The following is a 57539-nucleotide window of genomic DNA, read 5'->3' as shown; positions in this document are numbered from 1 at the left end:
CTCTTAAAGATGGCGGTGGTAAAGACATTCAGCCCGAAGTACTGCGAGAGGCCATAGTCCGAGAGCACCTCGAAGGCCACCAGGGTGGCGCCCGCGATTACCGCATTGCGGGTGAGCGGCAGAATGATCTGAAAATAGGTGCGGATGGGGCCCGCGCCCAGCACGCGGCTGGCCTCGATGAGTCCACCGGCTTGGCGATCCAAGAAGGCTCGCACCACCAGATACACATAGGGGTAGAGGAAGAGCGAGAACATCACGATGGCGCCGGGCACATTTTGAATGTCCATCAGCGAGGGCGGGATATCAATGCCCAGTCTTTCGCGGGCAAAGACCTGAATGGTGCCCGTGTAGCTGGTCATGGCCACATAGGTGTAGCCACCGATATAGGGCGGGATTGCCAGCGGCACCACGAGGGCGATGCTGAGGAACCTCCGGCCGGGGAACTCAGTGGCAGTGATAAACCACGCGAGCGCGGAGGCCAGCGAACAGGTAATCACCAGCACGCCGAGAACCACGATCGTGGTTTCCTTGATATAGCCGAGTAGCAGCGTGTTCTGAATATGCCGCCAAGTGTCGGATACAGGAGAAAGAAGGCCTGACAAAATGCCAAGAAGCGGTAGTAGCATGAGCGCTACTACCGTCAGGCTCAGCACGAGCCAAGGTGCCTGCCCGCGGGCAGGCACGAAACGTTTGGCCGTCACTTACTCCGGCTTTCTATTTACAGGAGTGGAGAGGCGGAACACTACTGCCAGCCAACCTCATCGAAGATGCGGGTGGCGACGGGGCGCTCCTTGCCGAAGGTGGCGAAGTCGAGATCCTGCGGGGTGAACTCGCCCCAAGATGCCTGGATCTCAGGAAGCTTGGCCGCCGGGTTCATCGGGAACTCGCCGTTCTCCTCAGCGATCAGTTCCTGGATTTCCGGGCTGGCCAGGAACTCGAGGAAGGTCTTGGCGTTGTCCGCGTGCTTCGCACCCTCGAGGACTGCAGCGTAGCTGATGTTCAGGTGAGTGTTCTCGGGGAAAGCAAGCCCGATCTGCTCCGAGACCTTGCGCTCCTCGGGATCGGAGGAGCGGTTCATCAGTGCCCAGTAGTAGGAGTTCATGATGGCGACGTCGCCCTCGCCTGCAACCACTGCCTTGGCCTGGTCGCGGTCATTGCCCTTGGGGTCGCGAGCGAAGTTATCCACCACGCCCTGAGCCCACTCCTTGGCCTCATCCTCGCCGTTCAGGGCGACGAAGGAGGACAGCAGAGCCTGGTTATAGGAGGAGCTGGAGGAGCGTGCGAGCACCTTGCCCTCGAACTTCGGGTCGGTGATCGCATCGTAGGAGTTAAGCTCCTCCGGATCCACGGTCTCCTTGTTATAGGCGAGCACGCGGGCACGAGAGACAATGCCCATCCAGTTGTCGCCGCGGAAGTTCTCGGGGATCGACTTCTCGATCTCGGGGGTCATGGACTCGCCAAGAATACCTTCCTCGTTGAGGGGGTAGATGGACTCGGCGCCCACGGTGAGGAACACGTCAGCTGCGGGGTTGGACTTCTCACGCTTGACGCGCTCGATCAGTTCGTCAGCTTTGCCCTCGACAACGTTGATTTCGATGCCGGTGTCTTTTTCGAAGCGATCGTAGATCTCCTTGTCCACGTCATAGTGGCGGGAGGAGTAGACATTCACAACATCGGGAGAGTCCTTATCGAACTCTTCGGGGGCGTCACCTCCGCTGGAGCAGCTGGCCAGGGAGAGGCCCACCGCAGCGGCGACGATGGTGGCGGTTAAACGGCGCATATGGTCGTTCCTTAGGGTTGTGCGCTTAGCGTGTCCATGTGACGATTGCGGCCACATTGATAGGCCTGCGCGCGGCGTACAAAATGTGGGATATATAAGAGTCCCACATGGGCGTCTTAGATAATAGCAAAGGCTTGCCATATTCCCTGCAAGAGGAACTGTTAGCCTAAGCATATAGGTCTGTAGCGCGAGAAATGCTGTGTCTGCCAGAAATATTTGTGCTGGTGGCGAGGTTAGGCATGCATATGTGTGTTTTTTGCCACTGAGTGCCGTGTGTGGCGCTCAGGGTGCTCCGAAGCGCTGCCATACGGGGGTAGATGAGGGCGAGAAAAACAATAGGGACATGTCCCCAATGCGGGTAAGTGTATGTGCGGAATGTGCCATCTGGGGTGACGTGTCGCGCTGCGTTATTCCTGGCTCTGTGTCGAGTAGTTGCTTTCACGATGCACGTGGGAAATGATGACGCCGTATGTGGGGCATATGCCGGCTCGGGACTTTAAGCTGAGATCATGCTGAGCATTTCTCCTGTCTGGAAAACCATCCTTGGCGGCGGTAGCGCGCTCATACTTATGGCCGGCTGCTCCGCTTTGCCGTCCTCCTCTGAAGACTCGACTGCCTCCGAGTCTGCGGCCGAGTCTGTCACCGAGTCTGTCACCGTCACGGAAACTATCACCGAAACGAGTGCTCGTAGCCGCAGCTCTGCCGCACCGGCCAGCACTAGTGCGCAGCAGGAGCAGCAGGCGCAGCAGGAGGCGGAAGGCGAACCCACTATCTCTCTTGCGCAGAGGTGTGACATGGACAAGCTACGCGCAGACGTGGACTGGGTAGGGGGTCTGAGCGTGCTGTATTGCGATGAGAGTTTTGCCCGTTATGGGAGGCCGAACACGGGGTCTGTGCACATTGCCCACTGGAGCGGGGACTCGTGGCACACGATCAACCCAGATGGCAAGGATGACAATGACTTCAGCTGCTATAGCCGTGTACATCTGGAGGATCTGGGCTTAACAGCGGACCAAATTCAGCATGCGTACCTGTGCGAGGGGACATAAATTACGTACAGAGAAGATGAGGTATGAGCCGCCGGCACGCCGCCGCGGCTTCGCCGCCCGTGTGCCTATGGCAAGGAATAGTTCCCCCGGCCATCCGGCGCTATCGCACCTACGGTAGGCAACTAGAGCACTGATAAGAACTCCCAGATAGATCGATAGCGGAGACATGCTGAGGAAAAGAAGGGGCTGTATTCTCCGCGAAGAACCCGATGGTCATGTAGGCATATCCCGCACAGTGCATGAGCTACACCGGTGTAGTCCATTGGTGGTGTACTCCCACGATGGTTGATTATTAAGTCCGACTTCCTCCGGTGGCATAGTGCGAATGTCCAAGCTGCGTGCTGGAAATTCAGTCGTCACACTAATTTCTTCGATCCGACCTACTGCGGTGCATTCTTTCGGTGGGTTCGGGCGAACACCCTCTACGATTGCCACCTCGAGAGAATCCTGAGATTCCTTCACTGCGCTTCGAAGTCCAAAACATTTCGGATCGCCGGTGGTGACAGTGAAAGTCACCTCATTGGCCCCAGTGACCTCATATTTCGTCCAGTCGACGATCTTTTCAGAGTGCATAGGAGCATCGTTATTCGCACAGCCGCACACCATAGCAATGGCGCCGAGGAGGATGATCAGCCGTCCTCTCAGTTGTCTCAATGAGGGCCATGTCATCGTTTCCTGCATCATCGTTCCTCACCCATGTGTGGAGTAATCTGCGCCGGCGGCGTGGTGATACATCTAGGCTACATTGTCACCACGATAGGCCAGCTAGGTAACAATGCCGTGCACATTCGGTGTATCGGTATGCGCCCGGCGGGCCAACACGCCGATATAGCGGGTGCCGTACCAGCGCTAGGGAACCGGCCGCAACAAGCAAAAAACACCCCTTCCGATACGTCGTCCAGCCAAACCAGGCGGGGTATCACAATGGGGTGTTTATGTGGAGCCGATGACGGGAATCGAACCCGCGTATTCAGCTTGGGAAGCTGATGTTCTACCATTGAACTACATCGGCAGTGCTGCTCAGCAGGGGTAGGGCATAGCGTGCATCTCGGCCACATAGGGGCCGCGCATCTGCCTTCCCGTACCTGAGTTGCAAGCTCACAGTGTAGCACCACGTTTTATGGTTCCACCAACTGCCGTGGTCGGAGCGGGCCGCTATTTTTCTGACTTCTGTGCCGCGTACCCGCTACACTTGCGAACGTGCTTCTTTCTGACCATGACATTCGCGCCGCCATCGATTCACAGGCATTGGGGATTACCCCCTATGACGAGACGCTTGTTCAGCCCTCGTCCATTGACGTGCGCATGGATCGTTTCTTCCGTGTGTTCAATAACTCGCGGTATACGCACATCGACCCAAAGCTGCAGCAGGATGAGCTGACGAGTTTGGTCGAGGTCGAGGAGGATGAGCCCTTCGTGCTGCACCCCGGCGAGTTTGTGCTGGGTGCCACGCTGGAGCGTTTCCGGCTACCGAGCGATCTCGCAGGGCGGCTCGAAGGAAAATCCTCCTTAGGCCGCTTGGGTCTGCTCACCCACTCCACCGCCGGCTTTATCGACCCCGGTTTTGATGGGCACATCACCCTCGAGTTGTCCAATGTGGCCAATCTGCCGATCATGCTGTGGCCGGGAATGAAAGTGGGACAGTTAGCGTTATTTAAGATGACCTCGCCCGCCGATGTGCCCTATGGTTCGAGTGCGCTCGGCTCTAAATACCAGGGGCAACGCGGGCCAACGCCGTCGAAGGCATACTTAAACTTCCGCTAGGCCGCGCCCACACGGCGCGTGCGCTAGCACGAGGACTCTATGATCACGTTCGAGAACGTCACTAAAACCTACCCAGCCCGTGAGGGGGATAACACCGCCCCCGCGGTCAGTAACTTCTCGCTATCGATCCCGAGCGACAAAACCACCGTTTTTGTGGGTTCCTCCGGTTCTGGAAAAACGACCTTGTTGCGCATGATTAATCGGATGGTCACGCCCACCAGCGGTCGGGTGCTTATCGACGGCAACTCGGTGGCAGATCATGACCCCGTCGAGCTGCGACGCTCCATCGGTTATGTCATGCAGGCTTCGGGTCTGCTCCCCCACCGAACGATTGCGGATAATATCGCCACGGTGCCGCGCCTCGAGGGGGCGTCGAAAAGCGAAGGGCGCGAACTCGCTGCACCGCTATTGACGCTGCTCGGGCTGGACACGGGATTGCTTGATCGTTACCCGAGTGAGCTCTCGGGCGGTCAGGCGCAGCGCGTCGGGGTGGCGCGGGCGCTGGCTCACGACCCCGCTATTTTGCTCATGGATGAGCCCTTTGGCGCTGTGGATCCGCTGGTGCGGCGGGAGCTGCAAGACCAGTTGCTTGATCTACAGCAACGCCTGCATAAGACGATTGTGCTGGTGACCCACGATATGCAGGAGGCTATTGCGCTGGGCGATCAGGTGGTGGTGCTGCGTACCTCCGCTGAGATCGCGCAGGTCGGCACCCCCACGGAGATCGTGCGCGAGCCCGCCGATGAGTTTGTGAAAAACTTCCTGGGCATGCACACCAACACGGTGCACATTGAGCAGCGTGATGGGCAGCAGATCGTGGTAGATCACCTCGGCCGGGTCCAAGGGATCGTGGGATAGATGAGTCTGTCATGGATAGTGGATAATGTGGGCTATATCGCGGGCCTCGCAGGCCAGCATGCAATGTTGGCGCTGCCGGCGGTTGTGGCCAGTTTTGTGTTGGCGTTGCCTTTTGGCTTTTGGCAGCGGTCCTATCCAGCCGCGCGGGAGCTTCTCATCGGTGTCGTGGGGTTGCTCTATGCGGTGCCAAGTTTGGCGCTCTTTATCGTGATGCCGTTGATCTTGGGAACTTCGGTGCTATCGCCAGTGAACGTGGTGGTGGCGATGATTCTCTATGGGCTGGCCCTGCAGATTCGTAGTACTACAGATGCTTTCGCCTCGGTGCCCGAGGCGCCGGTTCAGGCCGCAGAAGCCATGGGGTATAGCCGGTGCCAGCGCCTGCTGCAGGTGGAATTTCCCTTGGCATTGCCGGTGCTGATAGCTGGGCTGCGGGTGGTGTCTGCCTCCACGATTTCGCTGATTTCGGTAGGCGCGCTCATCGGTGTGCAGTCTCTCGGTACCTTGTTTACCAATGGGTTCCAGCGGGCCTTTCCCACCGAGATTCTGGCAGGGGTCATCGGCACCGTGGTGCTGGCCGTGGTTTTTGATCTCATTATCGTGGCTATCGGTCGGATGAGTACACCATGGGTGCGTACCTCCCAGCAAGGGGGTGTGGGCTAATGAACCCTGTAGCAGATGCTTTTGCACAGATCACCAGCGCTCAGTATTGGTCTGGATCCTCCGGTTTTGGTGTGCGGGTGCTGGAGCATATGGAACTCACCCTGCTCACCATGGTGTTCGCGCTCGCGATTGGGTTGCCCGTGGGTATCTGGTTGGGAGTACGCGCCCACCGTACCGGCCGGAGTGGTACCAGCATCGTCGCCGCTCTGGGGGCGTTGCGCGCGCTGCCGACTCTGGGACTTGTCACATGGCTGACCTTGATTATTCCCCTCGGTATCTCTATGCCCACGATTCCCGCGGTGATCGTGCTGGTGATTCTCGCGGTACCGCCGGTAGTTGCGGGGGCCTACTCCGGTATCGCAGCCATCGAACACAGTGTGGTGGATGCGGCTGTAGCCATGGGGCATTCCCCTTGGCAGGCGCTACGGGCCGTGCATCTGCCGCTGGCGCTGCCCACAATCATCGGAGGAATACGTTCCGCCACCGTTCAGGTTCTCGCCACCGCAACGGTAGCGGCCTATATCGGTTTGGGTGGGCTCGGCCGTCCGCTTATCGACGGCTTGGCCCTGCGGGATTATCCGCAGATGCTCGCAGGAGCCATTCTGGTGATTGCACTGGCATGGATAGTGGACATGCTTCTTGCTGTGGTTCAACGCACTGCCCGTCCGCGCACCTAGGCTGTCACCTCGGTACGTCGCTACCTTTAGACGGCGAGGTTTGGCAGGGCGCCCTTTGCTCGCGAGCGTAGCCGTAGTGGCTTCGTGGCGAGTCTGCGCTGTTCAAAAGTAATTTCTCTAACAATAAAACTCAGCGGCTGTTAAACTAAGCAGTTGTGCTGCAGTGTGGCGAGCGCATGAATATTTCGTTCACCGTCTATCAGCGGCGGGCGTGGCTTCCATTTCTCGGTCACCGATATCCCCGTGGGTAGAGATCCATTTTATGTGCGCGCAGCCGGTGGACGCAGGGTATCGCAACGTGACCGTAGGTGCGACTGTGTCGCGCGTGTAACCCTCATGTGCAGGGATCATCACTCAGGTGAACTTAGTACTGTGGAAGTAGTTAGCCCTCCACAAGAGAATTATTAAAGAAGGTAGAGCAGATGAACTTCAATACACGTTTTGCGAGCATGACTGCTGTCGTGAGCGCGACCGCCCTTGTACTGACCGGCTGCGGAGCCGGCAATGATCCCCTCGATGGACAGGACTCGGACCGCGAGAAGAACTCGGACCGAGACCGCGGCACCATCGTTATCGGCACAGCGAACTTTCCGGAGTCGGAGCTTATTGGACAGCTCTGGGCGGAGGCGCTGCGTACGCAGAGCATCGATGTCGAGGTGAAATCCGGCATCGGCTCCCGCGAGGTCTACATCAAGGCAATCGAGGAAGGATCCATCGACCTGGTGCCCGAGTACTCCGGAAACCTAGCGATGTACTTGGCTGGCGATGAGGACGCTGTGACCGTGGGCATGTCCAGCGAGGACGTGCTCGACGCGTTGAAGGAGGTAACTCCCAAGAATCTCGCTGTGGGCGAGGCCGCCGAGGCGCAGTCGAAAGATTCCTATCGCGTCACCCCCGAGGTGGCACAGGAATATGACTTGAAGAGCCTCGAGGATCTCCGCTCCGTCCCGGAGATTATTGTTGCGGGCAACCCGGAGCTCGCCGAGCGTCCTTATGGTCCGAAGGGGCTTGCCGAGATTTATGGCGTGGAAGAATCCTCCATGGAATTCAAGGCCATCTCCGATGGTGGTGGCCCGCTGACGGTGAAGGCGTTGAGCGATGGGGCGGCCACGATCGCCGATATCTATACCACCTCCCCCGTGCTTAATAGCGAGGGCGAGGAGATCGATTTGGTGATGCTTGATGACCCCAAGGGTATGATCCTGCCGCAGAATATTGTGCCGCTGATGGCCAAGGGACGGCTGGGGCGCGAGGCGCGAGAGACCATTGCCTGGGTCAACCGCACGCTCACGACGGACAAACTCACTGAGCTGAATAAGCGCAATGTGGGTCCCGATAAGGAGGATCCCGCGAAGATCGCCCGTGAGTACACTCAGGAAGTGTTCTAGATACACACCATGCCTGCCTGAGACCCTGCCCCGCCACATGGGGTAGGGTCTTTGTGCTGTGACATGGGGGAATACGCTTGTAAGCAAGCATTCATGCGCGGGCTAGCGCCCTGTCAGCGGTGGTTTACCCACCTGAGCTAGGAATAACACTCATGAACATCTCAGTACTGGGCACCGGGTATCTCGGGGCAACGCACGCGGCATGCATGGCAGAGCTTGGCTTTTCCGTGGTGGGCGTGGACATTGATGAAGACAAGATCGCGGCGCTATCGGCGGGGCGAGCGCCCTTTTATGAGCCGGGGCTAGGCGCTATTCTGCGCCGCGCCATCGACAATGACCGGCTCCGCTTTTCCACCGACATGAGCGCGGCGGCCCAGGCGAATGTTCATTTCATCGCAGTAGGCACCCCGCAGGCCAAGGGTTCCTTTGCCGCCGATACCTCGGCAGTGGAGGGGGTGCTGCGTGAACTGGTTCCGCATCTCGAGGGCGATCATGTGGTGATCGGGAAATCAACCGTGCCAGTGGGCACCGCGGCGCGCCTGCAAAAAATGGCGGATGATCTCGCCGGGGACCGCGCCCGCGTGGAGGTGTGCTGGAATCCGGAGTTTTTGCGGGAAGGCTATGCGGTGCACGACACCATCACCCCGGATCGCATCGTGCTCGGCATGGCGCGCCCTGATTCCTCGGCTCGCGCCGTGGTGGAAGAAATATATGCCCAGGCCCTCGAAGCGGGCACCCCGTTGATTGTTACGGATCTGGCGACGGCGGAATTGGTGAAGGTGGCGGCGAATGCCTTCCTCGCCACCAAGATTTCCTTTATCAACGCCGTCTCTGAAGTGTGTGAGGTTGCGGGTGCGGACATCACCGACGTGGCCGATGCTTTAGGCTACGATAACCGCATTGGCCGGCGCTTTTTGAACGCCGGTTTGGGATTCGGCGGCGGCTGCCTGCCGAAGGATATTCGCGCCTTTATGGCCCGCGCCGGCGAACTCGGCGCCAATGAGGCGCTCACCTTTTTGCGCGAGGTCGATGCCATCAACATGCGCCGTCGCGATCACTTGGTGCAGGTAGTCAAGCGAGCGTGTGGCGGATCGCTGATCGGGCAGAATATCGCGGTGCTCGGCTGCGCCTTTAAACCACACAGCGATGATGTGCGCGATTCTCCTTCCCTCGCTGTGGCGGGTGCGTTGTCGCTGGGCGGGGCGGAAGTGAGTGTCTATGACCCGCAGGCCATGGATAATGCCCGCGCGATCTTTCCCACCTTGCACTATTCAAACGATGCGCGCGAGGCGCTGGCAGGCGCCGATTGCGTGGTGGTGGCGACTGAGTGGCCGGAGTTTATGGAGCTCGATCCGCGGGAGGCGGCAGCCATGGTGCGCACCCCACGGCTAGTCGATGGCCGCAATGTGATGGATCGGCAGGCGTGGGCGGCGGCAGGGTGGAGCGTGCATGCGCTGGGGCGCCCCAGCTTGGAGCCGGGATCGGTATAAAGAGGCGCTAGGCGCTCGCGGCCTCCTCGGCGATAGTGTCCTGGTAGCCTCGGCTCTGCTCATCCTCGCGGTGCGGCCCCACTGTCAAGGCCGCAATGCCGGTGGTGATCGGCACCGCCAGGCAGAGGGCGAGGGCACCCACGGCAGAGCGCATGAGCTCGGTGGACATAATGTCCGAGGTGAGAGTGTTGCTCAGCGGGCGATCCGCCACAGAGAGCAACAGCAGCAGCGGCAGCGCCGCGCCGGTATAGGACAGCACTAGGGTGTAGACCATCGAGGCGATGTGGTCGCGCCCCACCCGCATAGCGGAGGTAAACACCTGCCATGGAGTGTTGCGCGGGTTGAGCTCATAGAGCTCGTTCACCGTGGAGGCTTGGGCAATGGTCACGTCATTGAGCACGCCCAATGCGCCGATGATGAAGCCGCACAACATCAACCCCGGAACCGTCACATCGGGCAGGTAGAGCTGAATCAGCAGATTGTCCTCATCGCCTAGGCCGCGAATACCGGTGGTACTAATCGCATAGCGGCCCAACAGCGCTGCTATGAGCAACGCCGTGAGGGTGCCACCCAAGGCGGCCGAGGATTTCCAGTTCAAACCGTGTACTAGGTAGATCACGATGAACAACACGAGCGAGCCGGTGACCACCGATAGCCACAGCGGATCACCGCCGCGCAGCAAGCTGGGCAGCAAGAACACGGCGATACCGGCCAAGGTCACGCCCAGACCCACCAGCGCCCGCATGCCGCGCCAGCCGCCGATAATCACAAAGCCGAGGGCGGTGAGAAGCGTCCAGAGGAGGATCGGGGTCCCGCGTTGAAAATCCGAGAATGCATACTGGGTGCCACCGGTGGGGGTGTTGTTAACCAGCATGCGAATCTGGTCGCCCACCTTAAGCGCCGGATCGCCAGGCAGATTATTGGTGATGAGTAATGTGCGCATCCCAGCGTCATCGCCGGAGGTGAGATCCACGATCGAGTGGGTACAGGTGTGGTTCGGTTCGACGGGGCGGGCGGAATCACGACTCGGCGCCCCAGGCGCCGCGGGGCCATTGGGTGCGGGTGGTGGCGCCGCGGGGGCGGCGGGAGCGGCCGCCGGGGCAGTTTCAAACACCTGCCCCGAGCCGGGCGAATCACACGCCCCCTCTTGGACCACGGCGACGGTGCCATCGACCTGCTTGTGTGCAAGCGGAACGGAGAGGCTGAACCCTTCAGCGATGCTCGGCTTCTCAGCGGAGGGCCAGAGCAGCACGGTGCCGATCACCGTCAATAGTGCAGTCAGCGCCAAAGCCCCAGCGAGGATCTTCTGTGCCATGCTGAACCGCGCCGTGCTACCGGCGCTGCTGGCTGATCGCTTGGATTCCGAATGCCGCGAGTGTCTGCCCATAGTTGAAAAGACTACCTTCCTGCCGTGCAGGAAATAACCCCGCACCAGTGCAGCGCGGCGTGGGCGGGGCCGCCCCGGTGAACAATCACCGACAGCAGCAACCCCGCCCATCCCGCGCGCGGCGGAGTGGACGGGGCGAGAGGCGACGCCGCGATAGGCGGCCGCCGCTACGTTACTGCTTATAGCTAGCGAGGAAGTTACCGAGGCGGTCGATCGCTTCCTCCAGCTCGCTGGGCCAGGGGAGAGTGACCACGCGGAAGTGATCGGGCTCCGGCCAGTTAAAGCCGGTGCCCTGCACCATCAGGATCTTCTCCTTGCGCAGCAGATCCAGCATCAACTTGGTGTCATCGTGAATGTCGTAGACATTGCGGTCGATCTTCGGGAACGCGTACAGCGCACCCATGGGCTTGACCACGGAGATACCGGGGATCTCGTTGAGCTTCTCATAGGCCACATTGCGCTGGCGCAGCAGCCGGCCGCCCTCCGCGGTGAGGGAGTAGATGGACTGCCGTCCGCCCAACGCCACCTGGATGGCGTGCTGGGCAGGCACATTCGGGCACAGGCGCGTTCCCGCCAGCAGGTCGAGGCCCTCGATGAAGCCCTCGGCGTGATCCTTCGGGCCGGTCAGCACCATCCAGCCGGCGCGATAGCCGGCCACGCGATAGGCCTTGGACAGGCCGTTGTAGGTGATACACAGCAGATCGGGGCACAAGGAGGCAATGGAGATGTGCTGAGCGTCCTCATAGAGAATGCGATCGTAGATCTCATCGGCCAGCACCAGCAGCTGGTGCTCGCGGGCGATGTCGGCGATCTTATTCAGTACCTCACGGGAGTACACCGCACCCGTGGGGTTATTCGGGTTGATCACCACGATCGCTTTGGTCTTCTCCGTGATCTTGGACTCGATATCCTCGATCGACGGCTGCCACTCGTTTTCCTCATCGCACAGATAGTGCACCGGGGTGCCGCCGGCGAGGGAGGTGGCGGCCGTCCACAGGGGATAATCCGGGGAGGGGATGAGCACCTCATCGCCATCATTCAACAGCGCCTGGGTGGTCATGGTGATCAGCTCGGAAACACCATTGCCCAAGTAGACATCGTCGACATCGAACTCGGGGAAACCGTGGATCATCTCATAGCGTGTCACGATCGCGCGGCGCGCCGGGATCACTCCCTTGGAGGTGGAATAGCCTTGGGCACTCGGCAGTGCGGCAATCATGTCGCGCATGATCACGTCCGGGGCTTCGAAACCGAACACAGCGGGGTTGCCGGTGTTCAGCTTCAGGATGCGGTGACCATCCATCTCGAGGCGCTCGGCCTCCGCCGCCACCGGACCGCGAATCTCATATAGGACGTTTTTGAGTTTCTCGGACTGGTCGAACTCGCGGCGTTTCACGTCGGGGCGACGCTCGTCGCGGGGCTGATGGGTGTCATTGCTCATTGTTCCATCATGCCACTGGCCTCCGGCGCAGGAAAGTGCTGCGGGGAATCTGTGGGGCAGAATCGCCGATGGTCACGGAGGGTGGCGTCGATAAGCGCTAGGGGTTAGGAACGGAACACGGCGTCGCGGATCTCGGGCACCTGAACCACGTTCTCACTATCACGGAAATGGCCGGCACCTGCGACGATGGTCGGTTCCACGCCGAGATGGGCGGCCACCTCATCGCTGGCTGCGGCGGGCACGAGGGAGTCATTATCGGAGCGAATCACCGCGATAGAGGCGACCCGGTCACGAATTTTCTCCCACTCCACCTCCTCACAGAAGGCACGGATCTCCGCAGGTGTGCCTTCATAGGGGCGGGCAAAGGGGGCAATAAGCACCAACGTCCCCAGCGACCACTCAGAGGTGTCGCGCGTGAGATAGCGCAGCGCCGTGATCCCGCCGAGGGAATGCGTCACCAGCCCCATCGAGGTATCGAGTTCCGGCAGCTGCCGGTCGAGCACATCCTGCCACTGGCTCGGCACGGGCGCATCGGGGGAGGGAAAAGCCACCGCATCCAGCACGGCGCCGCGCATGATCCCCTCCAGCTTCAGCCACTGAAACAAACGCTTCTGTGGCGAACTATGGAAACCGTGGAGGGCGTAGACAGAGCGGATAGGGGCTACCGGCTGGGCAGTTTCGAGCGACATAGCAACGACTGTACCCAGCCGCCTCGGCTATGTCTCCGTGCCGTCCTCGGAGTCGTCGCGCTGTGCGCTTGTCGACGCATCCCGGCCCGTCACCGGTTGTGGCACGGCGGGTGTGGGGGCGGCAGGCGCGGGCACCGCAGGCTGCGGGACAGCTGGTTGCGGAGTTGCTGGCTTCGGGGTTGCAGGCTTGGGTGTTGCGGCTTTGGGCACTGCAGCCTTCGGCGTGGCCGGCGTGGGCACCGCCGCTTGGGGCGTTGCCGCCTTGGGAGTAGCTGCCTTCGGCGTTGCAGGAGTCGGCGCCGCAGGTTTCGGAACTGCGGGCGCTGGCGCTGCTGCTTTCGGCGTCGCCGGTTGGGGTACTGCGGGTTGCGGAGTAGCTGCCTTGGGTGCTGCCGCTTGGGGTGTAGCTGCCCTGGGCACAGCAGGTTGAGGAGTTGCGGCCTTCGGTGTTGCAGGAGTCGGCGCCACAGGTTTCGGAACTGCGGGTGTTGGCGCTGCTGCTTGTGGCGTCGCCGGTTGGGGCACCGCCGGCTGGGGAGCCGCGGCCTTGGGTGCTGCTGCCTTCGGCGTTGCAGCCACCGGGGCTGCGGGTCGGGGCGCTGCTGGGGCTGCTGGGGTTGGCGCCGAGGGCTTCGGCACCGCGGGGGCGGGGACGGCTGCTTGGGGTGCCGCAGCCTGTGGGCTGGCCGCCTTCGGCGTCGCTGGAGTGGGCGCGGCGGGCCGTGCTGCCGGTGGAGTTGCAGCCTTGGGTGCCGCTGGGGTTGGCGCGGCAGGGATTGGGGTAGCCGGGGTCTTCCCCGCATCCTCGGCGGCGGGCGACTCAGGGCCGGGGATAGGTGCGTTCTTCGTAGCAGACCGCGGTGCGGCCACACGGGTGGGCCGCTCGAGGAAGGCCTTGGGTCGAGCGGGCGGCAGGGCACCGTCGATGGTGATGGAATCGCGCATCAGCTGGGCGACATCCTTGATCACGGGGGCGGTGGCCTGCTTGCTGGCGGTGGCTTTCACCCCGGCACCCAGCATGGTGTTACAGAAGGGGCAGCCCACAGCGATGGTCTCGGCGCCGGTAGCCACGGCCTCGGCCGCGCGGTTATCGCTGATGCGCTGGCCGATGTTTTCTTCCATGAACATGCGGGCGCCACCGGCGCCGCAGCAGAAGCCATCGTCCCGGTTGCGCGGCATCTCCCGTAGCTCCATACCGGTGGACGCGAGCAGCTCACGCGGCGGATCAAACACCTTATTATGGCGTCCCAAAAAGCAGGGGTCGTGGTAGGTGAGGGGGCGACGGTTCTCTGGGCCGCGGGGCACCGGGGTGATCAGCTTCTCGCGCACCAAGCGGTTGAGCAGCTGGGTGTGGTGGAACACGTCATAGTGGCCGTCGAAGTCCGGGTATTCATTGCGCAGAGTATTAAAGCAGTGGGCGCAGCTGGTGATGATCTTGCGCTGCCGCGGCGGCACACCATCAAACACCTGGTTGAGAGTGCTCACATTCTGCTCGGCGAGCGTCTGGAAGAGCAGCTCATTGCCGGCGCGGCGCGCCGGGTCGCCGGTGCAGGTTTCGTCCTGGGCGAGCACCGCGAACTTCACCCCGGCCGTATGCAGCAGTTCCACAATGGCGCGCGAGGTTGCCACACCGTCCTCGTCGAGGGAGCCGGCGCAGCCCACCCACAGCAGGTATTCGGTGTCGGAAAAGTCGGCGACGTCCTCGCCAAAGATCGGCACCTCGATGCCGTCCTTGCGGGCGCGCTCAATCCACGCACGACGATCGCGGGAGTTGCGCCCCCACGGGTTGCCCTTGTTCTCCAGGTTCTTAAACAGTCCCGTCAGCTCGGAGGGGAAGGCGGATTCTTCGAGCACCTGGTAGCGGCGCAGGTTGGCCACGTGGTCGATGTGCTCAATATCCACGGGGCACTGCTCAACGCAGGCGCCACAGTTGGTGCACGACCACAGCACATCCTCAGTCACCGCCTGGTTGGCGCCGACGAGCTTCAGCACATCCACGCCGTCGTGGCTGTCCTCTGGGGTGAGATCTGCGTGGAGGGCGGCGTCGCGAAGCGACATCATGAGTAGCTTCGGCGAGAGGGGCTTCTCGGTGTTCCACGCGGGGCACACCGCCTGGCAGCGGCCGCATTCGGTGCAGGTGGCCGAATCGAGCAGCATCTTCCACGAGGCATCGCCGACGGTGCCGGTGCCGAGGCAGGCAGGCTCACTCTGCTCGAGATCGGCGAGCCGGAGAGGGCGCGGACCATCCATCAGGGGGCTGAGCGCGCCAAGGGAGGGACTGCCGTCGTAGTTGCGGGTAAAGAAAAGGTTGAAGAACGCGAGGATGCGGTGCCAGGACACGCCCCAATGCAGGTTGCGTCCCACCACGATCAGCCACGTCATGCCGGTGAGCAGCTTGAACAGGGCGAAACCGCTGACCATGAGCGGTGCGGCCGGCAGTAGCTGGGATAGGGGACCGGTCACCCAGTCTGTCCACGGCGAATAGCCGCCATAGGTAGCGATGGCGCCGGCCTTGACCAGCAGAATACCGAGGCCTTCGAGGAAGACCACTGCCTCCACGAAATGCGCGGCGGTGGCGTTCGAGCCATAGAAACGATCGACGCGGTTCGCGCGGCCCACGCGCAGGCGAGTGATGAACAGAAAGAGAATGCCCACGACCGTGCCCAGCCCGAGGACTTCCTCGAGCAGCCGGTAGACGCGCAGCTCATGCAGCCACGGCCAGCCGCCGGCGGGATTGAAGGTTTGGATATAGGCCTCAAACCAGACCACCACACCAAATAAGAACCCCACCATCACCAGCCAGTGGGCAATCGCCACTGCGGGTTTGGGCATCATTTCGCCGTGCCCGAACACCTTGCGCAGCACCTGGAAGGCACGGCTAAAGGGGCGATCGGTGCGAGTGGTGGTGGGCGTGCCCTGGGAGACGAAGCGGACAATGCGCCAGCACCCGTGCAGAAATACCGCCCATGCGGGCAATGACAGCACGACGCCCGCAATCCCCAAAAGGGTAGTCATGGTTGTTTCCCGTTCAGCTTCGGCAGTAGTCCCTCGCATTTTAGCTTTAGGACGCCGCCATGCGGTTGTCAGCACTGCCTAAGCGATACGCCCAGACTCGGCGGGAGAACTCACTAAGCTGGAAGGAGGAAACACCACGACAGCGATGTCACTAGCGAAGGATCCAGAGAAAAAACGATGCCCAACATTATTTGGCAGATTTATCCACTCGGCTTCACCGGCGCCCCCGTGCGCCCCAGCGAGGGAGAGCGCGAGACCACCCCGCGGCTGCGCCATATCTGTAATTGGCTGGACTATGCCGCCGAGATCGGCGCGGACACCATTCTGCTTAACCCGATCTTCGAATCCGCCACCCACGGCTATGACACCATCGACCATCTGCAGATAGATACTCGCCTCGGCACGGATGAGGACTTCGATCACCTAGTGAAGGTGTGCCGCGAGAAGAACCTTGAGCTGGTGCTCGACGGGGTGTTTAACCACGTCGCTGAAAGCCACGAGTTGGCCACCGCGGGGCATGTCAGCGGCGGCGACTTTGAAGGACACGGCGATCTGCTGGAGCTGGACCACTCCTCCTCCGAGGTGGAGGACTATGTGGTGGATGTGATGTGCCACTGGCTCGAGCGCGGCATCTCTGGGTGGCGCCTCGACGCCGTGTATGCCACCGATCCGGAGTTCTTTGCCCGCGTCACCACCCGGGTGCGTGAGCGTTTCCCGCACGCGTGGTTTGTGGGCGAGATGATTCACGGCGACTACAACGACTATGTGGCCAAGGCGCATCTGGACTCCATTACCCAATACGAGCTGTGGAAAGCCATCTGGAGCTCCATCAAGGATCGGAATTTCTACGAGCTGGAGTGGACGCTGAAACGCAACGCCGAGCTCAACTTCACCCCGATGACCTTCGTGGGCAATCACGACACCACCCGCATCGCCAGCCAGGTGGGGGAGCACGGTGCCGCTATCGCCGCTGTGTTGCTCTACACCCTGCCGGGTATACCCGCCATCTACTACGGCGATGAACAGGGCTTTACCGGGGTGAAAGAGGAACGAGTCGGCGGCGACGATTCCGTGCGGCCCACCTTCCCCGGCTCCCCGGAGGAGCTACACGAGATCGGGAAGTGGATGTATGCGCTGCATGAGCAGCTAGGGCGGCGTCGACAAGCCCAGCCCTGGATCAAGGACGCCCAGGTAGAGATCACCGATATCGACAACGCGGTGCTCGCCTATCGGGTATTTGATGAGAACAACAGCATGAACGTGCGCGTGGAGCTGGACCCGCCGCGGGCAGAGATCGATGGCGAATCTGTGGGGCTCTAGTCGCGGCTCGATACAGGGCTAGTCGGGCACGGCCGCGGCAGGTAGTAGTCCCACGGTGCTCATCGCGGTTCTTGCTAGACTCCAACTCTATGACGCACATCGTAGAGTCTCGGCCCCTCATCGTTTCCGCAACGAAAGAGGAGGCCGCCTATCTGCCCGAGGATGTGCCGGTACTGATCACCGGCATCGGCACCCTCGCCGCCGCAATCAAGCTCACCGCCCTGTTGGCCGAGGCCCGAGCCGAAGGGCGCACCCCCTCGCACATCATCAATATCGGCACCGCGGGCGGCCTCAAGGACGGCGTCTCTGGTGTATTCGAGATCGCCACGGTGTTCAAGCATGATCTCGACCGCGATGTCTTTGAAGACGCCACCGGCCGCGGCTGGGGCGAGCCCTATGAGCTGAAGAAGGTTGGCCCGCTGCCCGCGGCGGGGCTGGCCACCGGCGATAGCTTTATTCGCGACTCCGAGACGCGCGCCCGGCTGGGCCACTATGCCGAGCTGGTCGATATGGAGGGCGTCGCCTTTGTGGAGGTAGCGCGTTTCTTCGATATTCCGATCACCCTGATCAAGCAGGTCAGCGACTCCGCAGACGAGAATGCTGCCACCACATGGTTCGACGTGGTCGATCACAGCGCCAAGGAGATCGCCGCCGTGGTGGGGGAGTATCTCTAACAAGCCACGGCCAGCAGAATAAGGCCCTCGTGGCCTAGCCCAAGCGCGGGGCGTCCTGCTCGAGGGACACCTGCGCGGTGGCGCCCGAAAAAGCACCGCCGGAGAGTACGTTTCCGGCGGTGCTGTGCTGTGTAACGAGGGGGGTTAGTCCTCGTCGTCCTGGCTCTTCTTTGCATCCTTGGTGGACTGCAAGGAGCTTTCCTTGCGGGTGCCCAAGGCCAGCATCTTCTGCCGGATGGTCTCGAAGCTTTGCAGGCCTTCCGATGATTGATCGCCCTTGGCGGTGGCGATCTCAATATCGTCGGCGGTGATCTCGCCGGCGCGCAGCGCCACCAGATCAGAGTGATAGCGCAGCCAGACCGCGAGGGTGGCTGCTACCGGTACGGCCAAGAAGGCGCCAATTATGCCGAAGAGGGTAGAGCCCACGGTCACCGACAGCAGCACGATCACGGGGTGCAGGTTCATGGCCTTGGACTGCAGGATCGGGGAGAGCACATTGCCCTCCAGCTGCTGCACGATGAGGATCAGCGCCAGCACGGCAATGGCCGTGCCCACGCCATTGGACACCAGCGCAATCAGCACCGCGATCGTGCCGGCAGAGATCGCACCCACGATGGGGATGAAGCCGGCGAAGAAGGTGATGGTGGCCAAGGCCAGGGCTAGCGGCACCTGCAGAATGAGCAGGCCGGCGCCGATGAGCACGGCATCCACCAGCGACACGATGGCCTGGGCGCGGATGAAGCCTGCGAGGGTATTCCAAGTGCGGGTGAGCACCTCGCTCAAGTGCCAGCCGGCGTTGTGCCCAGCATAGCGGCGAACGAAAGGTAGGAAACCGGTGCCGTCCTTGAGGAAGAAGAAGGTGAGCACGAGCATCACCACGAAGGTGACCGCGATAGAGGAGGCGGCAGACAATCCGCTGAACACGCCCGAGGTGATCTGGCTGGACTGCTGCTGCAGCCGCGAGGTCACCTGGTCTATCAGCCCATTGAATTGCTCCAGCCGCAGATTCAGCGGCGGGCCCTGGACCCAGTCGATGAGCTGATCCGCGCCGCGGCGGGCCTCTTTCCACAGCACTTGGCTTTGCGACGTAATGCTCGGGGCGATGGCAGCAATAACCCCACCGAAGACCGCAAAGAAGCCCAGAATTACCAGCAGCGCGGACAGCCCAGCGGGAACCTTTTTGCTGCGAAGCCAGCGCACCGGCGGCCACAGCACTGTACAGAGGAGGATAGCCAAGAGGATCGGGAGCAAACCGACCCAGATTTTGGCCAGACCGAACCACAGCAGGGTAGCGGCAATCACAAGAATGACAAAGCGCAGGGCCCATCCGGCCAGCCAGCGGCCATCCGAGCCGAGAATCGCGCCGCGATCGACCTCGTCGCTGGATTCCTCGCCGCCCTCGCTCAGCGGTGCGGGACCGGGATTAGCCGCCGAAGTATCGCTGGCGCGCTCTGTGGCCGTGGAGCCAGAGTGGTCGGACTGCGCCGCCTCTGCTTGAGTGGCCGCGTGGCGCGGGCGATGATCCACATCGTGGAAGGTGTCGGTGGCCTCGTCGAGGCCATCGTAGGGCTTATCGTTCATTCCATCTCTTTCGCAGTGGGACGCGACATCGGACATAAAGGCCATTCACGCGCGCTAGAAAACCGAGCGCGGATATCGCGTTAAGGGAATAAAAAGGCTGCTCAGAGTAATCACAGGGCGTTCCATGTGCTGGGAATGGGAGCAGCGTAAGACACATTCTATGGACTAGGCCAGCACAATGCTAAATGGAGCGAGCAGTACGAGTTAGGGTGCGAGCCAGTGTGGGCGGGGCCGAGGGCCCGCTGTGGAGCGCCGTCGAGCGCTGCGGAGATAACACATGCCCCGCCACAGCCTGTCCCGAGCAGGTGGCAGGTGATGGCGGGGCTGAATGGTCGAGGCGAAAAGCCTGGACTAGAGGATCATCGCCGCGATCCAGCCTGCGGCCATGAGCGGCAGGTTGAAGTGTAGGAAGGTGGGGATCACCGAGTCGCGGATGTGATCGTGCTGGCCATCGGCGTTCAAACCGGCCGTGGGACCGAGGGTGGAGTCCGAGGCGGGCGAACCGGCATCACCCAGCGCACCGGCGGTGCCGATGATGGCCACCGTGGCCAGCGGCGAGAAGCCCAGCTCCATACACAGCGGGACGTAGATGGTGGCGATAATCGGCAGGGTAGAGAAGGAGGAGCCGATACCCATGGTGACCACCAGGCCCACGGCCAGCATGACGAGCGCGGCGACGCCTTGGTTGCTGCCGAAGGCGTTGGTGGCGTCTTCCACCAGGGTGGTCACGTGCCCAGTTTCCTTCATAACCGCGGCAAAGCCTTGGGCGGAGATCATGATGAAGCCGATGATGGCCATCATCTTCATACCATCGGTAAAGACATCATCGGCCTCATTCCACTTCACCGCGCCGGTGATGAGGATGATGGACAGGCCCACCAAGGCTCCCACCAGCAGGGAGTTGGATTCGGCGCCCATGGCCTGCATGACTACCTGGATGGCAAAGGTGGCCACGATAGCGATGAGGGCCACGATGATCTGATAGGTGCTGGCCCGCGGGGTGGTGGCGGATTCCACCTCTACCTCAGTGACGGCGGGTGCCGCCGTGGAGCCGGTGGCCGGGGTGGACGGCTGGGTGCGGGTTTCTGCAGGGCGGGAGGTGTCCTCGCCAAGAACCGGCAGATCCTCGTAGTGGCGGCGGCCGCGGTAGCTGATAAAGAGGGCGATGAGCAGACCGATGAGCATGCCGAGCGCCGGGATGCCCATGGCTTGCATGATATTGATCCCCGAGGTGTCCATGCCGGCGTCTTGAATATTGCCCAGCAGGATGTCATTGAGGAAGATATTGCCGAAGCCCACCGGCAGGAACATGTAGGTGGTGACGAGGCCGAAGGTCAGCGTGGTCGCCACCGCGCGACGGTCCAAGCCGATGCGGTTGAACACGGTGAGCAGCGGCGGGATGAGCAGCGGAATAAAGGCGATGTGCACCGGGATGAGGTTCTGCGACATCACCGCCATGGCGAAGATACCGAGGATCAGCGCCCACTTGGTGGTGGCTTCTGCACGCTCAGAGGCCTCGCCGGCCGAGCGATCCATTTTCGTGATGATCCAGTCCGCCAACATCTTGGGCAGACCGGTGCTGGCGATGGCCATGGCGAAGGCGCCGAGCAGCGCATAGCTGAGCGCGATACTGGCGCCGCCTGCCAGACCGTCCTGGAAGGCGAGCATGGTGCCATCGACCCCCAGACCACCAATCAGTCCACCGACGAGGGCGCCGATGAAGAGGGCAAGCACGACATGGACGCGGCTGACAGCCAAGACCAGCATGACGATGACCGCAACTAATACTGCATTCACGCGACTGATCTTAGAGTAGCGTTATCTATTTCTTAGGATTCACCCCTTGATGGGGCACGGGCGTGACGGGCGTCTCCTCCGCGCTGTGGCTTTCTTGGACTAGAGGCCGGTAGAGCACCCACAACACCGCGATGCAGGCCACGCTCCACCACAGGTAGCTATTGCCCACCACGTGCCAGAAGAGGTTCCACTCCCCGCCGAACTCGGGGATGGGAGTAAAAGCCTTCGGGTCCAGCAGGAAGCAGAAGAATCCCACAGCGGCAAAGACTTTCCAGACAACGCGCATCCGGCTGCTGAAGCTATCGCCGGTGGCGGGATGCGTCACCCGCAGGGTCACGGCGATAACCAGTAGCGGAATCCATACCCAGTGGTGGGTCCAGGACACTGGGCTGGCCAGCAGCGCGATGAAGCTATTGGCCGCCAAGGCTTCGAAGGGGGCCTGGGCGCGGAAGAGTCGCACCATCAGTGCGGCCACCACGGCGATGGTGATGAGGGCAAGTAGCAGCCACAGCGTGGAGCCGGAGTTGTCATCGCGCAGCCCCGCCCGCCACAACGCACCGTTGAAGGACTGGTTGGCGGGAAAATCCATGTTGCCGATGCGCCCCGTGGAGGCGAGCGTATCCAGCCAGTAGGTGCGCGAATCCTGCGGCAGAATCACCCACGCAATCCCCGTAAGCCCCAGGGTGCCGGCCCCCATGCGCAGAATCGACGCCCAGTCGCGCTGCAGCAAAAACCAGAGGCCAAAGACCGCTGGGGTGAGCTTGATGGCCACGGCGGCGCCGGTGAGCACGCCGCGCCAGCGCCGTGGCAGAACCATGGTGTCCACGATGATCAGCGCGATGAGGAAAATATTGATCTGCCCGTAGACCACGGTGGACCAGATGGGGCCGATCGGCACCAGCGCTGCCGTGGTGGCGAGCGCGAGCCACGATCCGGTGGAGGAATCCACGGCGGCGAAGCGGGTGAGGATCAGCCGCGTCAGCGCGAAGAGCACGGCCACATTGGCGAGGGTGATACACAGCGACGCCACCGTGTGCGAACCGAAGGTGAGCGGCACAAAGAGCAGCGCCGAGATCGGCGGATAGGTGAAGGGCAACACCACATCTGGGGTGATCTGAAACGCCCCGCTATACAGCTCCTGGCCGTCGAGCACCCGCTGGGCGCCCACACGGTAGACCTCCATGTCCACGCGATAGCGCAGGCCGTGGCCATTATAAAAGGCATAGATGAGGGACGCGGCCATCATCAGTACGAAGACCACCTTGTGCCATCGCGAAAAAGAGATATGGCGAGGTGTGCCCGACGCGGCTGTGGCGGAGAGCGCGCCGCGATCGGCAGGGCTAAGGGCGGGGAGCATCGGCAACGAACCTTCAGGGATGTCACGAATTACGACTGAGCCCTTATATTAAGCCACATCGATAGCTTCGAGGTATGGCTTGTGAGTAAGCAGGGCGGCGTCGATAAGCGTCGGCGGGATCACTGGCACAGAGGGGACCCCAGTACATGGGTTCGTGGGTGGGCGTGGTATAAGGCGATTTTTCACAGGCCGATTCATGCTCTACCCTTTACCTAGCATGTGGACGAACCTCTTCGCCGATAAGGACCGCGTATTTTCCAGGCCCGCGAACGGTCGAAGGGGTTATTTCACGTCCCACGACGTATACCTTGTGATCCCACCCCCATCCGCCGCGCCAAAAGAAAAGAAGTAGATGACAGCTCAGGACTTGCAGGCCGACGATCGCGCTAGTGAGCAGACCCGCGTTAGCGAGCCTGCTGCTGGGGTGAACGGTGCGACCGTTCTTTTTGTTGGGGCTGGCCCCGGCAACCCCGAGCTGCTCACCGTGCGGGCGCGCGATGTGCTGAGCCACACCGTCTACGCCTTGGTTGATGAGGTGGTGCTGCCGGGCGTGCGCGATATTGTGGGGCAGTCGCTGAGCGTGCCGCAGGCCAAGATTGATCAGTGGAATGCTGATTATGAGGCCGCCTGCGCCGCCGCGAAGGCCAAGGGGGCGCGCCGCAAGCCGCCGAAGCCGCCGCAGCCTGGGGCAGGGGAGATCACCGAGGTCACCGCTATTATCGACGCCGCCTCGCAGGAGGATTCGGCCGCCGAGCCCAGTGTGCACGCTAGTGTGGATTGGCTCGAGGAGAAGGTGCGCCAGGGCCATGACGTGATCCGGCTCGTGGCCGGCAATCCGCTGTCTAATGATCACACCCTGCGGGAGATCAACGAGGTCTCGCACCGCGGCATCGAATTCCAGGTAGTGCCAGGCATGTCACTGCCGGCGACCGTGCCTTCCTTCGCCGGCATTGCCACGGGATCGACCTATACCGAAACCGATGTGGCCGCCACCGATGTGGACTGGGATCAGCTGGCCGAGGCGCCGCAGCCGCTGGTACTCACCGCCACCCAAGACGATCTGGCCACCATCGCCGCCGAGCTGAGCGAACGCGGCATGGCCGCCAACACCCCAGTATCGGTGACGGTGCACGGCACCACCCGCCTGCAGCGCACCCACGACACCCAGCTGAACACGCTTGGCAAGCTCAACGGGGAATTCCCCGGCCAGCTGGTGGTCACGATCGGGCGCGGCGTGGATGCCCGCTCGAAATACTCCTGGTGGGAGACCCGCCCGCTCTACGGATGGCGCGTGCTGGTGCCGCGGGCGAAGGCGCAGGCCGCGGACATGTCCACCCGCCTGGCCAGCCACGGCGCTATCCCCCAAGAAGTGCCCACCATCTCGCTGGAGCCGCCGCGCAACCCTGCCCAGATGGAGCGCGCCATCAAGGGCATTGTGGAGGGGCGCTACCAGTGGATCGTGCTCACCAGCGTCAATGCCGTGGACGCGCTGTGGTCGAAGCTGCAAGAGTTCGGCCTCGATGCCCGCGATCTCGCCGGGGTGCGCATCGCCGCGGTGGGGAAAAAGACCGCAGCCGCCATCCGCGTCTGGGGTATTAGCCCCGAGCTGATGCCGCACGAGAAGCACCAGAACGCCCATGGCTTGGTGGAGGTATTCCCCGAGTATGACGAGGACCTCGACCCCGTAGGTCGGGTGCTGCTGCCGCGCGCCGACATCGCCACCGATGTGCTGGTCGATGGCCTCAAGGCCAAGTTCTGGGACGTTGATGATGTGGTGGCCTACCGCACCGTGCGGGCCGCCCCGCCCTCGGCGGAGATCCGCGACATGATCAAAACGGGCGGCTTCGATGCCGTGTGCTTCACCTCCTCGTCCACCGTGCGCAATCTCGTCGGAATCGCTGGTAAGCCGCATCAGCGCACCATCATTGCCTGCATTGGTCCGATGGCGGCCGCCACCGCTAAGGAGCTGGGGCTGCGCGTGGATGTGGTGCCGGAGGAAGCGAGCGTGCACAACGTAGTGGATGCCCTGGCCGATCACGTCGCCCAGTTGCGGGCCACTGACCAGCTGCCGCCGCCGCGAAAGAAGCGACGCAGCCGGAAGAAAGCAACGAAGAAGTAGACAAGCGCGCGGGTGGTCCCCCGCGCGCTGTCGCGCGTTAAGGTAGGAAGCATGTCTGAGTTTTCCGAGAATACTGCTGGGGCCCGCGACGCACACTACGATGCCGGACTGCTCCGCCGTCCGCGCCGTCTGCGCAGCTCATCGGCTATGCGTGAGCTTGTGGCCGAGACCCGCTTGCACCCGAGTGATCTGATCTTGCCGATGTTTATCGCCGATAAGATCGACGCGCCGAATGAAATTTCTTCCATGCCGGGGGTGTACCAGCACACGGAAAACTCCCTGCTGCACGCCGTCGAGGACGCCGCCGAGGCGGGGGTGCGCTGCATCGACCTCTTCGGTGTCCCGGTGGAGGACAGCAAAGACCATAACGGCTCGCAGAGCTGGGCCGAGGACGGCATCCTCAACCGCGGAGTGCGGGCAGTGCGGGAGCGCTTCGGCGACGATGTGCTGGTCATGGCCGATACCTGCCTCGATGAGTTCACCGATCACGGCCACTGTGGGGTGCTCACCACTGATCGCTTCGGCGCCACCGTGGTGGATAATGACGCCACCCTGCCCTGCTATCAGCGCATGGCCGTGGCCCAAGCCGAGGCGGGCGCCCACATTGTGAGCCCCTCCGGCATGATGGATGGCCAAATTTCCGCCATCCGCGCGGCCCTTGATGCCGCCGGCTTCCAGGACGTGGCCATCATGGCCTACTCCGCCAAATACGCCTCCGCCTTCTTCGGCCCCTTCCGCGACGCCGTGGGTTCTTCCCTGCAGGGGGATCGCCGCACCTATCAGCAGGATCCCGCGAACTTCCGCGAATCCCTGCTGGAGGTGGATCTGGATGTGGCAGAAGGCGCCGACTTCGTGATGGTCAAGCCCGCCCTGCCCTATCTGGATGTGCTGGCCGCCGTCAAGGAACGCGTGGAGGTGCCCGTGGCCGCCTACCAGGTCTCTGGCGAGTACTCCATGATTCACGCCGCCGCCCGCAATGGCTGGATTGATCTTGACGCCGTGATGATGGAATCCGCCCTGTCCATTAAGCGCGCCGGCGCCGACCAGATTCTCACCTACTTTGCCGTGGACCTCGCCCGCCGATGCGGCTAAAGGCGAGACCAGACACCCTAGAGCCAGATAGGTCAGCTGTGCACAACCACACCCCAGCACCACCACCCAGCAGCCCCGGCGGGATGGGCGGCCAGCCTGCACCTGGCGGCCAGCCTGCTCCTGGCGGCCAGCCTGTCCCCGATGCGCCGCCGCCGGAGCGCCCCAGCGGACTCGGTGAGCCGGAGCGCCAGCTGCAGCCGCCGCAGCCGGAGCGCCCTGGTGATCGCAGCCCGCGCACCCCGCGCCGCGGCCCCTCGCGTCCCTGGGATGCGAAGCCGGACCCCCAGCCCTCCCACGGGCCTGCAGGGCCAGGTAGCGATCAGCGCCAGCAGCCACCACGGGGCGGGCGCCGCACCGAGCCTGAATCGAAGGAGCGGCCGGAATCGATCGATCTTGCCGTCAAGGTGTGGTGGGTGCTGATTTTCGCCGAGGTGCTGCGGCATGTGGTGCTGGTGCTCACCACCGCCATGAACCCCCGCGAGGTCGCCTCCCAGGTGATCGCCACCATGGACTCGGAGCAAGTATCCCAGCTGGAGAACCTGGGGGATACCGCCCTGAATCTGGCGGTGATCGGCTACTACGTGGGCATCATGCTCTTCGCCTTCGCGATCTTGGCCATTGTCGCGTGGATGGTGAATGTGATCGCCCGCGCTCGGGAGAAGGCGCCCAGCGCGAAGCGGCTACTCACCTTCTTTGGCATCTACTTCACCATTCGGGCGCTGTTCGTGTTCTTCTCTCCGCCGCCGATGTCCGATCCGAACTCGGTGCAATTCCTCATCGACGGCTCCCTGCAAATTGTGGTGGGCGTGGCAGCAGTCTTGGGCCTGGTGTTTTTCTCCCGCCCCGAGTCGAAGACGTGGATCGAGCCCGCAGAGACCCAGCGCTAGCGGTCCCGCCGCTGCTTCGCCCTACCCCTTGCTGTTGAAGGATATCGCCATGATTCACCCCGCCTCGGCCCCGCAGCCTACAGCCCCCGCCAGTATTCGGGTGGGATTTTTCCTCCTGCTCGCCGGGGCGGCGCTTATGATCCTCGCCGGGCTGGTGGTCACCACCGCCGGCTATCAGGGGGATCCCGCCGCGCCGCTGGAGTTCCAAGACAGCGTGGTGCGTAATCAACGCATCGTCGGCTTCTTTAATATGGTGTTAGGGCTGGTGATAGCGGGCCTCGCCGCGCAGCTGCACTCCGGCTCCGCCCGCTCGCGCCGCATCCTTCTGCTCGTGCTAGCCATCGTCATCGTGCTCGACGTGATGGCCTTCGTTTTCCGCTTCGTCGGGCTGTCCTTCGGGCTGATACCCATGGTCTTGGCGCTCGGTGGGCTGGCCATCTTCCGCCCCACGGCGAATGACTATGTGGCCGCCTGCGGCGCGTGGCGGAAAAAGCGTGCCCAGAATACTCATCCCGAGTCCGCCCCTGATCGCGAGAGCGAGGAGTAAACAATGAGCCCCCTGAGTAATGGCAGTCGCGCCGATCTCAGCCCGGCCGCCCTACGCGCGGACTGGCGAGACATGGACGAGGCCATCAAAGAGGCCAAAAAAGCGGCCAGCCTCGCCGGATTAAACACCGATGCCTCCTCCTCTGATCTCGCCTCCCAGCGTCTCGCTTCTCGAGAGGGCTCGGAGCTCATCTCCTTTGCCCTCGAGCTGCAAGGGCTCTCCTCGGCCGCTGCGGCACGCGATGTGGAACAGGCACTGGAATGTATCGACGGGGTACGGGCCTCGCTGATTTACACCAACTCGATCGCGTGGATCACTGCACCCACCAGCATCCCGCCCGAGACGATCATTGAGAAGCTGGCCAATATGGGGGTGCGGGCCGAGCTCACGGAAGGCTCGCTGCGTCGTCGCGCGGATCGCCTCATCGCCCCGCCGGTGCACCACGCGCAGCGGCATCCGCACCGCAGCTCCCTGCTGGAGCGCATCAAAGGCACCAAGCAGGCCCTCACCGAGGCCAACCCCGAAAACCGGCACCTGGGCCTAACCCTGGAGCGCAACGACAACGCCGATGTGCTCTTTACCGCCCGCGGGCTGGTCACTATCGATCGGCTGCTGGTGAGCCTCGTGCTCACCATCCCGATTTTGGTCTTTAGCTATGTGCCCTCGCTGCAGATCGACTACTGGCAGTGGATCAGCTTCGCGCTATCTATCCCCGTGGTCACTTGGGGCGCATGGCCCTTCCACCGAGCGGCGCTGGGGGGATTGCGGCGGAAGATGTCCGCGCTGGACGCGGCCAGTGCGGCGGCCATCCTCGCCGCCTTCGGCTGGTCCATGATCATGCTCTTTTTCACCCCAGCCGGCTCTATCGGCTGGACCTCCGAACCGCGCTGGTTCGCCTATGACTACCCCTCGATCCTCGATGGAGAGCTCTTCTTAGATGTGGCCTGCGGTATGACGGTACTGCTGCTGGGCGGGCGCATCGCCATGCGTCACTCCCGCTCCAACTTGGTAGAAGACGCCCGCCGCGAGCACGAGGGCACCATGTATGAGGTGACGGTGGTGCGCAAAGCCGGCCCCCGTGCTGCCGCCGTCAAACAGGTGGTGCCCGTGCAGGAGCTGCGGGTGGGCGATGACATCCTGGTGCCCACCGGGGGAGTGATTCCCTGCGATGGCCACGTTGTGGGCGGTGCCTCCACGGTGGCCTCGGGGCTGCTGCGCTCGGCAGTGGATCATGATGAGGGCCACCAAGACGCCCGCACCGTGAAGGTGAATTCCAAGGTGTATGCCGGCTCCACTAACCTGGGTGGGCCGCTCAAGATTCGCGTCCGCCACTCCGGCTCCGCCACCCGGCTGGCTGCGATGCTGCGCTGGATCGACGAGTCCACGGCCGTGCAGAACCGCTCCGCGCAGTTGGCCACCCGGTCTGCCTCTCTCTTGGTGCCTTGGGCAGTCACTATCGCCATCGTGGATTTCTGTATGTGGCTGCTCATCCGCGGGAACTACAATGTCGCCTTCGCCACGGCGCTCGCCATTCTCGCCTGCGTGGCGCCGGTATCTCTCGCCATTTCGGCGCCGCTGGCCACCCGCTATGGCATCGAGTCAGGCGCCCGCAAGGGCCTGCTCATCCGTAATTCGGAGACCATCCGCGTGATGGAGCGGGTCAATACCGTGATCTTCAACCGCGTGGGCACCCTGACGAAGGAGACCATGTCGGTGGAAACTGTGATCGCCAGCGATCGCGAAAACCCCGAGCTGGTGTTGCGCGTGGCCGCGGCGCTATCGATGGAGTCTGATCATCCGGTGTCCAAGGCTCTAGTCAAGGCCGCCCGCGAAGCCCGCGACCGCGGGGCCGGCGGCGAGGAGATTCCGCACTGGATCGATGTCTCCCAAGCTCATGTGGACGAGCACGGTACCTTCACCGGGCTCGTGGAAATACCCATCGAGGTCGCGCGCGGTAAAACGGAGATGCGCCAGGTGGAGGCCTCTTTGTGGCGGCCTCGCGACGAGTCCGATCTCGAGGGCCGCCTCGCCCTGGCGATCTCCGCCGGTGGCACCCCGCTGGTGGTCAATTGGAAGGGCAAGCCGCGTGGCGTGATCACCATGCACTCGGATCCCAAGGACGATGCCATGGACGCCATCGACGAGCTGGAGACGATGGACATCGAAACCGTCATGCTCACCCGCGACGCCTATCCGGTGGCGCGCCGCCTGGCGAACTTCATGGGCATCTCCAAAGTGCTCGCCGGCATCGCCCCGGCGAAGAAGACGGTCACGGTCCGCAGCGTCCACACCCGCGGCAACGTTGTGGGCATGGTGGGCGATGAGTCCGTGCGCGGCCCGCTCAACGTGGCCGATGTGGGCCTGCTGGTCCAGCCCGGCGATAATTTCGATGTGCCCGAGGCCGATGTGGTGATCCTGCGCCAGGACGTCTCCGCCATCCCCGAGGCCTTCACCTTGGCGCGCCGCGTCGGCGCCCTCGTCGACCGCAACCTCATGTTCGCTTGGGTGTATAACATCACCGCCATGCTGCTCGCCGCCGCCGGCCTGCTGCACCCGATGGCCGCCACCGTGCTCATGCTCACCAGCTCGTTCATTACGGAGTGGTCCTCCCAGCAGGCGCGACGCTTCTAGCGTATCGACGCCTACCCTAGACACCATGATCCTTCTGACCATTGTCGTTGGCCTCGGGGTGGGGCTCGTGGTGGGTGCATTGGGTGCCGGCGGCGGCATCCTCTCCGTGCCCGCCCTCATCTTCCTGCTGGGCTTCGCCCCGCACGATGCCACCTACGGATCCCTCATCATCGTGGCCACCACCGCCGCGTTCTCCCTTGTCGGCCACGCCCGCCACGGCACGGTGGCGTGGCGTCGCGGCGCCAGCTTTGGCCTGCTCACGGTTCTGGGCTCCTTCCTCGGCGGGCGGGTATCGGTGCTGGTGAACCCCGATCTGCTCCTGGTGCTCTTCGCGGCGCTACTGGCTGTGGTGGCCGGCTATATGGGCTGGCGGGGGCTGCGCGATCGCGCCCAGCCCGAGGCCGCCGCGGCCGCACCGGCGCCCTCTCGTCCCTGGTGGCTGGTGGTGGCATTGGCCTGCGCCACGGGTTTTCTCACCGGTTTCTTCGGCGTCGGCGGCGGCTTCATCGTAGTGCCCGTGCTGGTGCTGGCGCTGGGCATGCGGATGCACCAGGCCGCCGGAACCTCGCTGGTGATTATGATTATCAGCGCCCTGGCGGGGCTGGCGGCGCGAGTCGGCACCGACTTCGGCGGAGATTATCTGACCGTGCTGATCTTTACCGCCGCCTCGGTGGTGGGCGGCATAGCGGGCGAGCCGCTGACTCGGCGAGTGCGCCCCTATCAGCTCACCCTGGCCTTCGCCACGCTGCTGGCCGTGGTGGCTGCGGCGACCGCCCTGGAAACGGTGCTCGGCTGAGCCTGCGCCGGGGCCGCCGCCGCGCCGCTGGGCGGGCCATGATCCGGCAAGGGGCAGCTCGCTAGCGACGTGTCCTACGGGTAGGGCATGATGGAACACTATGACAGACTCCGCCTCTGCCCGCCGCCGCTCGATCCCTTCCGCGCCGTTGCTCGCCGCCGCGCATGGCCGCACCCCCAGCCGCACCCCGGTGTGGTTCATGCGCCAGGCAGGGCGGTCGCTGCCGGAATATCGCAAGGTGCGCGAGGGCATCGCCATGCTGGACTCCTGTTTTATGCCGGAGCTACTGGCCGAGATCACCCTGCAGCCGGTCCGCCGGCATGATGTTGATGCCGCGATCCTTTTCTCCGATATTGTGGTGCCGCTCAAGGCCGCGGGCCTCGATATCGATATCGTGCCCGGCCGCGGTCCGGTGGTGGAGCGGCCGATCCGCTGCGCCTCGGATATTTCGGCGCTGCCGATTCTCGATCACGATGTGGAGGAGATCGTCGCGGGCATTGGTCTCATCCTCAATGAGCTCACTGATCAGCAGGCCCTCATCGGTTTCATCGGCGCCCCCTTTACTCTCGCCAGCTATCTCATCGAGGGCGGGCCCAGCAAAAACCATGAGCAGACCAAGGCCATGATGCACGCCGATCCCGAGAACTGGCATGCGCTTATGCGCCGCATCGTGCCCACCGTGCTGGGCTATCTTGATACCCAGGTGCACGCCGGTATCGACGCCATGCAGCTCTTCGATTCTTGGGCCGGTTTCCTCAGCCAGCGCGACTACCGCGAGTTCGTTCTGCCCTACTCGCAGGAAATCTTCGCGCATATCGAGCAATATGACATTCCGCGCATCCACTTCGGCGTGGGCACCGGCGAGCTGCTGGGCGCGATGGCTGAGGCCGGCCCCGAGGTGGTGGGCGTGGATTGGCGCGTGCCGCTTGACGACGCCGCCTCGCGCATCCGTGCCGCCGCCGGCCCCAAGGTGCTTCAAGGAAACTTGGACCCCGCCATGCTCTTCACCTCGCCAGAGGTGATTTCTTCTGAGGTGCAGCGCATCACGGGCGAGGCCCAGCGGGCCATAGCGGCCGGCGACGCCACCGGTCATATCTTCAACCTGGGACACGGGGTGCTGCCCAGCACCGATGCAGAGATGATCACGCGCGCCGTCGAGATCATCCACGAGACTTAGGAAGTGACATCAGCAACCATGAAGTACGCCATTGTCGGCGCCGGTCTCGCCGGCCTCACCGCAGCCTATGAGCTGAACAAGCACGATAGCTCCGCGCAGATCGATGTGTACGAGGCCGCGGACCGTATCGGCGGGAAGCTGTTCACGGTGCCCTTCGCCTCGGGGCCGACGGATATGGGCGCTGAGGCATTTCTCAACCTGCGCCCAGATATTAAGGAGTTCGTGGCGGAACTGGGGCTCAGCGATAGTCTGCGCTACCCCTCTGGCCTCGGTTCGCTGGTGTACTCCGGAGAGGAATTGCATCCGCTGCCCCGCGGCGGGGCCATGGGAATTCCCGCCACCGCCGCCGAGATCCGGGAGCTGATTTCCGCCGACACGGCCGCCCGCATCGACGCCGAGGGCAACCAAGAACCCATCGCGTGGACGGTGGGTCAGGATCTCAGCGTCGGAGAGCTGGTGCGCCAGCGCTATGGCGATGATGTGGTGGATCATGTACTCAGCTCGCTGCTGGGCGGGGTGTATTCCTGCCAGGCCGATGATCTGGGCGTGCGCGCCACCATCCCGGCGCTGGCCGCCACCTTCGACGCCATGGTCGAGGCGGGGGAGAAGGTCACGCTCTCGGGGGCGGTGAAGAAGATGAATGAGCAGCGCGCCACCGCACGTGCGGCCCGCAGCGACGCCCCAGCCACCGAGCCGACACCGATCTTCGCCACCTTCGATGGCGGCTATGCCACCTTCTATGAGGCGCTGGCTGAGCGCTCCGGGGCGAGGATCTTCGTGGATGCCTTCATCACCGGGCTGCAGCGCTGCGAGGACGGGCTGCGCCTCACAGGCGGCGAGGATGAGGTCTATGACAAGGTCATTATGGCCACCCCTGCACCCACTACCGCGCTGCTGCTGAAGCAGCACAACCCGGCAGCGGCTGCCGCGGCCAAGCAGGTGGAGCTGGCCGGCTCAGTGGTGGTGGGCATGAAGTTCGACGATGCTACCGGCCTGCCCGATAACTCCGGCATCCTCATCGCCGCCGATGAGCCGAATGTGCACACCAAGGCCTTTACGCTCTCCTCGAAGAAGTGGCCGCACCTGGCCGCCCGCGGCGGGGCGCTGGTGCGCGCCAGCTTCGGCCGCTATGGCGATGATTCCTACCTGCGCACCGATGAGGACCAGCTGGTGGACTGGGCCCTGGACGATCTGCAGGCTATCACCGGCTTTGATGGCCGCGCCGCCGGGCTGAGTGAGATCTACACCCAGTACTGGTACGGCGGGATCCCGCGCTACTCCCACACCCACCTAGATACCGTCGCCGCCGTGCAAGAGGCATTGGCTCATGATGCGGATGTGGCGGTCACCGGAGCATGGGTCGGCGGCGTGGGTGTGCCCGCCGTGGTGGCCCATGCGCGCTCCACCGCCCGCGCGCTCCTGGGTGTGCACGAGCGGCCGTAGGGGTGGAAGTGGGCGTCGATAAGCGTCCTGCTGGAGACGTCTACAATGAAGCACATGACTTTTAGCACCTCGCACTCCGCTGAGTACTTTGATCGCGCGCAGAATCTCATCCCTGGCGGGGTGAATTCTCCGGTGCGGGCCTTCGGCTCCGTGGGAGGCCAAACCCGCTTCATCGACCACGCCCACGGCTCCACGCTGGTGGATGTGGACGGCAATGAATACGTGGATCTTTTCTGCTCCTGGGGGCCGATGCTGCTCGGGCACAACCACCCCGCCATCGTGGAGGCCGTGAAGAAGGCCGTGGAGAAGGGGCTCTCCTTCGGCGCGCCCACCCTCGGCGAGGTCGAGCTGGCCCAGACCATCGTGGATCGCACCTCGGTGGAAGAGGTACGCCTGGTGAACTCCGGTACCGAGGCCACCATGTCAGCGGTGCGCTTGGCCCGCGGCTTTACCGGCCGGTCGAAGATCATCAAGTTCGAGGGCTGCTATCACGGCCACGTGGATGCGCTGCTTGCCGCCGCCGGCTCGGGTGTGGCCGATTACTCCCTGCCCGGCAGCCCGGGTGTGACCGGCGCCTCCGCCGCCGACACGATCGTGGTGCCCTATAACGACATCGAGGCGGTGCGCGCCGCCTTCGCCGCCCATCCGGAGGATATCGCCTGTGTGATCACCGAGGCCGCCGCCGGCAATATGGGCACCGTCGCCCCAGTGGAGGGTTTCAACCAGCAGCTCAAGACCCTGTGCGGCGAGTATGGCGCGCTACTGATCATGGACGAGGTGATGACGGGCTTCCGCACCTCCTACCAGGGCTGGTACGGCGTGGATGGCGTGGCCGGCGACCTCACCACCTTCGGCAAGGTGGTCTCCGGCGGGCTGCCCGCCGCGGCCTTCGGTGGCCGCCGCGACATCATGGAATACCTCGCCCCGCACGGCCCCGTGTACCAGGCCGGCACCCTCTCCGGTAACCCGGTGGCGGTGGCCGCCGGTAAGGCCTCGCTGGATAATGCCAGCGCAGACATCTACGATACGGTGCGCGCCCATGCCGATCAGCTGGCCAGCCTCACCCACGCGGCGCTGGACAAGGCCGGAGTGGCGCACCACATTCAGCGCGCCACCACCATGATGTCGGTGCGTTTCGCCGAGGGCGAGGGCCACAATTTCGCCGATATGCAGGGCGCCGATACCTTCCGCTACCCGGCCTTCTTCCACGCCATGCTGGAGCACGGCGTGCACCTGCCGCCGAGCGTATTTGAAACCTGGTTCGTCTCTACCGCGCTGAGCGACCGTGACTTCGAGACCATCGAAAAGGCCCTCGCGGCGGCCGCCGAGGCAGCGGCCGCCGCCACCCCAATCAAGGATGGAGCCTAACGTGGCCAGCACCCCCGAAACCACCATTGTGCACCTGGTCCGCCATGGTGAGGTGCACAATCCGGAGCGCGTCCTCTATGGCCGCCTGCCCGGATATCACCTATCGGAGCGGGGTCGGGCCCAAGCGGCCGCCACCGCCGCCTCCTTCGCCAGCCACGACGTGACCCAGCTCTATAGCTCCCCGCTGCAGCGCACCCGCGAAACCTCCGAGCCCTTTCAGCAGGTCACAGGCCGTGAGCTACAAACCAACGAAGGCCTGCTGGAGGCCGGTAACCGCTTCGAGGGCTTGCGTATCAAATCATGGCGCTCCCAGCTGTGGAATCCGGTGCGCTGGCCGCTATTGGTGGATCCGCGCGTGCCCTCTTGGGGTGAGCCCTATGAGCACATCGCCGAGCGCATGATGGATACCATCGCCGACATTCGCGAGCGCGCTGCCGGGCACGAGGCCATCGTGATCAGCCACCAGCTGCCGATTGTCTGCGTGCAGCGCCATCTGCAGGGCCTGCCGCTCTATCACAACCCGGCCCTGCGCCGCTGCGACCTGGCGTCCGTGACCTCGCTGATCTTCCACGGCGAGGACATCATGGACATGCACTACACCGAACCTGCACGGGACCTCTCATGATGCGCACGATGGCACTGATTCTGAGCCTGGTGGCGGCCGCCGCCACGGCCACGGCCTGCAGCACCGGCGATGATGCCGTGGCCGTGGGTGGAACCTTCTCCTTCGTGGCGCCCGGCGGCGAAACCGATATCTACTACCCGGAGGAGGAGCGCGCCCCCATCGGCACGCTCAAGGGGCCCTCGCTGCTGGACGAGAACACAGAAATCTCCCTGGACGACTACGAGGGCCAGGTAGTGGTGCTCAATGCCTGGGGCCAGTGGTGTGCGCCCTGCCGCTCCGAGTCAGATGATCTGCAGCGGGTGCAGGAGGATATCGAATCCCGCGGGGGCACCGTGCTGGGCATCAATGTCCGCGACCACAATGTGCAGCTGCCACGGGACTTCGTGAAGGACAATGGGGTGAGCTATCCCTCCATCTACGATCCGCCCTTCAAATCGGCAGTGGCGCTGGGCGGTTTTCCCGCCACCGTGATCCCCACTACCATCGTGCTGGATAGACAGCACCGCCCCGCGCACGTGTTCCTGCGAGAAGTCACGGACACCGAGCTGCTCGAGGCAGTGAACCAAGAACTGAGCTAAGGATCTGAGTGGACACCAACGCCGTCGCTGACCTCGTGGCCAGCGGCCCCCTTCTGCTGGGGCTGCTCGCCGCCGCGCTCGCGGGGCTGGTGTCTTTCGCCAGCCCCTGTGTGGTGCCACTGGTGCCGGGCTATATCTCCTATCTCGCCAGCGTGGTCGGCGGCGATATTAGCTATGACGCGCGCGGTGGCACCGTGGTGCGCGGCTCCCGCGCCCGCGTGGCCGGGGCTGCCGGCCTGTTCATCCTGGGCTTTACCGTGGTGTTCGTGCTCGCCACAGTCACCGTCTTCGGCACCATTCAGGCGCTCACCGTGCAGGCCACCACGCTGCAGCGGATCGGCGGGGTCATCACCATCATCATGGGCGTGGCATTCATGGGCTATATCCCGGCGCTGCAAAAAGACACGCGACTGCAGCCGAAGCGCATCTCCACCTGGGTGGGGGCACCGCTGCTCGGCGGGGTCTTCGCCCTAGGCTGGACACCCTGCTTAGGCCCCACTCTGGCAGCGATCATCTCCGTGGCCGTCGGCACCCAAGGCACCACCGCCGCCCGCGGGGTGGCGCTCATCATTGCCTATTGCCTCGGGCTTGGCCTGCCTTTCTTATTGGTGGCGCTGGGGTCGGCCCGGGCGATGAACTCGGTGGACTGGATGAAACGCCATTCCCGCACCATCCAGAAGATCGGTGGCGCCCTGCTCATCGTGGTGGGCGTGTGCTTGGTCACGGGGTTGTGGGATAGCTTTATTAACGTGATCAGGCAGTGGACCGTCAATTACGGCACCACCCTGCTCTAGGCCGCGGCTCCGACTCCTCAAAGGACAACGCTGAGTACCTCATGAAAAACCTCAACCGCTATGTCGTTCGCGCATGGAACTGGCTTACCAGTATGCGCACCGCGCTCATCCTGCTTTTTCTGCTCTCTTTGGGCGCCATTCCCGGTGCCCTTTTGCCGCAACGCAGCCTCAATGAGTCCAAGGTAGAGGAATACATTGCCACCAATGGGCGCATCGCGGAGGTCTACGATAAGCTGCAGCTTTTCGACGTCTTCAGCTCCACTTGGTTCACCGCGATTTATGTGCTGCTGTTCATTTCTTTGATCGGCTGTATTCTGCCGCGCAGCTGGGAGCACTATCAGGCCATGAAGCAGCCGCCGGTGCGCGCTCCCAAAAAATTGGAGCGCCTCCCGCACTACTCCGAGGGCGTCGTGGAGGAGAGCCCGGATGAGGTGCTCGCCGCGGCCCGCAGCCGGATGAAGGGTTGGCGGCTGAAGGAGTACTCGGCCGCGGAGGATCGCAGCGGGCAGCGTTCGCTGGCGGGGGAGAAGGGCTATGCGCGCGAGCTGGCCAATCTCGTCTTTCACCTCGGTTTAGTGGGCATGTTGATCACCGTGGCCTGGGGCCGGTTGAGCTACTACGAGGGGCAAGTGATCGTGGTGGCTGATACCGAGGAGTCGCAGTTCTGCAATACCGCGGTGGCAAACTATGACAGCTTCCGCCACGGCGCCACCTTCGATGGCACCAGCCTTAACCCCTTCTGCATCGACGTTCACGACTTCACCGCCGACTATCTGCCCAATGGCCAGGCGGAGATGTTCCACAGCAACGTCTCCTGGGCCGAGGGCGAGGACGTATATTCCGACCCCTCCACGTGGCAGGACTATGAGCTGCGGGTGAACCACCCGCTGCGTATCGCCGGCGATCGCGTCTATCTGCAAGGCCACGGCTTCGCCCCCACCGTCACGGTCACCTGGCCGGATGGGGAAAGCCGCACCCAGACCCTGCAGTTCCGCCCCGATGATCCCACCTTCTTCCTGTCCTCCGGCGCGATGCGTTTCGATCCGCCGGCGGGAATGTATGAGGAGCTCTCGGAGCGCCGTGAAAACCAGATCGCCCTCGAGGGGCTCTTTGCCCCCACCGCTGCGTGGTCGGGTGAAAACAATGAGCTGCTCGCCTCCGCCTTCCCCGCGATGCGCGATCCCGCCCTCGCCATCGATATCTATCGCGGCGATGCCGGGCTGGATACCGGGCGCGGGCAGTCGCTGTGGAGCCTCGATCCCTCCCTGGTGCACACCGGCCAGCTGCAGAAGCTGGAGCGCGTCAATCTGCTCCAAGGTGAGTCCATCACCCTTGATGATGGCACCACCGTCACTTTCGACGGCGCCAAGGAGTTTGTGAACCTGCAGATCAGCCACGATTCCACCCAGATCTGGGTGCTGGTGAGCACCATGATCACCCTGGCGGGGCTCGTGGGGTCGCTCGCTATCAAGCGCCGCCGCATCTGGATTCGCGTCAGTCCGGTTGCGGGCGGCACCCGGGTAGAGACCGGTGGTCTGGCCCGCACCGACCGCGCCGGCTGGGGCGAGGAGCACGACACCCTCGCCCGCGCCCTCTACGGGCTGCCCGATCCGGAGGATGAGAGCTTCGACGCCGAGGTGGATGCCCAGCACATTAGGGGCTAGCCGCGACGCCGCTCGGCCCCCGCTGGGGCCCCGTCGAGCAGGGCAGGCTTATTGAAATTGCCCTAAGGTTCGCTACACTCTCACGAAGAATAAACTCTTGACGGGATAGGACGACTAGTGAATTCCCTGCCGGTTAATCAGTCTGTGGCGACGTTTTCGGATCTCACCTTCGCCTCGGCGTTTGTGGTGTACTTCTTGGCGCTCGCGCTCGCGATCGTCTACTACGTGAAGCACACCGCCGCCGCGGAGGCCACGATCGACGCCACACACCCCGTGCTCGTGGGCACAGCGAGCTCCGCATCGGGATCGGATGCCGATTCCGGCAGCTCAGTTACCCCGCCGCCGGCCGCGATTAAGAAGGCAGCAGAACTAGAGGCGAAGGCGCAGCGCTTCGCCAACATGGCGCAGACCATGGTGTTCCTTGGCATCGTGCTGCATGCCACCTCCTTGGTGCTGCGCGGTGTCTCCGCCTCCCGCTTCCCCTTCGGTAACCTCTACGAGTACGTCTCCGTGATCACCTTCGGCACCATGCTGGTGACCGCGCTGATGGTCACCTCCCGCGCCATCCCGGCGCTGTGGCCGTGGGTACTCACCCCAGTGCTGGCGCTGATGTTCTTCGGCGGCACCAAGCTCTATGCCGAGTCCGCGCCTTTGGTTCCGGCCCTGCAGTCCATGTGGTATCCCATCCACGTCTCCACCGTGGTCACCGGCGCCTCTATCTGCATGCTCTCCGGCCTCGGCTCGCTGGTATTCCTCTTCCGCAGTCGCTTCCCCAAGGGCACGGAGCCCGCTACTTTCCTAGGGCGGGTAGCCCGGCCGCTGCCCGCGGCGAAGGTCTTGGATCAGATTGCCTATAAAACGGCCATCTGGGCGCTACCGATCTTCGGCCTGGGTATTGCCTTGGGTGCGATCTGGGCAGAGTCCGCGTGGGGCCGTTTCTGGGGCTGGGATCCGAAGGAGACCATGTCGCTGGTCACCTGGCTGCTCTTGGCCGCCTATCTCCACGCCCGCGCCATCCCCTCCTTCAGCCGCGTGTTCTCCGCCTGGATCAACGTGGTCTGCCTCGGCACCATGGTGTTTAACCTCTTCTTCATCAACATGGTCACCTCGGGCCTGCACTCCTACGCTGGCCTCAACTAACGCCCCTGCCTGTACCGAGCGGGTGTGGCCACTGCGGCGCGCCCGCACCGCGCCCGCTTCTCGCCCGCGCAGAAAGGACCTCTGTCGTGCATCTCGTGGTCACCGGCGGCGCCGGTTTCATTGGCGCGAACTTTGTGCGCCGTACTCGGCTCACTCGCCCCGAGGTGGAGCGCATCACCGTCCTCGATGCGCTCACCTACGCTGCCAACCCCGATAGTCTGGCCGGTACGGATGCGCAGCTGGTGCAGGGGAATATCTGCGATGAGCAGCTCGTGCACGAGCTGCTTCACGACGCCGACCTCCTGGTGCACTTCGCCGCGGAAAGCCACAACGATAATTCCATCGACCACCCCGAGGTTTTTGCCCGTACCAATGTGGAGGGCACGGTGACCCTCGCCAAGTGCGCGGTGGCGCACGGGGTGCGCATGCACCACATCTCCACCGATGAGGTCTATGGCGATCTGCCCCTCGACTCCGCGGAGCGTTTCCGGGTGGATAGCCCCTATCGGCCCTCCTCGCCCTACTCGGCGTCGAAGGCGGCCAGCGATCACATGATCCGCGCCTTCGTGCGCTCCTATGGGCTGCAGGCGACCATTTCTAATTGCAGCAATAACTACGGCCCCTATCAGCACCCGGAGAAGTTCATTCCCCGGCAAATCCTCAAGCTGCTGCAGGGCGAGTCCGTGCGCCTCTACGGCGATGGCCGCAATGTGCGGGACTGGATTCACGTGGACGATCACAACGACGCCGTATGGCGCATTATCGACGCCGGCAGGATCGGCTCCACCTATCTCATCGGGGCGGACGGGGAGGCCTCCAATAGGGACGTGGCCGAGCTGCTCGTCGAGATCATCGGCGGCGGCGCTATCGAGTATGTGCGCGATCGGCCCGGCCATGATCGTCGCTACGCCATCGATCCCAGTTCCACCGAGGAACTCGGGTGGGCGCCGGCACACACCACGCTGCGTGCCGGGCTGGAAGAGACCGTGGAGTTTTATCGCCACAATCCGCAGTGGTGGCAGGCGGCCTATGCCCGCTCCGAGGAGCTCTACGCCGCTCGCGGCGTCTAGCCGCACTGCTCAGCGGGGTGCAGCCACGCGCCGCGCGGCACTATAGTGGTGCCTATGCTGCATGAACTCTCCACCCTGCCCAGTTTCTACACCGAGCCCACCGTGCACCCCGATGCGCGGGGCAGCTTCCACGAGTGGTTTAAGGCCACCGAGTTTGAATCCTTCACCGGCCACCCTTTTGCTTTGCAGCAGGCGAATATGTCTGTCTCCCGAGCCGGAGTCCTGCGCGGGCTGCACTTCACCGCCGTATTCCCCGGGCAGCAGAAGTACGTCACCTGCGTCAGTGGCGAGATCTGGGATGTGTTGGTGGATGTGCGCCTAGGCTCGGAGACCTTCGGTCGCTGGGAGGGCGTGACCCTCTCCGAGGAGAACCGCCGGTGCCTCTACATCCCGGATGGCTTCGCTCACGGTTTTGCCGCGGTGCGCGATTCCACCGTCTGCTATCTCACCTCCAGCGAATACGACCCGAATGTCGATTTTGGCGTCGATCCGCTCGATAGCAGCCTCGGCATCGAATGGCCGGTCAGCGATCCGATCTTGAGCGATAAGGACCGCGCCGCCCCGGGGCTGGACGAGGCCCGCGAGCATCTGCCCACCGTCGAGGACTGCGAGGAGCTGCTCAACATGTACAAGGATGGGTGGGTGCTGGCGAACGAGGAAGCGCAGCAGTGAAAGGCATCATCCTCGCGGGCGGCACCGGTTCGCGGCTGTGGCCCATCACCCTAGGCGTCTCCAAACAGCTGGTTCCGGTCTATGACAAGCCCATGATCTACTACCCGCTGTCCACGCTCATGCTGGCGGGTATTGATGACATTCTCGTGATCGTGGACCCGCACGATGAGCCGCAGTTTCGCCGCCTCCTTGGGGATGGGTCCCAATTCGGTATCTCCTTGAGTTTCGCCACCCAGGACGCCCCACGGGGGCTTGCCGACGCCTTCCGCATCGGCCGGGACCATATTGGCGAGGACAGCGTGGCGTTGATTCTCGGCGATAACATCTTCTATGGTGCCGGCCTCGGCACCCAGCTGCGCCGCTTCACCGAGGTGGAGGGCGGGGCGATCTTCGCCTATTGGGTGGCTGATCCCAGCGCTTATGGGGTGGTGGAGTTCGACCGAGAGGGCAATGCGCTGTCGCTGGAGGAAAAACCGGCCCATCCGCGCTCCCAGTTCGCGGTGCCGGGCCTGTATTTCTACGACAACGAGGTGGTAGATATCGCCGCCGGACTCACCCCGAGCGCTCGCGGCGAGCTGGAGATCACCGATATCAACAACCACTATTTGCAGCGGCAGGCGCTGCAGGTGGAGGTGCTGCCGCGTGGCACCGCATGGCTGGACACCGGCACCCATGAATCACTCATGGACGCCGGCGATTTTGTGCGCACCATCGAAAAGCGCCAAGGACTCAAGATCAGCTGCCCAGAAGAGGTGGCGTGGCGCATGGGGCTGATCTCTGATGAGCAGCTGCGCATCCGAGCGCAGCGTCTGGAGAAGTCCGGCTATGGCGCCTACTTGGGCGAGATTCTTCGGCGCGAACAGGCCGCCGCCCGTTCCTAACCCCGGCTAGGAACCTGGTTTCTCCTCGGGTTTCTCCTCTGGGTTTTCCTCCGGTTTTTCTTGGGGAGTGTCCGCCGTGGAGGGGCCAAGGTGCTCGGCGGTGCGGCGTTCTTCGATCCGGCGCTGCTCCTGCCTGCGTTCGCGGCGGCGCCGCTCCTCGGCCTCCTGGGCTTGGCGCTCGAGTTCCTGCTGGCGGGCGCGCCGCTCCTTGAACTGGCGTTTTTCCAGCTCCCAGAGGAACTCCTCATCATCGTCGGGACCCTTGATGACGGGCCGCTGCGACTGCTGGAGCTGGTTGTTTCGTTTCCAGCTTGAGGGCCCAAAGGCCTTCCAGATCAGCACCAGGGCGGCAATGATGAGAATGAGAACGATGAGACGACCCACTCGCTGACAACTCCGATCTCTACAAACAATGATGCGGGCTACGTTTTCTTCCCCCAAGGATACGGCTAAACTCGGTGCTTGTGACTAGCAGGGTTGAATCGGACGCACCGGAGTTGGATACAGAGCTGCGCAGCCGCGCGTGGAAAGACTCCGCGCTGTATGGGGGCGCGCGCATTGTGCTCTTCGTCGTACTCACCGCGCTCATCAAGGGGGCGGCGGTGCTCATTGATTCCCCCGTGCCTTGGCTCATCTGCGCGCTGCTGGCCCTCCTCGTGGCCTTCCCGCTCTCGTTGCTGCTCTTCAGCTCCCTGCGGATGCGCGTCACCGGCGAAATGGCCGAGTGGGATGAGCAGCGTAAGGCCCACAAGAAGTGGGTCGAGGAAGAGCTAGCTCATCGCTAAGCGGCGCTAGCCAGCCAGCGTTAACGCGGCGGCGATAACGAGGGAGAACACCAGCATCCCGCGCCCAGTCAGCCCCAGCACGGGGATGAGTGCCGCGCCAGTGGCGCCGCCACGGACTGGCCGCGCCGCGGCCACAAGGAAGGGCGCCGCCAGCACACCCACCACACACCACCAGGTGGCACTGACTGCGAGCAGCAGGATGGCCACCAGCGGCACGGCTATGAGCGCCAGCCACAGGCTGCGGGTGCGCTGATCGCCGAGAATCACCGCCAGCGTGGTTTTCCCGGTGGCGCTATCGGAGGGGATATCGCGCAGGTTATTGGCTAGGTTCACCGCGGCCGACATTGCGCCCACGCTCACCGCCAAGGCCACGCCCACGGCACTGATGGAACCCGCTTGGGTGAACTCGGTGCCCAGCACGGCCACGAGACCGAAGAACACAAACACGGACACCTCGCCCAGCCCGCGATAGCCATAGGGGCGCGAGCCACCGGTGTAGAACCACGCCCCCGCGATACAAGCGATACCCACGAGGATCAGCCACCACGCGCTCAGCAGCGAAAGCACAATCCCCGCCACCGCCGCCACCCCGAAGGCGGCGAATGCGGCGCGCTTGACCTTCGCCGGCGCCGCCAGACCCGAGCCGGTGAGCCGCAGCGGCCCGGAGCGATCATCATCGGTGCCGCGGATCCCATCCGAGTAGTCATTGGCGTAGTTCACGCCCACAATCAACGCCCATGCCACCAGCAGCGCCAGCAGGGCGCGGGGCAGCGAGGCCCCTTGGGCATAGGCGGCGGCCCCCGTGCCAGCAATCACGGGGGCGAAAGCATTGGCCCAGGTGTGCGGTCGGGCCCCTTCGAGCCAGTCGGCGGCGGTCGCGGTGGAACGGGAGTTCTGCATAGCTACTATTTCTACCCGCGGCCCGTCCCCTCGTGGTGCTTGGGGTGCTGAACTCAGCGCCGGGGTCTGCTGGGCTAATCTCAAGCGTGTGTGGCTGAACTATCTCTCTACCGCGGCGATCAACGCGCTACGTCATCTTCCCTTGCTGCTACGGCTGGTGTGGCGCAACCACACCTCGCGCACCCCCGTGCCGCAGCACCCCCACGTGGTCATTAGCCTCAGCAGCTATGGCCGCCGGCTGCGCTGGGTGCATCTCGCCATCGAATCGGTGGCCCATGCCGCCCCGGTGGAATTGTGGCTCGAACCGCAGGACTATCACGCCCCGCGTTCGGCCGGTCTGCAGCGGCTCTGCGCCCGCGGCCTGCGCATCCGCCAGGCAGAACCGGGCCTGGGGCCACACACCAAATACTTACCGGCGGCGCGGGCCCACCCACAGAGCTGGCTCATCACCATCGACGATGATGTGCTCTATCCGCCCGCGTGCGTGCCGCAGCTCCTCGCGGCGGCCCAGCCCACGCAGATCACCGCGCACCGCGCCCACCAGATCAGGCTGCACGGCCAGCGCATCGCCCCCTATATCCACTGGAATCCCGTGCGCAGCACCAGCGCCTCGCTGCTGCACGTGCCCACCGGGGTGAGCGGGGTGTGCTACCCGCCGGGATTCGTGCAGCGGCTCGCCCAGCTGCGCCGCGAAGATATCGCCGCCAGTCTGCACTGCGATGATCTGCTGCTGCACCACACCGCCCTGCGCGCCGAGCTGCCCGTGGCGCAGGTGGCGGCCACACCACGCACCTTCCCGCTGCTGCCCTCGGCGGCCCTGCACCCGCTGGTACGGGAGAATCTCGCCCACGGCAATGATGCCGCCATTGCGCGGCTATACACCCGAGATGACGTCGTCACGCTCGATCAGGCGAATCGCTAGAACAGCCGCGCCACCGCCCGCCGATCCACCTTGCCTGGGCCGGTGAGCGGTAAGGCGTCTACCCGCAGCAACTGCTTCGGCAACTGCCAGCGGGGAAGATGATCGAGCGCTTCAATGATCTCGCCCACCCGCGCCGTGCCGGTATAGGCCGCCACAATGGCCTGCCCAAGGCGCGCATCGGGGATGCCGGTGACACACGCTGTGTCCACCCCAGCGATATTGAGCAGCTCCTGCTCTAACACCTCGGGGTGCAGCTTCAGCCCGCCGGAGGAGATGATCGCATCGAGCCGGCCGGTCACCTGCAGCAGGCCATCCGTGATGTGCCCGCAATCATTGGTCGAAAACCAGCCCGGGTGGGCAAAAGCATCCGTATCCTCCGGGCCCACATTGCGGTAGCCGCGGGCCACCATCGGTCCGCCCAGATGAATCCGCCCATGCTGCCCCGTGAGTTTCACTGAGGCCCACTCGATGGGCACGCCATCGTAGATACAGCCGCCCGCCGTCTCCGAGGAACCATAGGTGCACACCACGGAGATCCCGAGGCGCCGGGCGGCGGTGCGGGTGCTTTCGGTGGTGGGGCCGCCGCCGACCAGGATGGCGTCGTAAAGCCGCAAAGCCTCGATGCCCTGCAGCGATGCCAAGGCCTTGTGCAGCTGGTTGGGCACGAGTGCGGTGTAGAGCGGATCCTCCCCGGCAGCGCGCCGGGCCTGGGCGGTGGCGCGAGCGAAGTCCGCGAGGTGAAAGCCGCCGGAGACATCGAGGGTGGTGGGGGTCGTCTCGGCGAGGATGCTGCGGATGAGCACCTGCAGCCCGGCGATGTGATGGGCGGGCAAGGCCAAGAGCCACGCCCCCGGCCCGTGCAGGGCATTATGGGTAGCCACCGCCGAGGAGGCGAGGTTCTCGCCGCTCAGCAGCGCCCCCTTGGGGGTGCCGGTGGAGCCGGAGGTGGATACCACCAGCGCTACCTCGGGATCGATCTCCTCGCCAACGCGCATGGTGCGGGCCAGCTGCTGGGCGCGGGAGCGGTCCTGGGCGGGCAGCGGCAGCAGGCTGCGCTCACCGGCGAGGGCCGCGGCGAGATCAGGCAGGATGGCGGCAGGGTCAGCGGGGGAGACAGGCAGGGCTTCCAGCATGAATCTCATGGTAGCCGCGGGCATGGCCGTCGAGATAGCCGTCGGTGATGCACGCCTCCTAGTAGGCGGCGAGGGAGGAGGAGTGGGCGTCGAAGCGCGCGATGCCCTGGATGGCAGGGAAGGCGCGCTGCGCGCAGTCCGTGCGGGCACATACCCGACAGCCGGGACCGATCGGCACCGCGGCGGCGGGATTGTCTATCGGAAGCGCATCGAAATACACCATGCGCCCCGCGTGCCGGGCCTCGCAGCCTAAGCCGATTGCGAATTCCTTGCCGCCCTGGTCGAAGGTGCCATAGCGATGGCTGACGGTGCGGGCGACCCACACATAGGTGCGGCCATCGGGCATGGAGGCATATTGGCGCTGCATATGCCCCGGGTTGGAGAAGGCCTCGTAGACATTCCACAGCGGGCAGGTGCCGCCGGAATGAGTGAAGTGAAAGCCCCCGGCGGACAGCCGCTTGGACATATTGCCGGCGCGGTCGACGCGGATGAAGGTAAAAGGAATGCCCCGCAGCCCTGGGCGTTGCAGCGTCGACACGCGGTGGCAGATGGTCTCAAAACCGAGGCCGGTGTAGTTGGCTAGGTACTCCAAGTCATAGCGGGTCTTGTCCACGAGCTCGTGGAACTCGGTATAGGGCAGCAGCAGCGCGGCGGCGTAGTAGCTGGCCAGGCCGCGCAGCGCCAGCAGGGAGGACTCGCGGGTGCTGAAGTCCGCCTCCTTGACCAGCCGCTGCAGCTCGGGGCCGAGCTCGAGGTGGGCGAGCACGCTGGCGATGCGAAAAGCCTGCTGGCCCGGCCCGATGAGGCTGGAGATCTCCAGCGTGGCGGCGCTGGGGTCATAGCGGTGCAGGGTGGTGCCAGTGGCGGTGGGCAGCACTGTCACCCCGTGCTGCTCGGTGATGTACTGGTGCAGTGCCGTCAAGGTGGCGGGAGTAGAGCCGAGCTGCAGCCCCAGCTTCTGGTGGAGCTGCTCCGCCGCGGTGTCGAGCTGGTGAAAGTAATTGTTATTGGCGTGGATGAAATCCCGCACCTGCTCGTGGGGCATATCCAGCAGGTCGCCGGTGTAGTCCTGCCGCTCCTCGCCGCGGCTGCGTTCATCGGTGAGCAGCGAGAGCTTATCGCGGATAGTGCGATAGCGCCGGTGCATGTCCACGATGGTCTTGGCCACCGTGGGGTGATCGGCTACTACCTCGGAGAGCTCTGCCAGATCCACCGGCTGGGCCACCAGCTCCTTGTCGGCGATGACGTCCTTCACCTCGGCCAGGAGTCGAGAATCGTCCTCGTGGGAGAAGAAGGTGGCGTCAATCCCGAAGGCCTCGGTGATTTTGGACAGCACCGACACGGTCAGCGGGCGCACATCGTGTTCAATCTGATTGACATACGAGGCGGAAAGACCCAGCGTGTCCGCGAGGGACGCCTGGCTGAGGTCACGTTCCCGCCGCAGCTGCCGCAACCTGGAACCCACGTATGTTTTTCCCATAGAGACATAGTACGTGAGCGGCATCACCTCAACCGGATCCCCGCCCGCCCCGGAGGCAGTGCCTGTTCACCCGCGTATTCGGGGTGCCCGCGAGCCGGGCTGCGGCGTATATACGCTCACCTATGGGTGTGGTTTTCCGCGGGTGCCCCCCGTGGCCGTGCTGTCTCGAGCGCTGTCTGTGACGCTCTTATCGACGCCATGAGCTGGGCATATAGTCCTCCGTGGCCGCGATGAGGCTGGGGTAGGGTGCGGCGAGCACTCGCGGGGACGATGCGGGCGCGCGAGGTGAATTAAGAATCAAAAATGTTGCGTAATTGTGGATCGCGAAAGTGCCCCCGATAGGGGTTGATTGTGGGGCTTGGGGTAAATGTGAATCTCGAAACGGCCCACCAACCGCGTATCCTGATAGAGGAATGAGAATTCGCAGTGAACTGCCATAATGGCCGCGCAGCACACTTCTTCTAGAGGCGAGCCTAACCTAAAGAACGTAGAACATGCTAGTTATAGCGTTGTGAGTTGGGTCACCCCGTCATGGAGCGAGTGGTTCCGCCTGTGAAAACGGCCGTAAGGTATTAGCGACACTGGAGGTGCCATGACTGTTAAATATGACGACCGTGACGCAATCGCGCACGGCAAAATTACTGAAAAACCACTCCGCGAGCGGCCGGGTTATCCCACCTGGGCCGTGAAGCTCACGATGGCGATTACCGGCCTGATCTTTGCCGCATTCGTCGTCGTCCACATGGTGGGTAACCTGAAGATCTTCTTGCCGGATCATGATGGCCGCCCCGCGCTCGACGAGTACGGCGAGTTCTTCCGTACCGTCGGTGAGCCCGTTATGCCTTATGGGTCGGTGCTGTGGATCCTGCGCATTGTCTTGCTGGTGGGCATCATTCTCCACATCTGGGGAGCCTTCGCCATCGTGGGCCGTGCTCACCAATCCCGCGGCAAGTTCCGCCGCACCAACAAGATGGGCGGTCTGCAGAGCTTCGCGACGCAGACCATGATCGTCACCGGCATCGTGCTGCTGGCCTTCATCATCTTCCACATTCTGGACCTGACCGTTGGTGTCCAGCCGGCAGCATCCGCGTCCTTCGAGCACGGTGAGGTGTATGCCAACGTTGTGGCAACCTTCAGCCGTCCGGCCGTGGCCATCTTCTACATCATTGCTCAGCTCTGCCTGTTCCTGCACCTCACTCACGGCATGTGGGTGGCAGTGAGCGACCTGGGCATTGTGGGTAAGCGCTGGCGTGCTGTGCTCTCCTTCGTTGCTTACCTTGTTCCCGCCATCGTCCTGATCGGCAATGTGCTGATCCCCGTCGCAGTCCTTGCGGGCTGGGTCAGCTAAGGATTCCAGGAGAGTTAAGTTCCATGAGTAAAGAAATCGATACGTCCTTCCTCGACAACTTCGAGGCTCCTGCCTCCGTAGTGGAGGGTGTGACCCTCGGCTCGGTCCTCAATGACCAGGCACCGCACGGCGTTGTTCCTACCAAGGACATGTGGGAATACCAGAAGGACCACATGACCCTGGTCTCCCCGCTGAACCGCCGTAAGTTCAACGTGATCGTGGTGGGCACCGGCCTCTCCGGCGGCGGCGCAGCCGCGGCTCTCGGCGAGCTCGGTTATAACGTCCAGTGCTTCACTTATCACGACGCCCCGCGTCGTGCGCACTCCATTGCTGCCCAGGGTGGTGTGAACTCCGCCCGCGGCAAGAAGGTGGACAACGACGGCGCCTACCGCCACGTCAAGGACACCGTGAAGGGCGGCGACTACCGCTGCCGCGAGCACGACTGCTGGCGTCTGGCCTATGAGTCCGTGCGCGTGATTGACCACATGAGCGCCATCGGTGCTCCCTTCGCTCGCGAGTACGGCGGCACCCTAGCCACCCGTTCCTTCGGTGGTGTGCAGGTTTCCCGCACCTACTACACCCGTGGTCAAACAGGCCAGCAGCTGCAGCTCTCTGCTGCATCCGCGCTGCAGCGCCAGATCCACGAGGGCACCGTTGAGATCTTCACCCACAACGAGATGGTGGATCTGATCATCAACGAGCGTGAGGGCGGCAAGCACTGCGACGGCGTGGTCATGCGCAACCTCATTACCGGCGAGATCAAGGCCCACACCGCCCACGCTGTGGTACTGGCCACCGGTGGTTACGGCAACGTCTACCACATGTCCACGCTGGCAAAGAACTCCAACGCATCCGCCATGATGCGTGCCTACGATGCGGGCGCCTACTTGGCTTCCCCGTCCTTCATCCAGTTCCACCCGACCGGCCTGCCCGTCAACTCGCACTGGCAGTCCAAGACCATCCTGATGTCGGAGTCGCTGCGTAACGACGGCCGGATCTGGTCCCCGGTGGTAGAGAAGGACGACCGTGACGCCAATAGCATCCCCGAGGAGGAGCGCGACTACTTCCTCGAGCGCCGCTACCCGGCATTCGGTAACCTCGTGCCCCGCGACGTCGCTTCCCGTGCGATCTCCCAGCAGATCAACAAGGGCCTCGGCGTTGGGCCGCTGCACAACTCGGCATACCTGGACTTCCGCGACGCCATCCAGCGTCTCGGCGAGGACAAGATCCGTGCTCGTTACGGCAACCTCTTCACCATGTATGAAGAGGCCACCGGCGAGAACCCCTACAAGGTGCCGATGCGTATTGCTCCCACCTGCCACTTCACCATGGGTGGCCTGTGGACCGACTTCAACCTGATGACCTCCGTGGACGGTCTCTTCGCCGCCGGTGAGTGCGGCTGGACCTACCACGGCGCGAATCGCCTCGGCGCGAACTCGCTGCTCTCGGCATCTGTGGACGGCTGGTTCACCATTCCGTTCACTGTGCCGAACTACCTCGGCGAGCACTTGGGCAAGGAAGTCCTCTCCGAGGACTCCCCGGAGGCCAAGGCCGCCGTACAGCGCGCGAAGGACCGCATCTCCACGCTGATGAACGTCAAGGGCGACCACGGTCCGGAGTACTTCCACCGTCAGCTCGGTGAGATCCTGTACTTCTCTTGTGGCGTGTCCCGTAACGAGAAGGACCTGGCTGATGGCATCGAGAAGATCCGCGCCCTGCGCAAGGACTTCTGGGCCAACGTCAACATCCCCGGCAAGGCCGATGAGATGAACCAAGTGCTGGAGTACGGCCTGCGCGTGGCCGACTACATCGACCTGGGCGAGCTCATGTGCGTTGATGCTCTTGACCGCGACGAGTCCTGCGGTGCGCACTACCGCGAGGATCACCTCACCGAAGACGGCGAGGCCCGCCGTGACGACGAGCACTGGTGCTTCGTCTCCGCCTGGGAGCCCGCCGGCGAGGGTAAGTTCATCCGCCACGCCGAACCGCTGTACTTCGAAGCCGTTCCGCTGATGACAAGGAATTACAAGTAATGAAACTGCATCTAGAGATTTGGCGCCAAGCTGGCCCAAACACCGAGGGACATTACGAGCCTGTCGAGGTTCCGGACGCTGTACCGCAGATGTCGGTCCTCGAGCTGCTCGACCACGTCAACTCCCAGTACGTTGAAGAGGGCAAAGAGCCTTTCGCCTTCGCTTCTGACTGCCGCGAGGGTATCTGCGGAACCTGTGGCGTGATGGTCAATGGCCGTCCGCACGGCCCCCTGAAGAACACTCCGGCCTGCCAGCAGCGCCTGATGGACTTCAAGGACGGCGACAAGCTGCAGATCGAGCCGATGCGCTCCGCCGCCTACCCCGTGATCAAGGACATGGTTATTGACCGCTCCGCCCTTGACCGCGTCATGCAAAAGGGTGGCTATGTCACCGTCAACGCGGGTACCGCGCCGGACGCTGACACCATGCACATGAACTATGAGGACAACGAGTTCGCACTGGACCACGCAGCCTGCATCGGCTGTGGTGCCTGTGTGGCCGCCTGCCCGAATGGTGCCGCTCACCTGTTCACCGGCGCCAAGCTGGTGCACCTGCGCATGATGCCTCTCGGCAAGGAAGAACGCGGCCGCCGCGCCCGCAATATGATCGACGAGCTGGAGACCAACTTCGGCCCCTGCTCGCTGTACGGTGAATGTGCCGATGTGTGCCCGGCTAGCATCCCGCTGACCGCTGTGGCATCCATCAACTATGAGCGGGCCCGAGCTGCATTCTCGGGCAAGGATCACTAAGCTGATTCTTAACATTTGCTTAACTTGAACGAAAGGCAAGGGTATGTCTGCGAAGAAGGGTTCAGACAAGGAACTGCGCATCGAGGACAACTACATCGAGGGCTATGATCCCGTGAGCTTGGAGGCACCGCACTCCTCGCTGCTCAAGAGCTCCACTTGGTGGGGTATGGGCATCATCCTTTCCTCGATCGCTTTCTCCGGCATCATCCTGTTCGGCTTGGCTTCAGGCTCGGCGGGTTCCCAGCCCGAGGCTTCCACCTACGTCCTCGTTGGTGCGATCGCCACCCTCGCGGTGCTGCTCTTCGGAGTGGGCCTCGTGAAGTACGGTCGCCGCGACTACAAGGCGTACGTCAAGCGCACAGGACGCCACAACTAGGCCGCTGACATACCCCTCAACCTCGTTCAGTGCCTCGCCACTGGCCCCGTATAGCGGGGCGAGTGGAGCGAGCTGACTGGCGCGGGTGAAGCGTCAGCGCTCCGTGTTCAACTCAGAGCCGCCGAGTCGGATCCCCGAAGATCTGGCTCGGCGGTTTTGGTTGTGTCATTCCCCAGTGCAGCGGAGAGGAGGTGCCCGTGAATAACCGCACCCGCTGGATCATTCTCATGGTGCTCATCACCATCCTTACCCTGCTCGTGGGGCTGCGTTTCATCAGCACCGGCCTGTCCATGATCTAGGCCCGCACCCGCGCTCGCGTCCGCGCCCGAAGAGTGTGGCGCAGGACTACCGTGTGTGCTGGGCACATCTCGCTCGCACCGCAGCAGGTGCGCTATAGTGCAACAGTTCATCCCAGCCGCCGCCCCATCCGAGGTGGAGGCTGCACCTAATTATCTAGCTGAGAGTGACAACATCCATGGGACGACACTCACTCGGCCCCGCTGTATCTCAGGCGGAGTCTACCGCGTCCACTGCCGCCGACTCGCCCCCGGGGCGTCTCGCCGTTCCCGGCCCCTCTCCAGAGACGGAGGCCGAGCGCCGCCGCAGCTTGCGCAAACACAAGGCCATCGCCACCGGCCTGCTACTGCTGGCCACCGTGGTGTATCTCTTCTGCCGCTGGTTGGAAGCCCAGCCAGGCGAGACCGCCACGTGGGTCGGCTTCGTGCGCGCCGCCGCCGAGGCCGGCATGATCGGCGGCTTGGCGGACTGGTTCGCGGTGACCGCGCTCTTCCGCCATCCGCTGCACCTGCCGATCCCGCATACCGCGATCGTGCGCAATAAGAAGGACCAGATCGGCGAGTCCTTGGCGGGCTTCGTGGGGGATAACTTCCTCAACGCCGAGCTCATTACAGAGAAGGTCTCCCAGGCCCGCATCCCCGAGCGCATCGGCGAGTGGCTGGTGGCCGAGGGCAATGCGGAGCGCACCTCCGCCGAGGCCGGCCGTTTGCTCGCCGCCATTGTGCGGGAGTTGGACCCCGCCGAGGCGGAGGCCATTATCCAGCGCGGCCTCATCGATCGCCTTGCCGAACCGGAGTGGGGGCCACCGGCTGGCCGCATCCTCGAGGGGCTGATCGAGGAAGGCAAAACCGAACCGGTGGTGGATGCCGTCGCCGCCTGGGCAGATGAGAAGGCCCGAGCCTCCGAGGATCTCATCGACCGCATCCTCGGCGAGCGTGCCCCCAGCTGGGCGCCGCGTTTTGTTAACGATCTCGTCTCGGACAAGGTCTATCGCGAGCTCACCGCGTGGACGGCCGCGGTGGCCCGCGATAAAAACCACGAGGCCCGCCGCGAGATGCGCCGGGTGGTGGCCCGCTTGGCCCATGATCTCCAGCACGATCCGGAGACCATCGCCAAGCTGGAGAGCTGGAAGGCCGATGTGCTCGGCTCCAGCGCGATCCAGGGCGCCCCCGCCGCCATCTGGCGGGACGCATCTTCTTCTATTGTGGAGGCCGCCGAGGATCCCAGCTCGGTGCTGCGCACCAAGATCACCGCATTCGCGCGCGACTGGGGCCACAGGATCTGCGAGGATGAGCAGATGCGTGTCTCCCTAGAGCGTCGCGTTATCGATGGTGCGGCTTTCTTGGCCAATAACTACGCAGATGAGATCACCGCCATCATCTCGGAGACCATCGAGCGCTGGGACGCCGAGGAGGCCAGCGACAAGATCGAACTCATGGTGGGCAAGGATTTGCAGTTCATCCGCCTCAACGGCACCATCGTCGGTGCCTTGGCGGGGCTGATTATCTACTCGCTGTCCCACCTTCTCTTCGGCGCCCTCTAAGCGCCCCTTATTCCCCGCACCCGCCAGAGGTGTCTTGCTGCTGAGACGGTAAGGTGGGTGCCACGACGCCCGCTGTCTAAGGAGCTCCGCTGATGTCGCTGTTAACCATGATCCTCTACTGGCCGGTCGCCATCGCCGGCGCGCTTGGCGCTGTACTGATCGCCAATACCCGCCCCGACGCCTTCGAGGCCGCCGGCCGCAAGGACAAGTGGACGTGGTTCGGCATGGTGCTGGGGTCTACCCTCGCCACCCTCATCGGTTTCCCGATTCTCGCCTGGGTCGGCATCGTCGTCATCGGGGTGTACTGGTGGGATGTACGCCCCCAGATCAAGAGCATCCTCAACGGCGACTACTACTAAGGCCCTCACCGGCGCTTATCGACGCCACCTAGCCGCCCAGCAGCCGCCCTGTGTGAAGCGATCCGCTAGCCTTAGAAGCCATGACATGGTTGATGGCCCTGCACCCGGGCGTGACAGATGAGCAGATCCGCGCCCGCATGGAGCAGGCAGCACAGGAGGGCGCTGCCGCGGTGGTGATTCCCCCGCACAAGCTGCACCTAGTGCACCACGCGGACGTGCCGGTGCTCTCCACGGCTGGCTGGCCGAGCGGCAACCACGCCCCGCTGATCAAAGCCTCCGAGGCGCGCCTTGCCGTTCAGACCGGGGCGGAGGGAGTGCTGGCGATGCTCGACCAAGCCGGCGATGAATCCCATTTCTTCTCCGAAGTAGCCCTGCTCACCGAGGCAGTTCCGGAGCCCGCTGGACTGTGGATCGTACTCGGCCCAGATTCTGACCCGACACAGCACGAAGCCCGTGCCGAGCAGGCACGGGCCATGGGGGTACGGGGAGTCATCAGCGCCGCCGCGGCGCGCGGCTGCGGGCGACTCTACCCGGACAGGGTCGAGATTTAGAGCTGCTCCTGCAGGCTGTTGAGATCCACGTTATCGCCCACAGCGACCACGCGCAGGCCAGTATCGACGACCTCCACCTCAGTGATCGTCAGATCCACCGTGGCTTCGGCGACCGCAACCTGAAGGGCGCGGCCAATTTCCTCGGAGAAGGCGTCGGGAAGCCGCACGGTGCCCACCTCGATGCTATCCACCTGAAATTCCAGCTGGTTGGAGCCAACACGTGGGGTGAGAGTGAGGGTGGCGAGGCCATCATTGATGAGCACCCGCACCTTCTGGCCGGCGGTGTCGATATCGGTGACCTCGATGAGGCTGGCGAAGAAGTTGCCATCGCTGCGCTCCGCCTTGGTGCGCTGCGCCATGGCCAAGAGATACTCATCGGGCAGGATGGCGTCGGCGGCGAAGTGGCCGGCCATGAGGCGCTCGCCGCGAATATCGAGTTTGTCGATGTCCACGGTGGCCTTCGGGGTGCCGGTGACGCTCGGCTCCGTGGGATGGGCCTCGGTGGAGACAATCTCCAGGGTGTTCTCCGTGTCGACGGTGAGGTGATTGACGGTGCCTGTGGCGGCACCCAGCAGCAGCGGGGAGGCACCGAAGCTCACCGAGGAGCTAGGCACTTCCTCAGTAATGCGCTTACCCACATAGAAGCGGGTTCCTACCTCGGCCACCACCGCGATCACCAGCAGGGCGAGGAGCAGGCCAACAACGATTTTCATAGGGGACTTCGAGGACCCGTGAGAAGCAGACATCTATAACAGTGTGCTCGAAAACGGGGGAGTGGGCAACTATGGCCGGCGGCGGGCGCTAGCGCGGCGCCACGGCGGCGAAGTCCACGGTCACCACATTATCCCGCACCCCGCGGCGCCAGCCGTGCAGCGGATACTGGGTGGCGAGGATCTCCAGCGCGTGCCGCCAGCGGATGCGCGGGCCAAAACTCGACCAGCCGGCCGCCTGATCCCAGGCGGCGTCGGCGGCACGCAGAAAATCATATATTCTCTCCCCAGCCACATTGCGGTGGATGAGGATCTTCGGCAGCCGCTCGGCCACCAGCGAGGGGCGCGGCGTATGGTGCGGGTCCCAGGCCAGGGTGAGAGTGCGCGGACCGTGCTGATCCAGCAGTACCCACGAGCTACGCCGCCCCAGCTCATCGCAGGTGCCGTCGATAAACATGCCCCCGTCGGCGAGGCGTTCGCCCACCGCCTGCCATACCTCGGGCACATGGGCGGCGTCGTATTGGCGCAGCACATTAAAGGCCCGCAACAGATGCGGGTGATAGCCGGCGAGTTCGAAACCGCCCAGCTCAAAACGCACCCCATCCCGCGGCGGTAGTACCCGGCTGGGCTCGATCTCGAGCCCGACCACCGCAATATCGGGGCGAGTGCGGCGCAGCCAGCGCGCCCACTCGCAGGTGGTGCGAAACGACGCCCCGTAACCGAGGTCGATGGCAAGGGGCGAGTCCACAGAACGCAACAGCCTGCGCACCTCGGGCTGGTAGTGCAACCAGCGATCGAGTTTGCGCAGGCGGTTCGCTCCGGTGGTTCCTCGCGTCACCACGCCCACAGGTCCGCTCGTGGGGCGGCTGAGGGCGTGGGAAGAAAAGGCGAGGTTATGCGCGTGATCGGCCATGATATTAGAGCGCCTCGACGCGCAGCGAGAGTCGCGACACGAGCGGCCTAGGAGTGAGAGGAAATCCACTCTTCGGTGAGCTTCGCCTCGTTAGCGAGCAGCTCACCCACTGCATCGGCCACCTTGGGCTCGATGGCCGGGCCCATGAAGGGGATGTCCACGGTAATGACGTTGTTGTAGGTGAGGGTGGTGGAGGAGTCATCGCCACTCAGGGCGATCTCGCCCTCGAAGTCCACCGGGGCGCCCTTCACATCAGCGGTATAAGAACCCTCGGTGGAGGTGCCCTCGAGAGCCGTGTAGTTAACCACGCGCTTGATCTTGAGTGCCTGGCTGATCATGGCGCTGACGGCCTCGGGCAGCATGTCGGTGGGCATGACCTCGAAGAGCACAGCCTTGGCGCCGTTATCGTCGGCAGTGAACTCGTGCACCTCGCCCGGCTCGGGGGAGAGGGTGGCGGTGTTGTGATCCCAATACGCCTTGTTTGCAAACGCAGCGTAGACGTCTGCGGGCGGGAAATTAATGGTCACGGTGGTAGTTGTACGAGTAGCCATGGCAATAAGACTACCGTTAGAAGGGTGGACGACTCGACTTTCACCCCTAATTACTCCCAGTTGGCATCGAAACTTGCTGCGTGTGAGGGCCTTTCGCTCCAAGACATAGCGTTAGCGGATCTCACCACGCTCCGACTCGGCGGGCAGCCGCGCCTCACCGCCGTGGCGGATACTCCCGCGGCCGCGATAGAGGCAATCCGGCTGTGCGACGCCGCCAGCGTGCCCGTGCTGCCCATCGGCGGCGGCTCCAACCTCGTGGTGGCAGACGGCCCCCTCGAGTTGGTGGCCCTGGTCTTAAATTTTCGCGCGATCACGGTGGACGCCGACAGCGGCCTGCTGCAGGCCGAGGCCGGCGCGGTATGGGACGATGTGGTCGCCGCCAGCGTCGAGGCCGGCTTGGGCGGCATCGAGTGCTTGTCCGGCATCCCCGGCTCGGCCGGGGCTACGCCGGTGCAAAATGTGGGCGCCTATGGCGTGG

The 57539-nt window shown here is 63.6% G+C and carries 52 protein-coding genes and 1 tRNA gene (2 of these 53 cut by a window edge); 36 read left to right on the top strand and 17 right to left on the bottom strand.

The window, feature by feature from the left end; translation table 11 throughout:
* Positions 1 to 701, bottom strand: partial view of an iron ABC transporter permease gene (locus GBB11_RS08545; RefSeq protein WP_151549634.1) — the 5' end (the start) only. 967 nt of this gene lie to the left of the window's left edge; the window shows 701 of its 1668 coding nt (coding positions 1-701); its start codon is at positions 699 to 701; its stop codon lies beyond the left edge, outside the window.
* A 41-nt stretch (positions 702 to 742) separates the two neighbouring features.
* Positions 743 to 1780 (bottom strand): extracellular solute-binding protein, encoded by a 1038-nt coding sequence (locus GBB11_RS08540; protein WP_151549633.1) that lies wholly within the window; start codon positions 1778 to 1780, stop codon positions 743 to 745.
* Positions 1781 to 2289: 509 nt separating this feature from the next.
* Here GBB11_RS08540 and GBB11_RS08535 point away from each other — a divergent pair.
* A complete protein-coding gene (locus GBB11_RS08535) occupies positions 2290 to 2829 on the top strand; it encodes a hypothetical protein (RefSeq protein ID WP_151549632.1) in 540 nt (179 codons plus the stop codon).
* A gap of 938 nt (positions 2830 to 3767) precedes the next feature.
* Here the strand turns inward: GBB11_RS08535 and GBB11_RS08525 are convergent.
* Positions 3768 to 3841 (bottom strand) — tRNA-Gly (locus GBB11_RS08525).
* A gap of 188 nt (positions 3842 to 4029) precedes the next feature.
* Here GBB11_RS08525 and dcd point away from each other — a divergent pair.
* From dcd to GBB11_RS08495, 6 genes are all read left to right on the top strand, one after another.
* Positions 4030 to 4593 (top strand): dCTP deaminase, encoded by a 564-nt coding sequence (gene dcd / locus GBB11_RS08520; protein WP_151549631.1) that lies wholly within the window; start codon positions 4030 to 4032, stop codon positions 4591 to 4593.
* Positions 4594 to 4632: 39 nt separating this feature from the next.
* Positions 4633 to 5451 carry an ATP-binding cassette domain-containing protein gene (locus tag GBB11_RS08515; protein WP_151549630.1) on the top strand — a complete coding sequence of 273 codons (819 nt, stop codon included), beginning with the start codon at positions 4633 to 4635 and terminating at the stop codon, positions 5449 to 5451.
* Entirely contained in the window at positions 5452 to 6111 is a 660-nt protein-coding gene (locus GBB11_RS08510; RefSeq protein ID WP_151549629.1) for an ABC transporter permease, read from the top strand.
* Positions 6111 to 6788, top strand: coding sequence for an ABC transporter permease (locus GBB11_RS08505; RefSeq protein WP_151549628.1), 678 nt, complete (start codon positions 6111 to 6113; stop codon positions 6786 to 6788). The genes GBB11_RS08510 and GBB11_RS08505 overlap by 1 nt, the downstream gene beginning before the upstream one ends.
* A 449-nt stretch (positions 6789 to 7237) precedes the next feature.
* The gene (locus tag GBB11_RS08500; protein ID WP_151549627.1) at positions 7238 to 8176 is read left to right on the top strand and encodes an ABC transporter substrate-binding protein; all 939 of its coding nucleotides are present in this window, start codon (positions 7238 to 7240) and stop codon (positions 8174 to 8176) included.
* Between the two features lie 152 nt (positions 8177 to 8328).
* Positions 8329 to 9666 (top strand): UDP-glucose/GDP-mannose dehydrogenase family protein, encoded by a 1338-nt coding sequence (locus tag GBB11_RS08495; protein ID WP_192796354.1) that lies wholly within the window; start codon positions 8329 to 8331, stop codon positions 9664 to 9666.
* Positions 9667 to 9673: 7 nt separating this feature from the next.
* Here the strand turns inward: GBB11_RS08495 and GBB11_RS08490 are convergent, their stop codons facing one another.
* From GBB11_RS08490 to GBB11_RS08475, 4 genes are all read right to left on the bottom strand, one after another.
* Positions 9674 to 10981 carry a YibE/F family protein gene (locus tag GBB11_RS08490; RefSeq protein WP_225979206.1) on the bottom strand — a complete coding sequence of 436 codons (1308 nt, stop codon included), beginning with the start codon at positions 10979 to 10981 and terminating at the stop codon, positions 9674 to 9676.
* 244 nt (positions 10982 to 11225) lie between these two features.
* The gene (locus tag GBB11_RS08485) at positions 11226 to 12494 is read right to left on the bottom strand and encodes a pyridoxal phosphate-dependent aminotransferase (RefSeq protein WP_151549625.1); all 1269 of its coding nucleotides are present in this window, start codon (positions 12492 to 12494) and stop codon (positions 11226 to 11228) included.
* A gap of 104 nt (positions 12495 to 12598) precedes the next feature.
* The gene (locus GBB11_RS08480) at positions 12599 to 13183 is read right to left on the bottom strand and encodes an alpha/beta hydrolase (protein ID WP_151549624.1); all 585 of its coding nucleotides are present in this window, start codon (positions 13181 to 13183) and stop codon (positions 12599 to 12601) included.
* Positions 13184 to 13210: 27 nt separating this feature from the next.
* A complete protein-coding gene (locus GBB11_RS08475) occupies positions 13211 to 16198 on the bottom strand; it encodes a (Fe-S)-binding protein (RefSeq protein WP_151549623.1) in 2988 nt (995 codons plus the stop codon).
* A gap of 177 nt (positions 16199 to 16375) precedes the next feature.
* Between GBB11_RS08475 and GBB11_RS08470 the strand changes: the two genes are divergently transcribed.
* Positions 16376 to 17518, top strand: a complete 1143-nt coding sequence (locus GBB11_RS08470) for an alpha-amylase family glycosyl hydrolase (protein WP_151549622.1) — start codon at positions 16376 to 16378, stop codon at positions 17516 to 17518.
* 89 nt (positions 17519 to 17607) lie between these two features.
* Positions 17608 to 18192 (top strand): nucleosidase, encoded by a 585-nt coding sequence (locus tag GBB11_RS08465; protein WP_151549621.1) that lies wholly within the window; start codon positions 17608 to 17610, stop codon positions 18190 to 18192.
* Positions 18193 to 18336: 144 nt separating this feature from the next.
* Here GBB11_RS08465 and GBB11_RS08460 read toward each other — a convergent pair whose 3' ends face one another.
* The 3 genes from GBB11_RS08460 to GBB11_RS08450 all read right to left on the bottom strand — a co-directional run bounded on the left by GBB11_RS08460 (position 18337) and on the right by GBB11_RS08450 (position 22816).
* Entirely contained in the window at positions 18337 to 19773 is a 1437-nt protein-coding gene (locus tag GBB11_RS08460; protein ID WP_151549620.1) for an AI-2E family transporter, read from the bottom strand.
* A 351-nt stretch (positions 19774 to 20124) separates the two neighbouring features.
* Entirely contained in the window at positions 20125 to 21570 is a 1446-nt protein-coding gene (locus tag GBB11_RS08455) for a Na+/H+ antiporter family protein (RefSeq protein ID WP_151549619.1), read from the bottom strand.
* A gap of 25 nt (positions 21571 to 21595) precedes the next feature.
* Complete coding sequence (locus tag GBB11_RS08450) at positions 21596 to 22816, bottom strand: glycosyltransferase 87 family protein (protein WP_225979204.1); 1221 nt, start codon at positions 22814 to 22816, stop codon at positions 21596 to 21598.
* A gap of 463 nt (positions 22817 to 23279) precedes the next feature.
* Here GBB11_RS08450 and GBB11_RS08445 point away from each other — a divergent pair, with 463 nt between their 5' ends.
* The 17 genes from GBB11_RS08445 to rfbA all read left to right on the top strand — a co-directional run bounded on the left by GBB11_RS08445 (position 23280) and on the right by rfbA (position 42411).
* Positions 23280 to 25046 carry a uroporphyrinogen-III synthase gene (locus tag GBB11_RS08445; RefSeq protein WP_151549617.1) on the top strand — a complete coding sequence of 589 codons (1767 nt, stop codon included), beginning with the start codon at positions 23280 to 23282 and terminating at the stop codon, positions 25044 to 25046.
* Between the two features lie 51 nt (positions 25047 to 25097).
* Positions 25098 to 26138, top strand: a complete 1041-nt coding sequence (gene hemB, locus GBB11_RS08440) for a porphobilinogen synthase (RefSeq protein ID WP_151549616.1) — start codon at positions 25098 to 25100, stop codon at positions 26136 to 26138.
* Between the two features lie 38 nt (positions 26139 to 26176).
* Positions 26177 to 27025: a hypothetical protein gene (locus GBB11_RS08435; protein ID WP_151549615.1), complete on the top strand. Its 849-nt coding sequence runs from the start codon at positions 26177 to 26179 to the stop codon at positions 27023 to 27025.
* Between the two features lie 49 nt (positions 27026 to 27074).
* Entirely contained in the window at positions 27075 to 27572 is a 498-nt protein-coding gene (locus GBB11_RS08430; protein ID WP_151549614.1) for a hypothetical protein, read from the top strand.
* A gap of 3 nt (positions 27573 to 27575) precedes the next feature.
* The gene (locus GBB11_RS08425) at positions 27576 to 30203 is read left to right on the top strand and encodes a cation-translocating P-type ATPase (protein ID WP_151549613.1); all 2628 of its coding nucleotides are present in this window, start codon (positions 27576 to 27578) and stop codon (positions 30201 to 30203) included.
* 25 nt (positions 30204 to 30228) lie between these two features.
* Complete coding sequence (locus tag GBB11_RS08420) at positions 30229 to 30999, top strand: sulfite exporter TauE/SafE family protein (protein WP_151549612.1); 771 nt, start codon at positions 30229 to 30231, stop codon at positions 30997 to 30999.
* A gap of 100 nt (positions 31000 to 31099) precedes the next feature.
* Positions 31100 to 32176 carry a uroporphyrinogen decarboxylase gene (gene hemE, locus GBB11_RS08415; RefSeq protein WP_151549611.1) on the top strand — a complete coding sequence of 359 codons (1077 nt, stop codon included), beginning with the start codon at positions 31100 to 31102 and terminating at the stop codon, positions 32174 to 32176.
* Positions 32177 to 32194: 18 nt separating this feature from the next.
* Positions 32195 to 33619, top strand: coding sequence for a protoporphyrinogen oxidase (locus GBB11_RS08410; RefSeq protein WP_151549704.1), 1425 nt, complete (start codon positions 32195 to 32197; stop codon positions 33617 to 33619).
* Between the two features lie 54 nt (positions 33620 to 33673).
* On the top strand, positions 33674 to 34987 hold the full coding sequence (hemL, locus tag GBB11_RS08405) for a glutamate-1-semialdehyde 2,1-aminomutase (RefSeq protein WP_151549610.1): 1314 nt from the start codon (positions 33674 to 33676) through the stop codon (positions 34985 to 34987).
* A complete protein-coding gene (locus GBB11_RS08400) occupies positions 34977 to 35612 on the top strand; it encodes a histidine phosphatase family protein (RefSeq protein WP_151549609.1) in 636 nt (211 codons plus the stop codon). Before hemL ends, GBB11_RS08400 begins: the two co-directional genes overlap by 11 nt.
* Complete coding sequence (locus GBB11_RS08395) at positions 35612 to 36190, top strand: TlpA disulfide reductase family protein (protein WP_151549703.1); 579 nt, start codon at positions 35612 to 35614, stop codon at positions 36188 to 36190. Before GBB11_RS08400 ends, GBB11_RS08395 begins: the two co-directional genes overlap by 1 nt.
* 8 nt (positions 36191 to 36198) lie before the next feature.
* Positions 36199 to 36984, top strand: coding sequence for a cytochrome c biogenesis CcdA family protein (locus tag GBB11_RS08390; RefSeq protein WP_151549608.1), 786 nt, complete (start codon positions 36199 to 36201; stop codon positions 36982 to 36984).
* Positions 36985 to 37025: 41 nt separating this feature from the next.
* Entirely contained in the window at positions 37026 to 38648 is a 1623-nt protein-coding gene (locus tag GBB11_RS08385; RefSeq protein WP_151549702.1) for a cytochrome c biogenesis protein ResB, read from the top strand.
* A gap of 126 nt (positions 38649 to 38774) precedes the next feature.
* Positions 38775 to 39788 carry a c-type cytochrome biogenesis protein CcsB gene (gene ccsB, locus GBB11_RS08380; RefSeq protein ID WP_192796360.1) on the top strand — a complete coding sequence of 338 codons (1014 nt, stop codon included), beginning with the start codon at positions 38775 to 38777 and terminating at the stop codon, positions 39786 to 39788.
* A gap of 86 nt (positions 39789 to 39874) precedes the next feature.
* Entirely contained in the window at positions 39875 to 40858 is a 984-nt protein-coding gene (gene rfbB / locus GBB11_RS08375) for a dTDP-glucose 4,6-dehydratase (protein WP_151549606.1), read from the top strand.
* A 54-nt stretch (positions 40859 to 40912) separates the two neighbouring features.
* Complete coding sequence (gene rfbC / locus GBB11_RS08370; RefSeq protein ID WP_151549605.1) at positions 40913 to 41530, top strand: dTDP-4-dehydrorhamnose 3,5-epimerase; 618 nt, start codon at positions 40913 to 40915, stop codon at positions 41528 to 41530.
* The gene (gene rfbA / locus GBB11_RS08365) at positions 41527 to 42411 is read left to right on the top strand and encodes a glucose-1-phosphate thymidylyltransferase RfbA (protein WP_151549604.1); all 885 of its coding nucleotides are present in this window, start codon (positions 41527 to 41529) and stop codon (positions 42409 to 42411) included. The genes rfbC and rfbA overlap by 4 nt, the downstream gene beginning before the upstream one ends.
* A gap of 6 nt (positions 42412 to 42417) precedes the next feature.
* On the opposite strand, the gene GBB11_RS08360 is transcribed toward rfbA, so the two are convergent.
* Positions 42418 to 42795, bottom strand: coding sequence for a hypothetical protein (locus tag GBB11_RS08360; protein WP_151549603.1), 378 nt, complete (start codon positions 42793 to 42795; stop codon positions 42418 to 42420).
* An 80-nt stretch (positions 42796 to 42875) separates the two neighbouring features.
* Between GBB11_RS08360 and GBB11_RS08355 the strand changes: the two genes are divergently transcribed.
* The gene (locus tag GBB11_RS08355) at positions 42876 to 43196 is read left to right on the top strand and encodes a DUF4229 domain-containing protein (protein ID WP_225979200.1); all 321 of its coding nucleotides are present in this window, start codon (positions 42876 to 42878) and stop codon (positions 43194 to 43196) included.
* Positions 43197 to 43202: 6 nt separating this feature from the next.
* On the opposite strand, the gene GBB11_RS08350 is transcribed toward GBB11_RS08355, so the two are convergent.
* Positions 43203 to 44096 carry a 1,4-dihydroxy-2-naphthoate polyprenyltransferase gene (locus tag GBB11_RS08350; protein WP_151549602.1) on the bottom strand — a complete coding sequence of 298 codons (894 nt, stop codon included), beginning with the start codon at positions 44094 to 44096 and terminating at the stop codon, positions 43203 to 43205.
* An 88-nt stretch (positions 44097 to 44184) separates the two neighbouring features.
* On the opposite strand from GBB11_RS08350, the gene GBB11_RS08345 reads away from it, so the two are divergent.
* Positions 44185 to 45018, top strand: a complete 834-nt coding sequence (locus tag GBB11_RS08345; RefSeq protein ID WP_151549601.1) for a glycosyltransferase — start codon at positions 44185 to 44187, stop codon at positions 45016 to 45018.
* Here GBB11_RS08345 and menE read toward each other — a convergent pair.
* Both menE and GBB11_RS08335 read right to left on the bottom strand, forming a co-directional pair.
* Complete coding sequence (menE, locus tag GBB11_RS08340; RefSeq protein WP_151549600.1) at positions 45015 to 46151, bottom strand: o-succinylbenzoate--CoA ligase; 1137 nt, start codon at positions 46149 to 46151, stop codon at positions 45015 to 45017. The two genes, GBB11_RS08345 and menE, sit on opposite strands and share 4 nt — an antisense overlap.
* 58 nt (positions 46152 to 46209) lie before the next feature.
* Positions 46210 to 47631, bottom strand: a complete 1422-nt coding sequence (locus GBB11_RS08335; RefSeq protein WP_151549599.1) for a short-chain fatty acyl-CoA regulator family protein — start codon at positions 47629 to 47631, stop codon at positions 46210 to 46212.
* A 592-nt stretch (positions 47632 to 48223) separates the two neighbouring features.
* Between GBB11_RS08335 and GBB11_RS08330 the strand changes: the two genes are divergently transcribed.
* The 7 genes from GBB11_RS08330 (at position 48224) to GBB11_RS08300 (ending at position 54887) form a co-directional block, all read left to right on the top strand.
* On the top strand, positions 48224 to 48979 hold the full coding sequence (locus tag GBB11_RS08330) for a succinate dehydrogenase cytochrome b subunit (protein WP_151549598.1): 756 nt from the start codon (positions 48224 to 48226) through the stop codon (positions 48977 to 48979).
* 23 nt (positions 48980 to 49002) lie between these two features.
* Complete coding sequence (locus tag GBB11_RS08325; RefSeq protein WP_151529312.1) at positions 49003 to 51012, top strand: fumarate reductase/succinate dehydrogenase flavoprotein subunit; 2010 nt, start codon at positions 49003 to 49005, stop codon at positions 51010 to 51012.
* Positions 51012 to 51761 carry a succinate dehydrogenase/fumarate reductase iron-sulfur subunit gene (locus GBB11_RS08320; RefSeq protein ID WP_151549597.1) on the top strand — a complete coding sequence of 250 codons (750 nt, stop codon included), beginning with the start codon at positions 51012 to 51014 and terminating at the stop codon, positions 51759 to 51761. Before GBB11_RS08325 ends, GBB11_RS08320 begins: the two co-directional genes overlap by 1 nt.
* Positions 51762 to 51804: 43 nt before the next feature.
* Positions 51805 to 52137, top strand: coding sequence for a hypothetical protein (locus tag GBB11_RS08315; RefSeq protein ID WP_151549596.1), 333 nt, complete (start codon positions 51805 to 51807; stop codon positions 52135 to 52137).
* 475 nt (positions 52138 to 52612) lie between these two features.
* On the top strand, positions 52613 to 53977 hold the full coding sequence (locus GBB11_RS08310) for a DUF445 domain-containing protein (protein ID WP_151549595.1): 1365 nt from the start codon (positions 52613 to 52615) through the stop codon (positions 53975 to 53977).
* 92 nt (positions 53978 to 54069) lie between these two features.
* Positions 54070 to 54336 (top strand): DUF2516 family protein, encoded by a 267-nt coding sequence (locus GBB11_RS08305; protein ID WP_370451579.1) that lies wholly within the window; start codon positions 54070 to 54072, stop codon positions 54334 to 54336.
* Between the two features lie 80 nt (positions 54337 to 54416).
* Positions 54417 to 54887, top strand: coding sequence for a hypothetical protein (locus GBB11_RS08300; protein ID WP_151549594.1), 471 nt, complete (start codon positions 54417 to 54419; stop codon positions 54885 to 54887).
* Here the strand turns inward: GBB11_RS08300 and GBB11_RS08295 are convergent.
* From GBB11_RS08295 to GBB11_RS08285, 3 genes are read right to left on the bottom strand one after another with little or no spacing between them, the layout of a single operon-like run.
* A complete protein-coding gene (locus GBB11_RS08295) occupies positions 54884 to 55633 on the bottom strand; it encodes a DUF2993 domain-containing protein (RefSeq protein WP_151549593.1) in 750 nt (249 codons plus the stop codon). The genes GBB11_RS08300 and GBB11_RS08295 overlap by 4 nt on opposite strands.
* Before the next feature lie 55 nt (positions 55634 to 55688).
* Entirely contained in the window at positions 55689 to 56510 is an 822-nt protein-coding gene (locus tag GBB11_RS08290) for a class I SAM-dependent methyltransferase (RefSeq protein WP_151549592.1), read from the bottom strand.
* Between the two features lie 47 nt (positions 56511 to 56557).
* Positions 56558 to 57061 (bottom strand): DUF2505 domain-containing protein, encoded by a 504-nt coding sequence (locus GBB11_RS08285; protein ID WP_151529300.1) that lies wholly within the window; start codon positions 57059 to 57061, stop codon positions 56558 to 56560.
* A gap of 24 nt (positions 57062 to 57085) precedes the next feature.
* On the opposite strand from GBB11_RS08285, the gene GBB11_RS08280 reads away from it, so the two are divergent.
* Positions 57086 to 57539, top strand: the beginning of a protein-coding gene (locus GBB11_RS08280; protein ID WP_151549591.1) for a UDP-N-acetylmuramate dehydrogenase. Its footprint extends 689 nt past the window's final position; 454 of the gene's 1143 nt are visible here — the first part of the coding sequence; it begins with the start codon at positions 57086 to 57088; its stop codon lies beyond the right edge, outside the window.

The sequence above is a fragment of the Corynebacterium sp. 74A genome (genome assembly GCF_008930665.1).
Classification (GTDB): domain Bacteria; phylum Actinomycetota; class Actinomycetes; order Mycobacteriales; family Mycobacteriaceae; genus Corynebacterium; species Corynebacterium megadyptis.
Note: the sequence above shows the minus strand (reverse complement) of the source record. Positions and strands in the feature narration are given on the sequence as shown.

Excerpts from the sequence above, each read along its gene's own strand:
- menE (WP_151549600.1), bottom strand. The coding sequence starts at position 46,151 with ATGCTGGAAGCCCTGCCTGTCTCCCCCGCTGACCCTGCCGCCATCCTG.
- GBB11_RS08470 (WP_151549622.1), top strand. The coding sequence starts at position 16,376 with ATGCCCAACATTATTTGGCAGATTTATCCACTCGGCTTCACCGGCGCC.
- GBB11_RS08430 (WP_151549614.1), top strand. The coding sequence starts at position 27,075 with ATGATTCACCCCGCCTCGGCCCCGCAGCCTACAGCCCCCGCCAGTATT.
- hemE (WP_151549611.1), top strand. The coding sequence starts at position 31,100 with ATGACAGACTCCGCCTCTGCCCGCCGCCGCTCGATCCCTTCCGCGCCG.
- GBB11_RS08450 (WP_225979204.1), bottom strand. The coding sequence starts at position 22,816 with ATGATGGCCGCGTCCCTCATCTATGCCTTTTATAATGGCCACGGCCTG.
- GBB11_RS08325 (WP_151529312.1), top strand. The coding sequence starts at position 49,003 with ATGAGTAAAGAAATCGATACGTCCTTCCTCGACAACTTCGAGGCTCCT.
- GBB11_RS08310 (WP_151549595.1), top strand. The coding sequence starts at position 52,613 with ATGGGACGACACTCACTCGGCCCCGCTGTATCTCAGGCGGAGTCTACC.
- GBB11_RS08425 (WP_151549613.1), top strand. The coding sequence starts at position 27,576 with ATGAGCCCCCTGAGTAATGGCAGTCGCGCCGATCTCAGCCCGGCCGCC.
- GBB11_RS08490 (WP_225979206.1), bottom strand. The coding sequence starts at position 10,981 with ATGGCACAGAAGATCCTCGCTGGGGCTTTGGCGCTGACTGCACTATTG.
- GBB11_RS08465 (WP_151549621.1), top strand. The coding sequence starts at position 17,608 with ATGACGCACATCGTAGAGTCTCGGCCCCTCATCGTTTCCGCAACGAAA.
- GBB11_RS08290 (WP_151549592.1), bottom strand. The coding sequence starts at position 56,510 with ATGGCCGATCACGCGCATAACCTCGCCTTTTCTTCCCACGCCCTCAGC.
- GBB11_RS08460 (WP_151549620.1), bottom strand. The coding sequence starts at position 19,773 with ATGAACGATAAGCCCTACGATGGCCTCGACGAGGCCACCGACACCTTC.
- hemL (WP_151549610.1), top strand. The coding sequence starts at position 33,674 with ATGACTTTTAGCACCTCGCACTCCGCTGAGTACTTTGATCGCGCGCAG.
- GBB11_RS08350 (WP_151549602.1), bottom strand. The coding sequence starts at position 44,096 with ATGCAGAACTCCCGTTCCACCGCGACCGCCGCCGACTGGCTCGAAGGG.
- hemB (WP_151549616.1), top strand. The coding sequence starts at position 25,098 with ATGTCTGAGTTTTCCGAGAATACTGCTGGGGCCCGCGACGCACACTAC.
- GBB11_RS08300 (WP_151549594.1), top strand. The coding sequence starts at position 54,417 with ATGACATGGTTGATGGCCCTGCACCCGGGCGTGACAGATGAGCAGATC.
- GBB11_RS08515 (WP_151549630.1), top strand. The coding sequence starts at position 4,633 with ATGATCACGTTCGAGAACGTCACTAAAACCTACCCAGCCCGTGAGGGG.
- GBB11_RS08335 (WP_151549599.1), bottom strand. The coding sequence starts at position 47,631 with ATGGGAAAAACATACGTGGGTTCCAGGTTGCGGCAGCTGCGGCGGGAA.
- GBB11_RS08295 (WP_151549593.1), bottom strand. The coding sequence starts at position 55,633 with ATGTCTGCTTCTCACGGGTCCTCGAAGTCCCCTATGAAAATCGTTGTT.
- GBB11_RS08495 (WP_192796354.1), top strand. The coding sequence starts at position 8,329 with ATGAACATCTCAGTACTGGGCACCGGGTATCTCGGGGCAACGCACGCG.
- GBB11_RS08485 (WP_151549625.1), bottom strand. The coding sequence starts at position 12,494 with ATGAGCAATGACACCCATCAGCCCCGCGACGAGCGTCGCCCCGACGTG.
- GBB11_RS08305 (WP_370451579.1), top strand. The coding sequence starts at position 54,070 with ATGTCGCTGTTAACCATGATCCTCTACTGGCCGGTCGCCATCGCCGGC.
- GBB11_RS08540 (WP_151549633.1), bottom strand. The coding sequence starts at position 1,780 with ATGCGCCGTTTAACCGCCACCATCGTCGCCGCTGCGGTGGGCCTCTCC.
- GBB11_RS08535 (WP_151549632.1), top strand. The coding sequence starts at position 2,290 with ATGCTGAGCATTTCTCCTGTCTGGAAAACCATCCTTGGCGGCGGTAGC.
- GBB11_RS08400 (WP_151549609.1), top strand. The coding sequence starts at position 34,977 with ATGGAGCCTAACGTGGCCAGCACCCCCGAAACCACCATTGTGCACCTG.
- GBB11_RS08320 (WP_151549597.1), top strand. The coding sequence starts at position 51,012 with ATGAAACTGCATCTAGAGATTTGGCGCCAAGCTGGCCCAAACACCGAG.
- GBB11_RS08395 (WP_151549703.1), top strand. The coding sequence starts at position 35,612 with ATGCGCACGATGGCACTGATTCTGAGCCTGGTGGCGGCCGCCGCCACG.
- GBB11_RS08285 (WP_151529300.1), bottom strand. The coding sequence starts at position 57,061 with ATGGCTACTCGTACAACTACCACCGTGACCATTAATTTCCCGCCCGCA.
- GBB11_RS08330 (WP_151549598.1), top strand. The coding sequence starts at position 48,224 with ATGACTGTTAAATATGACGACCGTGACGCAATCGCGCACGGCAAAATT.
- GBB11_RS08385 (WP_151549702.1), top strand. The coding sequence starts at position 37,026 with ATGAAAAACCTCAACCGCTATGTCGTTCGCGCATGGAACTGGCTTACC.
- GBB11_RS08500 (WP_151549627.1), top strand. The coding sequence starts at position 7,238 with ATGACTGCTGTCGTGAGCGCGACCGCCCTTGTACTGACCGGCTGCGGA.
- GBB11_RS08480 (WP_151549624.1), bottom strand. The coding sequence starts at position 13,183 with ATGTCGCTCGAAACTGCCCAGCCGGTAGCCCCTATCCGCTCTGTCTAC.
- GBB11_RS08315 (WP_151549596.1), top strand. The coding sequence starts at position 51,805 with ATGTCTGCGAAGAAGGGTTCAGACAAGGAACTGCGCATCGAGGACAAC.
- GBB11_RS08420 (WP_151549612.1), top strand. The coding sequence starts at position 30,229 with ATGATCCTTCTGACCATTGTCGTTGGCCTCGGGGTGGGGCTCGTGGTG.
- GBB11_RS08505 (WP_151549628.1), top strand. The coding sequence starts at position 6,111 with ATGAACCCTGTAGCAGATGCTTTTGCACAGATCACCAGCGCTCAGTAT.
- GBB11_RS08445 (WP_151549617.1), top strand. The coding sequence starts at position 23,280 with ATGACAGCTCAGGACTTGCAGGCCGACGATCGCGCTAGTGAGCAGACC.
- GBB11_RS08475 (WP_151549623.1), bottom strand. The coding sequence starts at position 16,198 with ATGACTACCCTTTTGGGGATTGCGGGCGTCGTGCTGTCATTGCCCGCA.
- GBB11_RS08510 (WP_151549629.1), top strand. The coding sequence starts at position 5,452 with ATGAGTCTGTCATGGATAGTGGATAATGTGGGCTATATCGCGGGCCTC.
- GBB11_RS08410 (WP_151549704.1), top strand. The coding sequence starts at position 32,195 with ATGAAGTACGCCATTGTCGGCGCCGGTCTCGCCGGCCTCACCGCAGCC.
- rfbC (WP_151549605.1), top strand. The coding sequence starts at position 40,913 with ATGCTGCATGAACTCTCCACCCTGCCCAGTTTCTACACCGAGCCCACC.